The following is a 57671-nucleotide window of genomic DNA, read 5'->3' on the forward strand; positions in this document are numbered from 1 at the left end:
CTGTGGCGGCAGACGAGAATCCCAAACCGGCAACGATCATAGCGTTACGCTCCACTGCACTACCGGGTAGGCGGATTTCCAGCCGCGGCGTGGTCCAAGCGGCGCAGATTGTGCGAGTTCGATCCGCAGGAGTTCACCGCCCAGCTTCTCATGCCAATGGGCAAGTGTGGCCTCGCTTTCCAAAGTCACCGCATTGGCGATCAGACGCGTGCCAGAGGGTAGATTCGTGTGCACCCAGTTCAGCAGGTCTGCACTGAGCCCCCCCCCGATGAAAACCACATCAGGCAACTCTAACCCGTTCAGCGCAGCGGGCGCGGTGCCATGGATGACGTTCAACCGATCCTGTCCCAATGCAATTGCATTCCGACGAATGCGATCTGCTCTGTCAGCGCGGGGTTCTATGCTGGTTGCGGTCAGGGTTGGGTCACACATCAGCCACTCGATGCTGATCGAACCAGTGCCCCCTCCGATATCCCACAGATGCTCGCCCCGTTGTGGGGCAAGCGCCGAGAGTGTCAGCGCGCGGATCGGGCGTTTGGTGATCTGCCCGTCCGTCTCAAAGATGGCGTCCGGTTTACCAGACGCTTTGGACAGGGCAGGTCCTGCACCGGAAACTTCCAGCCCGACGCAGACCGGATGGTCGAACGTACCCAACAGCGCTTCGGTTAAGGTGACTGTTCGGGTGTTTTCGCGCGGGCCACCTAGGGCCTGCATCACATGCAGGGCCGAGTCGGCAAAGCCTGTCTCGGTCAGATACGTAGCCAGTTCCGCCACGGCTTTTCCGTCGCGCAGCAACAGGATCGCGTGCAGTCCCGGGGCCAGATGCGGTCGCAAACGGGTCAGTGGGGCGGCATGCAAGCCGAAAGTCAGAGTGTTTTCCAAAGGCCAGCCGAGCCGGGCAGCGGCGAGAGAAAAGGTGGATTGGCCGGGCAGGGCGGTCCATTCACCGGCATCGAAATTGCGCGCAATGACGGAACCTGCGCCAAACCAAAACGGATCGCCCGAGGCCAGAACAACGGTCTGCCGGCCACGCAGTCCTTTCAGGATCGGCAGCCCATCCGAGAACGGCGCTGGCCATTCGACTCGTTCCGTCCCTGTTTCAGGCAGCAACGACAGGTGACGGGGCGGCCCCATGATCACGTCGGCCCGGTCCAGCACTTGACGGCTGGCAGGCGACAGGCCATCAAACCCGTCTTCGCCCAATCCAAGAACGGTCAGCCACGGAGATTCAGACATGACAAACCTCCTGATCCTTGGCGGAACGACCGAGGCCAATGCGTTGGCCAAAGCTGTTTCGGAACAAGGGATTGCGGCTGTGTATTCCTACGCTGGACGGGTCGAAAACCCGCGTCCGCAGCCCTTGCCGGTAAGGGTTGGCGGTTTCGGCGGTCCGGAAGGTCTGGCCGCCTATGTCAGTGACAATGCCATCACCCATGTCGTGGACGCGACCCATCCATTTGCGGCCCGGATGAGCTGGAACGCGATTGAGGCGTGCGCCGCGACGCGGACGCCATTGGCAGCGTTGACCCGCGCGGCCTGGGTGTCGCAGCCCGGCGATATCTGGCATCACGTGCCCGATATCGCTGCCGCCGTCGACGCATTGTCCGGCGATGCTCAGCGTGTCTTCCTTGCAGTTGGCCGAATGCATCTTGAAGATTTTTCGACCCAGCCTCAACACAGTTACCTGCTGCGCCTTGTGGATGAGCCCGACACTTTGCCCTTGCCGAACGCAGAGGTGGTCGCCGCCCGAGGGCCGTTTGCCGAAGCTGACGACCGGGCGCTGATGCAGCACCATGGGACGCAGCTGGTCGTGTCCAAGAACGCAGGCGGCTCGGGGGCGCGCGCCAAGCTGGATGCGGCGCGGGCGCTGGGCCTGCCCGTGCTGATGATCGATCGCCCGGTTCTGCCGAAGCGGACCGAATTTTCGCAGGTCGGACAGGTTCTGGACTGGCTGTTTCATCCCTGATCCTCATCTGGGGTGAAGCGAGGAGTGTAAATGATGGGTGCTCCATCGCGCTCGATGACACGCGTGCGGGATGAACCCACGATCACCACGGTCTGCATATCAGCCATGTCGGGCGTGGCTTCGGCCAGTGTCGAAATACGCATCTCTTCATCTGTCCGCGATACGGCGTGGGCGAACAGGATCACACGCTCGGGCTCACACTCGTCGCGCAGGACTTCCAGCGTCTTTACAAAGCCTTCCGGGCGGGACTTCGAGCGTGGATTGTAAAAGGCCATCGAGAAATCCGCCTGTGCAGCAAGACGCAGGCGTTTTTCGATCAATGACCATGGTTTGAGATTGTCGCTGAGGTTGATGGCGCAGAAATCATGCCCCATTGGGGCGCCCGCGCGTGCGGATGCAGCCAACATCGCCGTGATCCCCGGCAGCACATCGATCTGAAGGTCGCGCCATTCTGCGGGGCCGTTTTCCAGCGCTTCGAAAACGGCCGCCGCCATGGCAAACACGCCGGGATCACCCGAGGATACAACGACCACGCGTTTGTCTTCTGCGGCCATTTGCAGCGCGTGTCGCGAACGGTCTATTTCGACCCGGTTGTCACTGGCATGCAGTGTCAGGCCGGGGCGCTCGGAAATACGCGCCACATAAGGAATATAGCCCACAACATCGGTGGCTTCGGCCAGTGCGGCCGTTACTTCTGGCGTAACAAGCGCCTCGTCACCCGGCCCGAGACCGGCAATCTTGACCCAGCCGCTCATGGTCGCCGCCCCTGACCGTGCACGACGATGATCGAGAAATACGGGGTGATCTTCTCGCCGGCTTCAGACAGCTTAGTCACCGTCTGGTTTGGCATCTGCGCATATTCCACGATCCATGCCCGGTCATACAGGCCAGCGGTCTTCAGAGCGCGTTTCACCTTGTCGATGTTGCGCCCGATTTTCATCACGACCAATGCATCGGTTTTAGCCATGCGTTCAGCCAGCGTGTCTTCGGGCAGGGTGCCAACCAGCACGGTCAGAACATCATCACCCCAGGTGATCGGGTCTCCTGTCGCAGTCCAGGCTCCGGACATGCCCGTAATGGCGGGTACAACTTCAACCGGCGCGTCTTCGCGCAGACGACTGTAAAGATGCATGAACGAGCCATAGAAGAACGGATCACCCTCGCACAGAACAACCACGTCCTCACCCTGTTCGGACAGGGCCTTGAGATGCTTGGTGCAGTCTTCGTAGAACGCAGCCAGCAATTCGTTATAGCGCGGATCTGTCACCGGGATCTCGGTGGTCACGGGATACTCCATAGGGAACTCGATCGCACCTTCGGGGATCATCCCGTTGACGATCTTGCGTGCCTGGCCGCTGCGACCGGGTTTGCGGAAGAACGCCACATGTTTTGCATTGCGCAGCAGGCGATCCGCCCGGACGCTCATCAAATCCGGGTCGCCGGGGCCAAGGCCCACACCGTATATGGTGCCCATCTTCATTCTGCCCGGCTTGCGATGGCGTTGACGGCCGCCACTGTGATGGCGCTGCCGCCCAGACGACCTTTGACAATGCAGGACGGCACCGGTTGGGCTTCCCAAAGCGCATCCTTGGATTCCACCGCACCGACAAAGCCTACCGGGCAGCCGATGATCGCGGCAGGGCGCGGGCAATCCGGGTCTTCCAGCATGTTCAGCAAATGAAAAAGCGCGGTGGGCGCATTGCCGATGGCGACCAGCGCGCCCTCCAGATGCGGCCGCCACAGCTCCAGCGCAGCGGCGGAACGGGTGTTGCTCATCTCGGCGGCCAGCGGGCGTACGCGTTCATCGTGCAGGGTGCAGATCACCCCGTTATCGGCGGGCAGGCGGAAGCGGGTGACGCCTTCGCTGACCATGCGCGCATCACACAGGATCGGTGCACCGTTTTCCAATGCAGTACGGGCCGTTTGCACGAAGCCGGGCGAGAAATGCACGAACTCTTCCAGCCCGACCATACCCGCGGCGTGAATCATCCGAACGGCAACCTGCTCTTCATCGGCATCAAACCGGTCCAGATCAGCCTCGGACCGGATGGTGGCAAAGCTTTCCTTGTAGATCGCTGCGCCATCGGTTTCGTATGTATAGGGCATCAGGTGAAGTCCATGGTCATGAGTGTTTGGGGGTCAAGCCCGCGCTGGCAGGGCTCATCCCCCGCGCGGCCCTGTTTGACAAGATCAAATCGTCCGTTATCGCCTACCAATGTGATGTCAGCGGGGCCCATGCGGGCGCATCCCTTGCTACAGCCTGAAACATGGAGACGTCCGGAAACACGCGAAGCCAATGCGCGGGCGATGTCGCGCGTCTCTGCCTGTGCCTGCGGGCAGAACGGTGCGCCGGGGCAGGCGTCGGTGGTCATCAACGGATCGGTTCCATCTTCGACAAACGCCGAGGCAGGTATCGCCGCCCCGCCTTCCAGCAGGATCAGCCGCCACGGTGTGACGCGCAGGGCGCAAGCACCGCTGTCCTCGATCAGATCATACAGCTTGCGCGCAGGCAGCGACCCAAAAGCCGCGCCGTACAGAGCACCCAGTTCACAGGGGCCGGGTTGAAGCTTTGCGCCAACAGAACCGGGCGCACACCCTTGCCATTCCTGCGGCAGGGCGTCGATGACACGCGCCATGCGGCGTGTCTCGGGTGTGTAGGTTTTGGAAAACCACATTGCCAGCGCGATCACGTGGCCAATGGCGTCGGTCTCGGTCACGCTCCGCCCGGTTTCGCACCCGTCGGCGCGCAGGATCAGGCCGTCTGCAACGGTTTCCAGACGAATATCCGCCGAATCCGACGCCAGCAGACGTTCGGGGCCTGTGTCGATTGCAAAGCCGAACTTAGCAGGCAGCGCCGGCAGGTCTGCAAGCCGGCCAACCAGTTCATGGGTCAACCGAGCGGTCAAATCGCCCGCCTGATAGAGCGGTGTAACCAGAATATTGCGGCGTATTTCGATGCCGGGTTCCGCATCCAGCAGGTTCAGCGCGGCAAGCTCTTTGAGCAGAGACTGGTGGTCTTCCTCGTCGACGCCCCGCATTTGCAGATTGGCGCGATTGGTCAAATCGATCGAGCCGTTGCCAAAGCGGTCCGCCAGATCGCACAGTCCCAGAGCCTGATCGGCGTCCAGACGCGCCAGCCGGGGCCTGACCCTGACGACCAGACCGTCACCGGACATCATCGGACGATGGGCGCCGGGGCACCAGCCCTGAACAATTGGCGCACTCATCTCAATTCCTCCAAATCGGCCCGGATGGAATTCCGGCGCGTGTTCCAAAGCCCGGCCTCCAGCAGCGCGCGGAACCGGTCCTGCATGGCCTGACGAGCTTTGGGATTGGCCTCTTGCAGGAACGCGTCCACCTCTGCGTTGCCCAGCGTGGCATCGTGGTAGAGGTCAAATAGATGTGGTGCGACCGTGCCGGACAAATGCGCGAATGAGGCCATATGATCCAGCGTCGCTGCGATTTCAGCGGCTCCGCGGAAACCATGGCGTTGCATCCCGGCGATCCAGCCGGGATTGGCGGCGCGGGCATGGACGACACGGCTGATTTCTTCAGGCAAGGTGCGGGCACGAGGATTTTCCGGATTTGTGTTGTCCAGATGGTACAGCTGCGCGGTTCCGCCGGCGATCTTCTTGGCGGCGGCAAAACCCGCCTCGTGTGTGGCATAATCGTTGGCCAGAAGAAGATCGGTTTCGGTCAGGTCCTGCAAGTGGACAAAGCTGTCCGCATTTGCAACGCGTTGGGTGATACCGTCCTTGTCCTGCGATATGTGTTCGCCTTCCAATGCAAAAGAGCTGGCCTCAAGCCACGCTTCACCTGCCTGTGCACGGGCCTCGTCGGTATACACCTCGGAGAGTTCGGTCATGTTGACGCCATAGCTTCCGGGCGCAGGTCCATAGACCCGCGCCACCGGCTCCTGCCCGGCATAGGGGTTCCAGTCCGCCGCCTCATCACGCGCGGCCAATGCGCGAACCGCTTGGCCAAACAAAGCGGACAGCGTCGGGAAAACATCCCGAAACAGGCCCGACACCCGCAAGGTCACGTCCAGGCGCGGGCGGCTCAGGTCAGTGATCGGCAGAACCTCGATGCCGGAAACCCGCTCGGACCCTTTGTCCCATACGGGTTTGACGCCCAGCAGGTGCAAGGCCATGGCAAATTCCTCGCCCGCCGTGCGCATGGTGGCTGACCCCCACAGATCGACGATCAGCCCTTTTGGGTAATCGCCTTCTTCCTGAAGATGGCGTCGCACCAGTTCCTCGGCCAGTTTCACACCCTGCGCATAGGCCGCACGGGTCGGAACCGACCGCGGGTCAGTGGTGTAAAGGTTCCGCCCGGTGGGCAGAACATCTGACCGACCACGATAGGGTGAACCCGAAGGCCCGGCATCGATCCGTTTGCCCCCGAGCGCTTTGATCAGCGCGTCGCGTTCAGCGTGGGCCGACGGGGCCGGATCGAAATTGCCCGTCACCTCGGGCACGCGCCCGAAGATGTGCAGCCCGTCGCCAAACTGGCTTTCCTTGATGTCACAGACAAAGCGGTCGATACGTGTGATCGCTTCGGCGGTGCAGGTTGCCTGATCAAGGCCGAGATCGCTTTCCAAGCCAATGGCCTGCGCTTCATCACGGATATCTTCCTGCAAGCGGTCACGGCGTTTGGGGTCAAGCCCGTCGGCGTTCGAAAACTCATCCAGCAGCGATTCAAGCCGGACCATCCGATCCGGCGTGCCACTTTCCTTCATCGGGGGCGGGATGTGGCCCAGCGTGACCGCTCCAATCCGGCGCTTGGCTTGCGCGGCTTCACCGGGATCGTTGACGATAAAGGGATAAATCACCGGCAGATCGCGGATCAGTGCCTCGGGCCAGCAATGAGCAGACAAAGCGACCGATTTTCCGGGCAACCATTCCAGCGTTCCATGTGCCCCGATGTGGATCAGCGCGTTCACGCCCAACCCTTTGCGCAGCCACAAATAGAAGGCGACATAGCTGTGGCGCGGGGTGCGCGAGAGGTCATGATAGTCGTCATCACGCAGCTCGGGCGTGCCGCGTTCGGGTTGCAGCGCGACCAGCGCCTTGCCGCGTCGCAGTGCGGTGAAATGGAAGACTCCATCGGCACAGTCCGGATCATCTTCGGGCGCCCCCCATGCGGTGTGCAGATCGGTGCGCAGGGTCTCGGGCAAATCCGCAAGCGCATCCAGATAATCCTCGAGCGCCCACGAAATCCGTGCGTCCAGAAGAGTGTCGGCAATCGGCTCGTCAGTCGCGATGTCATAGCCTTCTTCGCGAAGATCGGACAGCATCGCTTGGGCCGAGGCCAGCGCGTCAAGGCCAACCGCATGGGCCATCTGCCAGTCTTTGCCGGGATAAGTGGACAGGACCAGCGCGGGAATCTGATCTGCCTTGGGTTTGTCGTTCAGTGCAAGCCAGCCCGAGACACGGTCGATGATCGCTTCGATCCGGTCCGGTTCGGGCCGATGTGCAAAGCGCGCGTATTCCAGATGAGGATCGCGTTTGCCGGGTTCCTTGAAAGACGCGACTCCCGCCGAGATCCGCCCATCCACCTCGGGCAGTACCACATGCATGGCCAGATCGGCGGGGGACAGCCCGCGTTCTGCTTCGGCCCACGCTTTGCGGCGCGAGGTGGCGAGAGCGACCTGAAACACAGGCACATCTGCTGCGTCCAGAGGCGATGTTCCCGACGCACCTTTGCCCGAGAAGGCAGTGGCATTGACAATTGCCGATGGTTTCAGCGCAAAAACCTGTTCCCGCAACCAGTCGGCGGCCACAGGCGCCTTGAGCGACGGGGCAAACAGGCCCATCGCCTCGAATCCACGGGCCCGCAGGCTGCGGATCAGGGTGGCGATCGGGGCGGTGTCTGCCGAGGTCAGGTAAGCGCGGTAGAAGGTGACGAGGATGCGTTTAGCGTTATCTTCGAACGCGGTTTCCACCGGGATTACGCCGCGATCCGGACACCACGCGCCACATTCGGGCAAGGTCTTGGCGCCCATCACCGGACCGGCATAAAGCCCTGCCGCCAGAGCCATCTGTGCCAGTGCGGCCTGTGCCGCGACCTCGCCGCCGGTATCGCACAGATGCGCCAGCCGCCGCAGGGTCGAGACGGGCAAGGTGGAATAGTCATCCAACCGCGTATCCTCGCGCCCGTCCGCTGGGAGGACGGCCAGAGCGATGCCTTTGGCCTGCGCCAGTGCCAGAACCTGCTGCAGGCCGTAGGACCAGTAGGGCACGCCACCGATCAGACGGATCAGAATGCCCTTGGCGCCCTCGAGCGTCTGCTCGACATAGGTGTCAACGGACAGCGGGTGTTTCAAAGCTGTCAGATTGGCCAGCCGCAGGGTCGGCATTCGCCCATCCGGTCCGCCACCACGATGCCAGCCCGCCGCGAAAGCACCCAGATCGCTGTCCGAGAAAGACAGCACCACCAGTTCTGCTGGGCTCTGGCCCAGATCGGTCGGGGTCTCGGTTTCCTCGAGCCCGTGGCTTTCGCGGAAGACGACGTGCATGGGTCTTACTCGGCAGCCTCACGCACACCCACGAGGATTTCGCGGATTTCCGCCTCTTTGATGTCGTCATGCTCGGCGATGACGACCAGACGCGAACGGCGCTCTTCGCCGGGTTCCCACGGACGGTCATACTGGTGACGTACCCGCGCACCCACGGCTTGTACCAACAGACGCATGGGCTTTCCCTGAACGGCGGCATACCCTTTGACCCGCAGGATGTTCAGCTCATTGGCGAGGCGTTCGATTTTGGCCACCAGTTGGGTCGGATCGGCTTGCTCGGGCAACTCGACGATGATGCTTTCGAAATCGTCATGCTCGTGATCATGGTGGCCGTCGTGATGCGAAGGGCGGGTGTCCATGTCATCCTCGGCGGCGGCTTCCAAACCCAACACAACGCGAACGTCCACCGCACCTTCGGCCACTTCGACCACGGGCAGGGGACGCGGCGCCTCGGCGGCGATGATCTCGCGTGCTTTTACCACGCCTTCAGGGCCGGCGAGGTCGGGCTTGGTCAGCAGGATGATGTCGGCGCAGGAGATCTGATCCTCGAAAACCTCGGACAGGGGCGTTTCGTGGTCGATCGAGTCATCGGCCATGCGCTGGGCATCCACCGCTTCGACATTGGGCGCGAAGCGACCGGCGGCTACAGCCTCGGCATCGGCCAGGGCGATCACGCCGTCCACGGTGATTTTCGAGCGGATGTCGGGCCAGTCAAACGCCTTCAGCAATGGTTTGGGAAGCGCCAGTCCCGAGGTTTCGATCAGGATGTGATCCGGGCGCGGTTCCAGAGCCATCAGGGCCTCGATGGTGGGAATGAAATCATCTGCCACAGTGCAGCAGATGCAGCCATTGGCCAGTTCCATGATGTTTTCCGCCGGGCAATCGGGAATGGCGCAGGATTTCAGGATGTCGCCATCGACGCCTACATCGCCGAACTCGTTGACCACGACAGCAAGGCGCTTGCCCTGCGGGTTCTGCATCAGGTGACGCACCAACGTGGTCTTGCCCGAGCCCAGAAAGCCGGTGATCACTGTAACGGGGAGTTTTTCGAGGTTCGACATGTCAGGCTCCAATCGGGGGAATGCGCGAGGCACAGTTTTTTCGGAAATGTTCGGGGCGTTCGCGCCATTTCACCAAACCATCTTCAGTGGCCAGATACTTGGTCGCACCGTCGACAATGACGTCGACATGATCTGTTTCGCTAAGGTTTTCATAGACGAAGGTCCAGCGGCCCGGCCCGCCGCGCAATACGATCGAACAACCTTGATCGCAGTTTGACAGGCATTCTACGGCTTTCAGGGTGACACCGTCGGGCAGGTCAGCCTGTTCCAGGGCCTTGTGCAACAAAGCGCCCGGGCGTTGTGCGTCATCTTCGACAGGCAGGCCGCGACGGCAGGTGGTACAGACCAGCAACTCGACTGGTGTGGTCTCGGTCATGTCTCTCATCCCCCAAATCCTCTTCGCGGGGGACGGGGTTTCATGCGGGCCACGATTGGTCACGGACCCGACACCGGAACACCCCGCCCGGTTTCAACTTCGGTTGTTGGCAGGTCTCCCGGCTTGCGGATGCCAGAGGAGGGCCTCTGTCGGATGTCCCGCCTTCCCGGCCTTTGGGCCAGTGGCATTGGGCATCCTCTCCGTTCACGGTCGCGGGGGCGGCTGCGTTTGGCGGCATGACCGTTGACGCATTCCCTTTTCATCGGCTGTCACCGACACCAACGAAAGGGACATGCGGCACCGCTGGCCTGCTTGTCAAGCGAGTCGCGCGTAACAATGATGCGGAGGAGTAGAAAGCGACCTGTGGGCGTCGATGGGCGGCATGTCGTGCGGGGTTCAGCCTGAGATGAGCCCGGCGACGAACGGTATCTCTGCTAGGGTCGTCCACTGTGGTGAGCGGGTGCCTGGACAGAACCTGTCACGATGGTGGGAAAAGACCGCCGAACACCCCGGATCCTCTCGCGCTAATAAATGACGTTGATCATGAGCAGAGAGACGACCAGAAACAGCACAGTCATGATCCCGCCGGAACGCACGAAATCCATCACCTTGTATCCTGCCGGACCCATAATCAATGCGTTTACCTGATGGGTTGGGATGATGAAGCTGTTCGATGTGGAAATGGCGACGGTCAGTGCAAAAACCGATGGATTCCCACCAGCCGCTATCGCAATCGATACCGCCAAAGGCACCAGCAGGACAGTGGCCCCGACATTTGACATGACCAGAGAAAAAGCAGTCGCCAGAACGGCGATTCCGGTTTGCAGCGACCAGAGCGGCCAGCCGTCCAGAATTATCATGATCTGCTGGGCGATCCACGCAGCCGTGCCTGTGTTCTGTACGGCTTGTCCCAACGGTATGAGGCAGGCGAGCAGGAATACGGTGTTCCACCCGACCGCCCGGTATGCCTCATCCACGCTGAGCACACGGGTCAACATCATGCCTACCGCTCCGGTAAGAAGGCAGAGCGAAAGCCGGACGTCCGTGAACAGGATCAATGACAGCGAAATGGCGAAAAATGCCAGGGCCCAGCCGACTTTTTGCGGCCTCAGTTCGTCCTGGGGAAAGTCCGTTGTCACAACGACGAAGTCCGGGTCGCGCTTGATCCGCATCAGGTTGTCCCATCTGGTATGCGCCACGAGCATGTCACCGGCCTGAAACTTTTCGAGCCCGATCTGAGTGGATTCGTGATCCTCGGTCTCGACATGGCTCAGCGTCTCTTCGCCGCGGTGAATGGCCAGCAGCGACATGCCATAGGTCTTGCGGAACAAAAGCTCGCGGGGGCATTTGCCGATCAGCTTGCTGTCTGGCGTGACGACCACCTCGGCCACGCCTGCATTGGTGGGGGCGAACTCTTCGACAAAAATGTCCAAATCCGGAAGAACGGTAAGCCCGTATTTCTTGGCGAACGTCTCGACCTCCCAACGGCGGCCGACGATGGCCAGCCGACACGGGGCCGCAATTTCGGCTGTCAAAACCTGAACCATCGAGGTTTTGCCGCGATAGAAGGTGGAAATGATGTACAGGTGGTTTTCGTGGTTGATGTCGGCCAGAATCTCTCCGACCAAGGGGCTGTCCTCGGGCACTACGACTTCGAACACGTCGGCTTTGAGGCCATAGACCCTTTGCAGGTATTCCTGTGTCCCTTGTCCGGTGCCCGTATTGTCAGGCCCTTCAGCCACGGGCAAAACCCAGCGTCCCAACAGCAAAAAGTAACCAATTCCCGTCAGGATCAGAACTGCACCGATCGGCGTGACCGAGAACAGGCTGAAGGGCTCCATTTTCTGAGAGGCCGGCAAACTGTCATTTGCCGTCAGGATCAGATCGTTCAGCAGGATAAGTGGAGACGACCCGACCATCGTCATTGTGCCACCCAAAATGGCGCAGAATCCCATCGGCATCAGCAGGCGTGATAGCGGTATACCTGACCGCGAAGAAATACGGCTGACAACGGGAAGAAACAGAGCAGCGGCGCCGACATTCTGCATGAACGAAGAAATGACGCCAACGGTTCCTGAGATGATTGGAACAACCCTGCCTTCCGATTTGCCACCATATTTGAGGATAACGGCAGCAACCTTGTTCATGATCCCCGTCTTGTCCAGACCAGCACCGACGATCATTACCGCAATGATCGAGATGACGGCATTGGATGCGAAGCCGTCGAACAGAAGGGTTACATCCGCCAGATTTCCCAGCCCGGGCGCGTAGCTGAGCAAGCCTATGAGAACCAGAACCAATATGGCGGAAAGGTCGATCCTGATGATCTCGGAGACGAACAAAAAAACGGTGAAAGCCAGAAGGGTACAAACGACCCCCATCTCAAAGGTAAAGGCAATGTGTTCCACAATACGTCCAGAACTTTTTCTTTGTTAGATTCCTAGTTCATCCTTCTCGCCTTGTCATGAAGTTTCGTTTTTCACTCACTTCGAGACATAATATTTCTCCAAGAATGGCGGTTTGAGTAATGGTAAAAACCTCGTTTGACGAACACCAAACCCTGTGGTCGTGGTGTCCCGCACGCGGTTCAGCGCGTCGAACGTTTAAGCGGGCGGTATGCATGGGTCCGACGGTTCAACACAAACGGAATGCTGGCAAAAGTTCTGTTGGAAAACTTAGAACTGGCTGGTTGAACAGCGCCCTCAAATGCAGGTGAACGCAAATTGCAACAGTTTGATCCAACCAGCGACACGACCCGTAACAAACTTGCCCCATTTAGTCTGGGCAGTCCCATGACCAGACTAAGTCCCCGCGTTGCCTATCATCCCAGATTAGGGCGGCGCGGGGAACTTTGATCCAAAGTGCAATTAACGCCGTATACAATTTACCCCTAACTGTCTGCCCGCGTTGTTCACTTGGTTTCCCTCCGAACAACGCGGTTTTTTTTGGGGGATGAGGGGGTAACGAGTGACCGCCCCGCCATAGTGCGGGGCTTTTTCTTGATTAGACATGACGCGGAATTCTATCATATTGTGACTAAACGTCATTGCGGCACGGGTTTCGTCATGGACAACACTGTACTCTATTTTTTGGTTGGCATCTTTGTCGTCGGGCTACTGACGATGGGTTACTACTCAAGGGGCAGCGGTGCTTTAATCTCAATTGTGATTGTGGTCGGCGTCATAGGTGCAATAATAGCTTACCTGAGCGGCTATTTCGGTGAACTGCCACAGTAGGTGCATGCATCCAGTTGAGAGGCAATGGATGATGTGACTGATCGAATTTGGTCCAAGACGACGATTATGTTGGCAAGAAAAGAACCAGCTTCGCAGTTCCTGTGAGTGAGTTTTGCGAAGCTGGCTAATCCCAACGGCACTGGGATGGTGGCCGCAGGAGGGGTTCGCATAGGACTATGCAACTTGTATCTACCACGAAATGACCGACACCGATAAGCGGGCATAAGAATAGGGGACTATCCAAAAGTATAGCTAATTGTGACCGACTGGCCCGCGTAGTTCCGGTTCGGTCGGCAAAGCGTAGTCTGGTGGTTCAATGCCGTGCTGAATCAACCACTCAAAGACAGCGACCCAATCGTCTTGTAGCGACGGTTTGCTGCGAGACTCGCGCAAACATTCCAGTTTGCATTTCAGGTCATAAGGAGTCGTCCGCGGCCATTTTTTCATGCTGCATGTTCTAATTTTGTTCCGCGTCGGGTCAATGCCGCTATGCACCCTTAAACAACAACCCTTCCCACAGGTTCATGATTTCCCGGTGCTGTCTCAGGCGTCGGGATCGGTTGTAGGTTCGTGCAACCCCGCGTGATGTTGCTGCGGCCTGATGGTTCAATATCCGGTCTACTTCGTTTTCATCCGCGCCGTGTTCGCACAGATGCGTGGCGAACGATCTTCGTATGTCCCTGATCTGGAACTTCCTGACGGGGATATATGCGTCAACGAACCAGCGTCGTTTGACGTGTGCGGTTGTCTTGAAATCCTGAAACTGGTTCGGCTGCATCGCGGCCAGAACGAAAGCTCGACCGGCCAACGGTATGACGTGGCTGGTGCCGTTCTTAGAAGGCGGGATCACCATGCACTGATCGCGCACCAGAGCCGGGTTGAACTGCATCAGATCGCTGGGTCTCTGGCCCGTCAGGATGAGCAATTGCAGGAACTGGCGCCACGGCTTGCCCTGATACTGTACGGCCTCATACAAGGCGCGTAGCTGGTCCAGCGTCAATGTCTGTTCGCGTGGTGTTTCTCGGGCTGGCAGGATCGTCGGTGCCAGCGTCGTCCAATCATTGGCCCGCCCGTACCGCCAGAAATGCGTCACCGCTGCCCTGTACCGGCTTCGGGTGCTGGTTTTCCACCGGCTGAGTGCATCCGACAGGTCGGAATTGGTGATCGTGTGCATGTGAGAACATGAGTTTGATTCAAGTGCCCGCTCCAACTGCGTCAGGCGTTCACCGCCATGTTTGAGTTGGTCCAGATGGTCGATCTTATATCGTGCGAGTGCATCGCGTATCAGCATGGGTGTTCCCGTAAAATCCGTGAACATGCCCTGCTGACAATCGTCAGGGTTTTTGGGGTCATTACATTCCAACGGGTTAGCGTCAGAACACAACTTGGAGGCGAGTACCACTTGAATACCGCTGTCGCGATCCGTCTCATTTCGTATTAATTTCAAAGGCCTGGTCGATTTTGCTTGTTCCATTCCGTCGCATGAAATAGCCATGTGTTGCATCCGTTTGGGCGGGTAGGAATGGGGTGGGAATCCAGGGGTCGAGTTCGATTCCCGGTTCGAACAGAGGTCGCAAGTATTGCCAAAACGTGCCAGAGAGCTCGGATCTCTCGAAGTAAAACGGCTGACACGGCCCGGCGTACACGCAGTGGGCGGCGTGGCCGGGCTTGCATTGCAGGTAACCGGCACCGGCGCGCGATCCTGGGTCTTTCGCTACAGGCATAACGGTCGGCGACGGGAGGCCGGCCTTGGCCCTTACCCGGACGTGCCGCTGGCTAAAGCCCGTGAATACGCTCGCGAAGCGAGGGACATGCTCCGGCATGGCGCAGACCCAATTGCCGAGCGACAGGCCGCACAGCGCAGGCTTCTTACATTCGCAGAGGCGGTTGAACTGTATGACCAGGAGAAGGCGGTCGAATTTCGCAGCGGCCTGCACCGCAAACAGTGGCGCGCCTCGCTCGATCGGCACGCAGTTCCTCTGCTCGGCGAAATAGCCGTGGCCGATATTACTCTTCAGGATGTGCTGGCGACACTCCGGCCAATCTGGACGACAAAAACAGAAACAGCTTCAAAGGTACGTCAGCGGATTGAGCGCGTTCTTGACTACACCACCGTCGCGGGACACCGAGGCGGCGAGAATCCGGCCCGGTGGCGCGGAAATCTTGACATGATTTTACCCGCGCCGACGAAACTGACCGGCGGTCAGCACTACTCCGCGCTGCAGCTTGATGATGCACCGCGATGGTATGCGGCCTTGCGCGCCCGTGAAGGAACCAGCGCAAGGGCACTGGAGTTTCAGGCTTTAACTGCATCCCGTACAGGTGCGGTTCGTTTTGCGACCTGGGACGAGTTCGATCTCGAGCGCGGTCTTTGGGTTATTCAACCCGGGCGCCAGTCTTCAAAAATACCACCGTCCGGGCGGCCACACAGGGTTCCGCTCACTGATAGTCTTATTTCCCTGCTTGACGAGCTGCCGCGCGAGCAGGGCAATCCGCTGGTGTTCTGGGCCCCGCGAGGAGGTGCATATTCAGATGCTGCTCTGGCAGCTGTCATGCGAAAAATCCACGCGGCAGATCTGAAATCTGGGAACCGGGGATACTTCGACGCTCAAAGCGACAAACCTGCGGTACCGCATGGACTGCGTTCAACCTTTCGAACATGGGTTGCCGAGCGGACCCGGTTCGATGGTGACATGGCCGAAATTGCGCTGGCCCACAAAGTCGGAAGCAAGGTTCAGCAGGCCTATGATCGATCCGACCAGGTCGAAAAACGCCGAGAGATGATGTGCGCGTGGGGATCGTTTCTTTGCTCGAAGGATTTAGCGCGCAAAAAGGTCAGACCGAGGAAGTGACGTGCCTGAAGTTGAACAACAGCTCGTGGAAGCCTTTAAGGCTCATTTGGATGTTGAGGGTGCGAACCTCGAAAAAATGGTGAACAACTTCCTGAGCTTCCTGCGCTGGAAACCCTTTACGTTATATGACCGAAAAAAAGATCTGGAAGCGCTCGACCGTTTCATTCTCGGTTTGTCTCATCTCGACAAAAGAGTTTACGACAGTTTGAGTATCTCAGCGCGAAAAAGGCTGGATTCACGCCTTGGCCTCGGAGCTGACTACAGTGACGAGGGGATTCTGGATTTCATGCAAAGGAGTGAAGAGCGACATGTTCGCCTCTTTATGGACCTTTTGGCGCATGCTTCAGAGCTGCGGACGCTCGTTGCTGCAGCGCGAAAAGACATTGAGGTTTCTGAGCGAACGCGCCGAACGCTCAGCGTGATCAATGTGGACAGACTTCATGTAGTGGCTCTGGCAGCGCCTCTTTGGGCGGCGCGAAACAGACAGGACTTGCCGGCCAAAGGCATCAAGGAAACTCACGCGCTGGCAAGGTTCCTTGCAGTGCTTTTTGGTATTCTGGGGATCGATACGTCTCCGACGAAGGCATATGACTCGTGGCTGGAGCTGGACCACACTTCCCCCCTTCTTGAGAATTGACACGGCGAACGGGTGCCGACTGCAAAACCGCTGCGTGCCAATTTGGATCCATCAATTCGATGGAGTTCAATCATGTATCTTTCAGATCGCCAGGTGGCGAAAAGATATGGCGTTTCAAGAGGAACACCGTGGCGGTGGGCCAAATCCGATCCAAGTTTTCCCAAGCCCGTGGAACTAACGCCCGGCTGTACCCGCTGGCGGCTCGACGCGCTTGAACGCTGGGAGACTGCAAAGACGGAGGGACACGTCAATGCAAGGTGATAAGCGAAATCGAATTCTGGAGGCCGCGGAGAAGGCCCGGCGAGTCGAATGGGATCCAAGCACAGGAAACGCGGCTACCGGTCGTGCCACGCCGCCGGCTTCCAGCAGTTTGACATCAGTAACACCTCAGCAATCCGGCGGAGGCCTCAAGTTCCGTCATGCGGACATTCCGGTCGTCCGCAATGACAAGGGGTTGCCTGTCTGGTGCCCCGCCACGGCGATTGCAATGTTGGAAAACCATTCGGACTGGCAGGGCTGCCTGCGCCACGATGCCTTTCTTCAATGCGACATGCTGTACCGCCCTGTGCCCGGGACCGACGAAATCCAAGATTTCGAAATCCGTGAAATCAGGGACACCGATATTGTTCAGGCTCAGGTCTGGTTCAACCGAAATGGTTTTCCGGATGCGACGCGCAACACTGTCGCGGATGCCATTCAGGCGGCTGCCGGTGCAAATACTGTTGATCCGCTAAGAGACTGGCTGGCGAGTTTAGAATGGGATCGCCGTCCCAGGCTTTCATCGTGGCTAATGAACTATCTTGGCGCGGAGGAGAGCACGTACAATGTGGCAGTTGGACGGTGCTGGATGATTTCGGCGGTGGCTCGCGTGTTCTCGCCAGGCTGCAAGGCAGACGGCTGCATCGTGCTGGAAGGCGATCAGGGCAGCGGAAAAAGCTCAGTTCTGCGTGAGCTGGCAGGACCAAAGTTCTTTGGAGATTCTCTGCCTGACATTTCATCCAAGGACTCAAAGCAGTTCCTGCGTGGAAAGTGGATAATTGAGTTGGCCGAACTGGCAACACTGAACCGGGCCAGTTTCGAGGCAATCAAAGCGTTTATCTCGAGACAGATAGAGCAGTACCGCCCGTCATACGGCCGTAAGGATATTGTTGAACCTCGCCGATGTGTTTTTGCCGGCACAACCAATCGAGATGACTATTTGCGAGATTCAACGGGGAACCGTCGGTTTTGGCCCGTGCGAACCGGGTCAATAGATGTCGAGGGCGTTCGAAGAGATCGTGACCAGCTTTGGGCGGAAGCGGTAAACGCATACCAATCCGGCGAAGCATGGTGGCTGTCGGCGGAGATTTCCAAACTGGCCTCTCTGGAGCAGTCCGAGCGCGGCGAGGATGATCCCTGGGTAGTAGAAGTTTCCCGGTACTGCGAAGGACGGGAATTTGTGGCCTGCAAACCCATTCTGGCGGAAGCGCTCGGGTTTCGCAGTGAGAATATGGGGCAGCGCGAAACAAAAAGGGTGGCGGGTATACTGAGGTCTCTTGGGTACCAGCGAGACGGCCAGTTCACTTCCGGACCGGATAAAGGCGCTACCAGATTTGTTCGGGTTGCTTAAACCTGGGAACGATTGAGCAGTAGACGAAGCCAGGTTCTTTCACCAAGAGGACCTGGCAGTAGACGAGGTAGAGGAGGTAGATCGATATTGTGTTGGTATTCCGCGGCCGGCTAAGTTATTGAAATAAAACTGTTTTAAAAAGTTGGGTAAGAGCGGATCATGTCCGGCTTGCTTTCTAAGCAAGTTCACGCGAATACATCTACTTCATCTACTGCTTAGCTTCTTGGCGAGCGCACCTTGGAGGGGGTGGTTTCAAAGTCTCCAGCCGGATACTCGCAGACCCGTCTCTATCCGCATTCACAGATTTTTTTTCCGCGACTGCGCAGTTTTTTGCAGACAGATATGTTCCGCAAATGCTGCTTGCAAGCGTCAGCCGGAGTTAAAGAAGTTGTTTCGGCGTGCCCGAGAAATCGACTCCAATTCAATGACTTAATCCGCTGACTTCACGGCTGACATCTTGGAAACTTCTGGTTCCATGGAAAACCGCTCGTCAGCCTTTCGATCAGATCATTTTTCCCGGCCAGGCAGGTATTGAACAGTTGCTACAAATCCACAACCTGTGATCGCCGGTCGTCCTTCAGCCAGTTGCAGAGCCTGTTGAGCGTGATGGCCCTTTGTTCGCTGTGCCGCTTTCGAGGTTCAAGTGAGCATTCCCAGACAGTTGCGACGCTGAAGCCGTTTGAAAGGGCACGTTCCAAATTTTTTTGATCTCTTTCCCGGTTGCCGCTTAGCTTTTTTGCCCATTTACTGTCCGCATCATCTTTTACCCTTGCAGCGTTTTTGCAGCCGGGATGCTGGTGCCAAAAGCAGCCATGTACGTACACCACAGCCTTGCGACTGACAAAGACAAGATCCGGCGATCCCATGGCGCGGCTTCCGTGCAGCCAATACCGAAAGCCACGTGCAAAAAGTTCTTTTCGAACGATCATCTCGGGAACGGTGTTTTTGCTGCGAATCCGCGACATGTTTCTGGAACGGTCGGCGGAACTTTTGATGTCAGCCATCGATCTTATCCCTGGTCATTTCCAACCATCCTGGTAAGAAGTGTAATTCCAATCGTCAGGATAAAAAACAGGTATGGCGCGAGCTTACAAAGTAGTTGATCTCTTCGCAGGGCCTGGCGGTCTGGCCGAAGGATTTTCATCGGTCCTGGCAAAAGGAAAGCGCGTGTTCGACGTGGCGCTTTCTGTCGAAATGGAGGAAGCCGCGCACAAGACCTTGAGCCTGCGCTCGTTCACTCGCCAGTTCCCGCCTGGCACGTTGCCTGACGAATATTACCAGTTCGTGGCTGGAACGATATCTCAGGACGAACTTTTTGAAAAATATCCGGGTGAGTGGAGGAAGGCTAAGAAGGAAGCTCTGCACGCAACCCTCGGAACGCCGGAGGCCGCAAGCCTAATAAATCCTGCTATAGACAGGATCAAAAAGTCGGCCAGAGGGCGAACTGTTCTGATTGGCGGTCCTCCCTGTCAGGCATACTCACTGGTTGGCAGAGCTCGAAACGCGGGTAATTCAGAATACAATGCAGAAGACGACGGCAGACATTACCTTTACCGGGAATACATTGATATCCTGGATCGCCTTCGCCCGGCTGCATTTGTTATGGAAAATGTTAAGGGCATCCTGTCTTCCAAGGTTTCTGGTACAGGTATCTTCAAGCGCATTCTTAGTGACCTGCAGAGTGTTGGCAGTGAGGAAGGCGGTTATCGGTTGCTGGCTTTGGTCCCAAACAGAAACGGCAAAACCGCTTCAACTCTTGGTCCGGACCCGCATGATTTTATTGTTCGGGCTGAGCAGCACGCGATCCCGCAGGCACGACATCGTGTCTTTGTCGTAGGTCTGAGGGCCGACATTGCAGACAGGCTGGACGATACAGACTACGAATCTGTGCTGAACTTTGAATGCCCGACTTCTGTCAGCACGGTACTCAAGGGACTGCCGGAAGTCAGAAGTGGTTTGAGTCGAAAAGACTCAGCAGAGGACTGGCAGAACACGGTTCTCGAGGCTGCAGAGTTTCTTTCTTCATTGCAGCTTCAGATTGGATCCGCGGCTGAAAGAAAAAAGTGGAAAAAGACAGTCGGAACCGTAGCAAAGTTTCACCAAAGAAAGAACAATCCGCTGTCGAGGAAGAGTGGAGAATACGAGCTGGCAATCGAGAGCAGGGATAGGCATGGTTCGCTCATGGAATTCCTTACTGATCCCAGGATGCCTCTGCTTTCGCAGCACGAGACACGAGGCCACATGAAGAGTGATCTCGCGCGTTACCTTTTCTGCTCAGTATTCTCAGACGTGTTTGGGCGGGCTCCAAAAGCTCCGGATTTCCCTGATGAACTGGCTCCGAACCATCGCAGCTGGAAGACTGGTAAATTCGCCGATCGGTTTCGGGTTCAAAACTGGGACGAACCGTCAAAGACAATAACAAGTCACATAGCCAAGGACGGGCACTATTACATCCATCCCGATCCAAAACAGTGCAGAAGCCTTACTGTGCGAGAGGCTGCACGATTGCAAACTTTTCCTGACAATTACCTGTTCCTCGGCAACAGAACCCAACAGTATACTCAGGTCGGCAACGCAGTACCGCCTTTCCTGGCGAAGCAAATCGCAGAAGCGCTTGCGGAACTACTACCGTAAAAGTGCAAGTTTGACGGAATGCGGAACTAATTGGAAACTATTGCACACTGAACTCGAGTGAGCTTTCCTTCCGATTTGAGGAAAGCGTCACCCTTGCCATTGAGCGTTTCCGCTCCCAGTTCGTCCATTACGACTCGACTCTCTGTTCCACTTTTGACCCTCAACGCAAGTTGAGCAGGCAGATTTGATCTGAGATTTGTGCTTATGACTTCGCCACTTGGCTTTTGGGTGGCAATGATAACGTGAATCCCCGCTGCTCTTGCTTTTTGTGCAAGGCGTTTCAAGCTGGCTTCAATCTTCTTTTTTGACTCCGGATCTGATGTAAGGTCAGCGTACTCATCTAGGACTATTAGCCACCATGGAATTCTCCGGTCCGGAGAAACTTTGCTGTTAAACTCGGCAATCGAACGTGTGCGCTCAGATTTGAGAAGCTTGTAACGTGACTGCATTTCTTCAACGGCTTTTTCAAGCAATTCGCAGGCATCTTCGTCGTCCATACCAATCATCCCTTCAAGATGATCGGCGTTCTCAAATGCTTCGAGTTCCGTGCCTTTGGGATCAATCAGCAGGAGTTTGAGCTCATCTGCACTGTACTTGTGAACCAGACCAAAAAGTATGGTATTAAGGGCCTCCGATTTACCGCTTCCTGTTGTACCCCCAATCAGCAGGTGGGGAGAATTCGAAGAAGAAAAATTGATTTCGACAGGGTTTCCCGCTCTGTCAATGCCAAGTGGGCAGGCAAGCGCCTGTTCCCGCCGAGCCCATTCCAGCCAAAGCTCTTGGGCATTCACAAAGTATCTGTCCTCGTCTGATTTTGGAACATCGATCGTGACATATCCCTCGTCGATACTAAAGCGAATCTCCTGTTCTTCTTTTAGTCTGAGTGCAAGTTTAAGGGAGTCTGCTTTCTGAGAAATTGAGTTGGGCGTGACCCCGGCTCCCGGTGTGACCCTGTACAATACTGTTGCCGGACCTTCGGTAAATCGCAAATACGGATCTGTAGAAGGTTTAACTGAAACGCCAAACTCCGCGAGCTTGTCGATAATTGACTGATATCGAGCCGACAGTTCTTCGGGCGAAAGTCGCTTCTTCTTCTCTGGTTTTGGCTGGGCGGACGGCGCCGGGGCGCGGGGAGTATCAGGTAACGCAACAGGCTCTGGGGCAGGGTTTGTGGGTAGGTGACTTTCTGGCGGGATAGGAACCGCCTTCCCAGGAGATGGAATTGGGTCGAGCGATCCCTGAACAAGCTCACCGATCGCATTTCGAAATGTCTTTACGACTTCGAAGGAGTAATTTTCCTCTTGGAACCGCTCGACTTCGGATTCACCCTCTTTGACGTAGTTGCAAATCGAAAAGAGCCCCTGAAGCGATCTGAGTTCATAGTTGCCGGTCCTTATACGTTCCCGAATCTCTGTTGGCAGGATCAGTGACGTGCCTGTAGCCTGTAATCGTATTTCTCCCGAGAATTCTTTAGCTTCAGGCCCTGCTGAGTCAGCTGCATCCAGAAGCTTGGAACGCCAGAGATCACAATCAACATTCCCAAGTGGCTCATCTTCAGAACGGCCTTGGTCGGTGTTCACCAGTAGATCCTGGAAGAGTCTTAGCGTCCTTCGAACCTGTGCCTCGCCATGCGCGTCATAGGATTGGCGGAATTTCCCCTCCACAATCAGGACGTCCACAAATAGAGAGCTTCCGCAAACGGATAGCGACAATCGGCAAAGATCTGCTCGAGTGCCTTGAACACCACCGAACCATTCGGCGTGGTCATCCAATGAAATCCATATGCTAGCGCTGTTCTCTTCAGTAATGGGAAACTTCGATGCAGCTACATGTTTTGCAATCACAAGACCGAGCATTTCTTCTGTTATTCGTGATATTCCCATTGCCTGAAGGGCCAGACCAGGAGCGAGTGATCGGGCTTCATTATAAATCTGCTCTGAAAGCTTCCTATTGCTCAAAGCCCCTTCCCCGAGCACATGAGTTAGCTTTCTTTCAATCCGTTGGATCGAGTACTCTTTGCCGGAATTGGACGATACGACCAGCGTATAAAGCCCAGAAGATCCGACATTTTCCTTTACCGTCAGGATTTCAGGGCTGGATTCGAGGTTTTCAATCTGTTCGCGTGAAATATGCCGCTCGATCGTAATGACCCAGTGGCTCAGTTTGTGCAGGAGCTCGAAAAGCTCAGCTTCCTTTCGGAAGTCAATCAAGAGCTTAATCTGGTCTGTATTGGCCGGCATTTCAGCAGCCACCGGTCTTGTCCTGCGGTGGCGAACAACGATTGTTGACCATGTTTCTAACGCCTGATCAGACGCTGCGGGCAGTTTTGAAACTGTTATGGCTTCGCCCTTACTGCCACCTTCCAGGACCGTCGGAGGATCGAGAAGGACATCAAACGAGCCAATGGAAACCATGCTGGTTGAAGTGTCATCCTGCATCTGCGGATCGTCCGCGACGAAATGAGGGATAATACCAATGTCGCAATCAAGTTCGCCAAGTACGCCGGGCAGCCCTTCAGAATCCGCCAGATTGTGCAGTCGCAATTGCAAGGGGGGCAGCAAAGCGTCCTTGTTGCTCATCCGATCTTCAACTGGAAGCTTTTCAAATTCCTTTATAATTTCGGACCAATTGGCCGCGGGCGCAACGACATTTACGTCGACAGGAAGATCCTTCCAATCCCCTTTTCTAAATAGAGTTAGGAGCTTTGCAGGCAGTGCGGCGCCTTTCGGCAATACGACTAGTAGTGACAAACCTTCGCTTTTGTGAGGATGTGCAGACAAGTATTGAGATATCTGATTGGCAATCTCCATAATGCTTTGTGCATCAATTCCTACTTCCCGGCCCGTACTCCGATCAAGTGGAGAAAAGAATTCGGCCCAGCCCTGTTCAGAGCTTGCAAACAGCGTTTCTTGGTTTTTCCCGATTGCCAGTGCGGGTTGCTGATGAGGCGTAAGTTTTGAAATCCAATCGAGATACAGCTCTCCATTCTCAACGTTCAGTTTAAGCTTATCTGAAAGAGCCCGGGACGCCAGTTGCTCGGATCGCTCAAGGTATTTGGCGATCCATCTAAGGCGCAAGGGATGTGAAGGAAGCATAAGGAGTCCGTGTCCATCATTGGTTGAGATGGTGTCGGAATGTAAAAAAATCTCCGTTCGACCGTCTGTCGTACCCGCGGGAACAAGCTCTTTTCTGAAACGTTCACCTACGGCAAGCCATCTATCAAAGACTTCAAACAGAAGTTCCTGCGACAAACCTTCCTTCCTGCAGCGAGTTCTGAACATTTCCTGAACGTCTTTGAGTTCCATGACGATTGGGTCAGTAGCTACACTTGCCGGATAGCCGTTGGCCTGAGCCGTTTGCAGCCCAACAGTACGGCCGACTAATGTGGCTCGCCAATCAGTAAAAGACTGATGGCTAGGGGCTTCCAATCGGGAATGAACATCTGGAGCATCATCGGCTGTAGCCATGAGGCGAAACAGGGCGAGCATTTCAATCTCGGGAGGGAACCATTGAAAACCTGTTTCCTTTTCAACTGAATCAAACTTTCCAGTATCGCCTGAGCTAGGGGCCAGCACTTCAAACACCAGCGGTACAGGTTCCCATGGCACTTCTTGTAGTTCATCACTGTCTTCGTCTTCGCCGTCTTCAGAGTCCTTCCTAAGTTGAGGCGGAGGAACTTGCGTGACGAGACGGTCATCTACTTCGAGTTCGTACCCCTCAGTTCCCAGCTTTGTCGCCTCAGAAAGAGACTGAAGAGATGGACCATAGATGAAAGCCATAAGTCCCAAGGTTGACTCGGCGCTTGCGGGTACTTTTCCGAGTGAAATTAGCAATTTAGGTCGTTTGTCACCAACTTCCAAAGTTTGACGTTCTGGAAAACTATTTAAGAACTCCGCAATTTTTATGAGGGGATTTGCGATAGACTGCGTCGCCGGACTGGCCGCCTTTTCTATCATTTTCCGGGTTGCGGCTGTTACCAAGTCCCGCAGTGCAGGTTTCTCGGGGTTTTCCGGCTCTGCATCCAGAAACTTCTGTGCGTCAAACTGGTCCTTTTTATCCAGTCCTGCCTTTACCGAAAGCTCCTCCCATTCAGGAATTCGATCACCATGATTGTCAGTGAGCTCGTTTTCAGTACGCTCGCCAAGCTTCATGCCAGTAGTGTCCTTGGCGAACAGCTGCTCGAAGATCGCGTATGGCAGGGTCAGTCTTATTTCTGCACTTTGAGCAATGCAGTAATCTGAGCATTTTTCCCGCCAGGCTACCTGTTCCTCAGCGGTCAGCTCATTGCCCTCGACATCTCTAAAGACAACATCTTTTGCTTGAATGGCCAAGGTATCTCCATCCAAGTCCACGCCACTCGCACTGACGAGGTCCGCATGTTGCCAGTTTAAAAAAAGTCGGCGGGATATTTTCGCGTCCGTTGAATTTGTCGCCCAATTCTCATCTGGAAACATGTTAAGCTCGACAAGTGCCCGTCCAATCACGGCCTTTGTTTCGTCAACGTCAAATGACTTGTCCGGATCGCTGCGCTCCAATGCTATTCGGGTGCAGAATCGAACGTACGGACGCACAGGAATTGAACGCCTATTGTCTCGCAGGCTTTTCAGAACCTGAGTTATGAGGTCAACGACCAAACCCGGAGCCTGACTGTCGCGCCCAGAAACCTGCCGCCATGCAGAATGAACTATTTCCTCGGCAACCGAAAAACCATCATCCTCACTATCAAACTGACCGTCGAGGAAGTTTACGTCCCGAAGCGTGAAAATGTTCCGTAGTCCCTGTTCGTCGCTAACTGGTGCTGTTTCAATGTAGAGCAGGCCATGTTCTATATTGTTGCGATAGTACGTGATCGAACAATCCGGGCTGGCAATGAACTTGGGCGGGTACTTACCTTCTCCATCGTGCGATATTACGACCTGAGCATTTTCCAGTCGTGTACCTGCGACTCGCTCAGTCCAAATTTGGAGGAAGTTCTCAATTTCAGGCTGAAACAAGTTGCTGAGCCTGAAAACCGGGTGATTGTCTCCGGTGTCTTCTGGAAACTCTCTTGTAGTTATTACAAAAGCCGTCTCAGCCAGTGCTTTGTGGGCCAAATAGGCCAAGTTTTCATGAGACATTAAACTTCTACCCCAACCATGCGCGTCGCATCTGAGTACTCGGTCAGCAGTCCGGCTGCGGACAGCAACTCAGTCAGTTTTGCTTCATTGTCTTCGAAAATACTGGCGTCGAAAGTTTCCAGCAGACCCGACTCGCTCGCCGCTTGACGCGCCACTAGCATGTGGCATTTCTCGAATAACCAACCGTGAATAAAATCGTCCAGGGTCCTCTGAGTTCCCATAGGCACTCCGGCAAGGACCAAGGTTTCCAATGCATCAAGACCGAGATTGAAATGACGACGACCTCGCCATGAATTCAGCAACTGTGCCGTTGCGGCGGTTGCCCAGAAAAAACTGCGGATCTTGTTTCGTTGCGAATTGCTTAGAGACGAATATTCGCCAAATTCTTTTTCACGCGCTATTTCCACAGCTTCAGAAATAACTGAGAGTTTTTCCTTGAGGCATCGTTGGGACGCTCGGCGCAGCTGAGCGTTTCCTGCTCCACAATCGAAAACTATCGGACTAGGAGCGTTGGTTGGATCGACAAAAACTTCGGAGCGGACAGACTGCATTATGGAAAGCCAAATAGCCGTCCAGTTCACAAGAGCCTTTATTCGAGTGACGGCAGACACATCCTGATGTTGCAGGATACTGTCTACGCCATCGCGATACAGGTCGTCCAGCTCATCATTTATTACTCTAGATTTCTCTTCGACCTGATCCTCCATCGCAACGTCATCCGCGCGGCTATGGGCGGCCATGGTCTCCACCAGACGATCGAGAGGTCCTTCATCAGTTGTGTAGTATAAATTCGCGAAGCCCTGCCTGTTCCTTGTCAACCTGGAACTATCCGGATCATGTCTAAGTATTTTGTATGCAAGTGCTCCACCACCCCGAAAATAGCGTCTCTCGATCCCGACACGATGATGCCAAGGTTTAGTGGATTTGGAGACCCTCGCATCATAGTGGATCAGAGATTTGGTGTACGGAAAAAAGTGCGCTCGGTCCCATCCGGGACGCTTTGTTGTGCTGGGAATCTTTAGTTGAAGGCACTCCAGCAACCCGGCTAATGCGTCTTCAGACTCTTCATCTAGAATAACTTGTTGCCTAGCCGGGTGGGTCTTAAAGAACTCGTCCCAAACAAGTTTCCTTGCAAAGTCGAGTGCACGCCGTTTTATTTTTACGGAAGGTGTGTTTGGAAGCAAAACAGGGTCTTCGCACCCAAAAACAAGGTTCAATAGCTCAATACCAGGGTAGTGACCGGCGCCATCATAATCAAGAATTCCGCCGAATATCGAAACTGAAATATCAGGTCCCTTTGCCGTTTTTTGTTCTTTGGCTTGCTGCTCACTCATCAACCTGCACCCCCGACTCGAATAACATTCTCGTCAATCGCGACCGATTGAAGCTCGCCTTTTAGAAAAAATTTTATCTCAGCGTTCTTTCGGCTCGATTCTTCGCTGAGCTGAGCCAGAAAGTTCATAGTTCTTCTTATGTCGTGAGCGTAGAAGCTTTCCGGTACATAGCCTCCGCTTGCTCTGGAAATCATGTCAAAAGCTAACAGATCCAGAAAAAAGTCTCTTCTACCTCCGCCTTCCGAGTGCACTTGAAGACAAACGTGCCGATCAATCCAGTCAACGGCGTTTGACATCGCGTACCGTTGCATATCCTCGGTGATGCTCCACTGATCAATCATTGGTACGAGTTTGATATTTTTCGGTTGGATCTCGCGGGAGATAATTGCAGCATGCGTGGTTGCTGCTCCAAAAGCCGGGTCCACTAGAAGAAGGTTGGTTTGTTTCTTTTGCATTTGAATGCCTTGAATAGTGTGCAATCCAGCCACTATTCGAGATTTGATCCGGGACATGTCGGCTCCGTTAGCCTGTCCCTTCATGATTTTTTCAAAGTCCTCGCCGTATTCAAAGCCAAGTGCGTTCATCAAATTCGCTTCTTTTGAAATGCCGTCGAAGTACGCACGTCGGCGCAAAGATCGCACTACTTCCACAGAATTCTCTGCTTCCTTTCTGCGCTCCTTTTTGTTTCGAGGATTTCCAACAATATCATCAATACCATCAGCAGCATCTAAATACCCAGATGATGCTGCCTGAGTCTGAAAACACAGATCCAATTCGTCTGTTGGAAACACACCAAGTTCGTTGATTAATTTTTCGTCCAAAGAACGGTTGGCCCGCATGCCCGGGTCCAGTTTCTTGAGTCTGGATAGAGCAGGAATTCTGTTGATCTGTTCAGGCTTCAGGCTTGGAGGACTCAAAAAGAGCAGATTGTAGAAAGCATAACGGTGCTGCCAGCCCCGTTTTCTTGACCTCAGGCGTTGATGAACGTCTGTGCACAACAAGCCACCAGTTATAGCGAACGACACTATCATGAGCATCTCGCGTATAGTTATGACTGCGCCAAGCCTTTCAGAAACTGCGAGCAAGCCTTCCAGCCGTTGAATTCTTGACTGTGCCACCGCATCTTTGGACTCGGAAAAAAGTTCAAAATTCCTGTATATCGGGCAGCCCGCTCTGCTGTCACAAGTATTGCAAGCTGTCCACCTTCGGCGATCGAGCCAACTTTTAAGAGCTTGTCTAACAAGTGTCTCATTCTCTTCTGAAGCTACAGACTGGTAGTTCAGGTTGACCACATGCGTTTTGCCGTCACTGCTAGCCAGTCCGCTCTTAAATGACGAATGGAATTCGCTCAAAAGCTCGCGGCAGCCAATAGCGTCTGATTTGGCTTCCAATACGGCGCGGAGTCGGCCTTCGTTAGCACAGATCACTGTGAGTACACTTGTTTCCACTTTTGCCTGTTCGACCTTTTGAGCGGCAACGATCGGCCTCAGTTCAGAGAAATCCTTGTACACCCTTAAAGGTTTCTTTGAGCCTGATCCGTCTTTTCCCTCGATTATGACTTCGCCATCGCACCGATGGTTGATCAATTGGCGAGCCTCGTCCTGATTATATCCTAAGTGTTCTTCCAGCAGGCGCCTGCATAGATGGGTTTTGCCGTGCCCCGCATCGCCAGTCAGAACGATTATCTGAGATCTCTCGGCAACATCAAGAATGTATTCGAGTGCTTGGGTGTGAAGGTCCAGCGCATCATCGCTCTTCTGATATTCTTCGTAAATTTGATCGTGATTTGGATTAAATGGGAGGTAGCGTCCCATTCTTGAAACATGCTTGCTTTCAGCTTGAGGCAACCAACTTCTCCTGATTTCGCATTGGTCAACACAACTTAGGTGCGCGACGGGTGTCAACCGCGACGCGGTCTTTGACATTTCCGTACAAGCATTTGCGACTTACATGCCACATCTTGAATGCATGCGTTGGATGTGTCCCAACAATTCACCGTGTTTCCAGTAACTTCTTGCAATACTACCTGCAATTCTTAGAGCCCCTTCTGCTCCAAATAACGGCTGATTGCCAAATACCTACTGTCTTGTTGTAGGGATGGTTCGCTTTGCTGAAGTCGATTCAATAGGTTTCGTAACTCATTTGAAGGCCAAGGATCCTGTAAATCAATCGAGCGATCCAGAAGTTCGAGCACTAATAACGGATGCTGCCTCGGGGTTTCAGAGTCTAACAGTAGGTGGACCGCAAGATTAGTATCGTTTACCGGTTCAATCCAATCTGACAATAGGCTCAATGCGCTGGGCAACGCATCTCCAGAAACCGCGCAAAGATTAATGAAGGACTTGGAGATTTCTTTCGTTTTGTTTGCAGCGTCTTTTGGCCAATATGTTTTAAAGAAAGGCCCAACCCGATTTTCGAGATAGCTCTTACTTTGTTCTGCCGCCCCCTGTTGAGCCTTAAACAATGTGTTTGCGACATCAGACAAGTTTTCCGGTTTCAAACCAGAAAATACTTTTCGAAAATCGGCGGAGGTATATGATCCATTGGGTTCCATTGCGGCATAGGTAACAAAGGAAACATAATTTCGCTTGATATTCTCTTCCATACCCTCCCAATGGTTCGGTAATGAAAGGAAACTCTCCTTTAAGGCGTCTAGTAGTGGCCAATACAGTCTTGGGGAGAATAGAAAACTCGTCCAAATTCCGGCGGCCAATTGTGGTTTCTGACCCCAATCAAAATGTGGCAAAAGGTGGGCCGAAGTCCATTTTGAGTCTATACGAAAAAGAGTGATCACTGAACTGGCGAGCACCACTCTGCCGTAGTATAGACCATTGAAACTGGGCTTGCATACTTGATCTAAAACGGGTTGGATTTTTTTGTCCAAACCTTGGTCATCCTCCAACGCTTGAGCGAACCACCATGCCAACGCAGCTTCAACTGCCAATCCCACCGGGTGATTTATGGCACGAAATACAACGTCCTCGTTGTATTCAATTTTGTCGTTCTTGTGTGCCATAAGAACTTTGTCGATAAGTTGAAACATACGATCGGTGTTGTTGTCGATCACCTTGGAAAAACTTTTGATCCACCAAGCAACGGTATGACTAACGTTTTTAAAATCGTTGACCGGCATTTTTAGAAGGTTGCTTGAAACTGCGTGCCAAACGGAATTTGAGAGCACTTGATTGTTGGCCCACACTTGCAACGCTTGTCGCCAGCGACCAATTGGCCATACGTTTTGATTAGCAAGCGCAGATAGTGCCTCAAGGGCGAGATTTTCATCCTTCTCACACAACTGCTGCCAATCGTCGGTTTCCAGAAGGTCATCGGGGTCAGAAAACTCCGTCAACCAGATCTGTAGTTCCTGTATGCCTCTGGGAGCCGTTCTAACGACAATATATTCGTCACCGGTGGACGACCATACTGGAAATTCGTCTCGGCCATCACCGCTCAACTGCCAGTCTGGATAGGTAGCTTGCAGGTCATTTAAAAGTAATCTTGCTTGCTCAGTTAGTTTAGCACCTGCCGCTCGACATTTTGATAAGCGCAGCCACCTCATTCGGTCCTTAGCAGCACTTAGTCTTTTAGGAGAAAGACCTTCTTTAAAAAAATCATCTGGGGGCCCGACGACTAAGGCGTCAAAAAACCTGTCTCTTTGAGCATCGTTTAGCAAAGTAGCGATTTTTTGCACTAGTTGAAGGCTTTCACGCTGAGTGTAGATTGTCCAAAGCCAATAGGTGTTATCGGATGTCAACCAGTCCAAAACCTCATCGATATCAAAGTCTTGTGGCCTTTCAGAAACTGCAAAGAATGTGAGTCTGCGAAAAACTGGATAAGGAATTGTAATCCAGCGCCGCACTTCTGAAAGCGCTGTTTTCTCATCAGTGCGTGCGACTGCCAACCATGAATCCCTGAGTAAATCGATCAAAACTGTCCATTCGTTGTAGTCTTTGTTCTGCTCATGCGGTGAGATGGATGGTTGATGAATATATGATAGATCATGTTTTCGACTGGCTCCCCCGAGTGTTTCCATGAGCTCCATCGTGTCTCGTAACAACATCGTGAAGTCTGGGAGCGAATTTATCAGAACGGTTTGCCAATTCTCGAGCTTATTTAAAGATTTGATTGCATGATGGGGAGCGCTGGCGCGGAGTTCCAACTCCCATCGCACAATGTCAGAAATAGAGCTTTCCTTCTTGCTGGCGCTTGTGTCCCTGCTGTCTTGCTCCATCAAATTGTACGGACGACTGAATTCTACAACAGGGGAAAGCGCCCTTTTTAGCTCTTGCCTAAATATTGGAGTGAAGCCGGCGTCAGTGAGTTTTTTCTTTAGAGAATAGAGATGTGTGACCCAGCGGTCTTTGGTTACGTGCCCTGCGATCAGCAAACTCCAAAGAGCCTTCATGGGTGATCCTGAAGGTAAAGTCTCGATGCTATCTGAAATTGCGCCCTTAAAGACAGGGTGGATAAAACCCCCTTGAGCACACACCCAAAGAAATAGCTCGGGGTTGGCCACATGTTTAGCTAACCACCTCGCTAAATGCTTCATGACTTCGTCAAATCTATTTTGGTTCTCTGGGAGAGAAACTGGCTGCATCCATTCCGAAAGCTCATAGGGTGTCGGTCGGTTCAATAAGCTGAATTCGATTTTGGAATCTGCGGGATACTTGGAAAATATTCCAAAGCGGATTAGGTCCTGAGCACTAAAAGAACTTTTTGAAAACGGTTCTAGCCACTCAAGTGATGGTACAGGATCAAGTTCTGCAAAGAGTTTTGCAGGAAGCCCGGATTTATCGCTAAGTGCCCAAATCAAGCGGCCAACAAAGTCATCCTGCCTGGTGGTTTCAGCCGGTTTCAGGTTTGCGTATTGGCTTACAACGGTTTGTTTGCCAGTGACTCCATCTCGGTAGTTCGCTGCCCAAGCAGAAAGTGTTCTGTGAAGGTATGCGTGGCTCGGTGTTTCTTTGTATAAAACAGGAACCACGTTCTTGGCTTCCCACTCTTGAGCTGTTTTGCTCTCTTGGCCTTTAGAATAGCTTCCAAAAGCAAATGCAGGTTTGGTGTCTTCTCCCATTAATTTGTCTGCTGCCAAAGCATCCATCATGTACCGAAGGATCGGATCGTTTATGCTGTAGCCCACGAAACAGACCGTGTATCCCCGAAACAGCTCACTGACAAACCTAGAGGCCCAACGTTCAGTTAGATACGCCAGTCCGAAATCACCACTGGATACAACGAGTTTGTTCAGCTCGTTTTCTGAATTGCATTCAGTAAGAAGCCCATGAAGGTAAACCAAGCCGTTCCAACGATTTTTCGGCACCGGGAGCAAAGGTGCCGAATACCTATCGAAATTCAAACTGTCTTCTTTTTTAACTTTCTCGAAAACACGATCAAAATTGGTTGTTACTAATCGAGTTGGACCAGATCTGGTTTTTCCAAGTGTCAAAAGTGCGCGATGCGTTTTCAACGCTCCTCTTTTTTCGTAGACTGGTTTCAGCGAGCTCGCCAACGCTTCGCGAACCGCTCTTCGCCCTCCGACAATTCGTCTTTCTAGCAGCGCTAAAACTGTATCATACTGATATGCGCGCAGCGCGGATTTCTCGATGTCCGATGCCCGCTCGCCAAGAGTTTTATAAATCTTGGAAACTAGGCCCCCAAACATAGGCAACCCTGCTGGGTACGAGATTCCAGCGCCACAAAAGAAAACTACTTCGCCTTCTTCATGTGCTTCGAGTAGGTCAGCTGGCAGGTCGGGGCCGTTCTTTATAAACTGCAATATTATACTCAGTTGTTGGTTGTAGAATCGTCGCAAAATGAAACGAATACTGTTTGTCGTTTTGGAGTGAACCCGTAAAGTCGGGCGACGGGCGGGTAAACCGGAAGTCGCCAAATTCGTACATCAATTCGGCAAGCGGTAACAACCAAAAGTTGCGCGGTTGATCCCAAATGCCTGCGTGAAGGTGGAAGTTGCTTTGCACCGATGCGTGCATTTTGGGAAGCACTTATCCAAATATCATAATATCCAGCTGAAAAGGCTCAGGAATTCGCATACTCGGAATTGTCTGATCCTATTGAACTGACCTCGTAACAAGCTACATTTTTGGATGGGTAGGTGGAAATTTGTGAGATCAAGATAAGGCATAAATTGTTAAAAAACAATATCTTAATGTCGTATATTTGGAGGCGAGTACCGGAATCGAACCGGTGTACACGGATTTGCAATCCGCTGCGTCACCACTCCGCCAACTCGCCTTTTCAAGTAAAATCAAATACTTGCCGTGGTGTGCGTGGGGTTTTAGCAGCTTTCCGAAGGGGCGTCCAGAGGATTGCGCGCAATTTTGACGTATGGATTCAAAATTTACCAAAGCCCGCGACGGCAAACGCGCAGGCGCAGGCGAGTTGCGTCAACAGGGCCGTTGCTGGCCGCTTCAGGATGTGGCACAAGCCGGGTAACTTTGGGAATGACACGAGAGATCCAATGACAGATTTCGCAGCCCGGCGCCGCACTATGGTTGACACGCAAATCCGACCTTCGGATGTTACAAAGTTCCCGATCATTGAGGCGATGCTGAATGTCCCGCGCGAAAACTTCGTACCTGATGCGCAGCGTGAGGCTGCTTATGTCGACGGCGTAATCGATCTGGGTAATGGGCGCTGTATGCTAGAGCCGAGAACGTTGGCTAAAATGCTGGACGCGCTTAACATTTCAAACGATGAGATGGTTCTCGATATCGCTCCGGCGACGGGGTATTCCACGGCGGTTGCCGCGCGTATGGCCCAATTGGTTGTGGGTGTGGAAAGCGACGACTCGCTGGCGTCCGAGGCGCAAAGCCTACTGGCTGAGGCGGATGTGGACAACGCCATCATCCACGTCGGTCCGTTGGAACAGGGCGCGGCTGAGCATGGTCCTTACGATGCAATTATGGTGCAGGGCGGTGTCGAATGGGTTCCCGAGGCCCTGCTGGATCAGCTCAAGGAACACGGCCGGATCGCTTGCCTGTTTGTCGAAGGCAGTGTTGGGACTGTGCGGATCGGTCGAAAGGCCGGTGGCCGCGTCAGCTGGCGGGATACCTTCAACGCCAGTGCACCGATACTAGAGAGTTTTTCGGCGGAGTGTGCATTTTCGCTATAGTTCGCCGATAGATTTTTATGGCGCCTTGAATAGTTGAAAAGAAGACCGCAAACTGCCTTCAGGGCAGTGTAATTTCGTTTTGAGAGGATTTCGGTATGCGTGGTTCAGCGACAGGCAAGCTGGTCAGGGCATTCGCAGTGACCGCAGGACTTGCCATCAGCGTTATGCCAGGGCGTCCGGTGTGGGCTGACAACATAACAGACGCCTTCATCGGCGCATATAACACAAGTGGCTTGTTGGAACAGAACCGGGCGCTGCTGCGAGCGGCAGATGAAGACGTGGCGATCGCACTTGCTGCATTGCGACCGATCATCAACTGGACCGTACAGGTCAGCCAGGACTATACCCGGTCAAGGACCAGCAATGTGGTCACGACGACCGAGCCGTCCCGGTTTTTCACCGGGCTGGGACTGACCCAGCTTCTGTATGATGGCGGTGCTTCGGTTCTGGGCAAGCAATCGGCGCAGGAAACGGTTCTGTCGACACGGCAAACCCTGATCGACATTGAACAACAGGTCCTTATCCGCGCTGCGAACGCGTATCTGGGCGTGCTGCTACAGGAAGAGACAGTCGCAATTCGCCAGAACAACGTGGATGTTTCGGCGGAAGAACTTCGCGCATCGAATGATCGCTTCGAAGTCGGCGAAGTGACGCGCACGGACGTTGCGCTTTCCGAGGCGCAGTTGGCAAGCTCGCAGGCAGATCTTGCGGTTGCACGTGGTGAATTGAGCATTGCGCAAGCTGAATATGTCAACGCGGTTGGCAAGGCGCCAGGGCGGACGGCTGGTCAACCAAGTCTGCCCAATCTGCCGCGGAGCGAGGCAGAGGCGATTAGTCTCGCGCAACGCAACCACCCGGCGATTCTGTCGGCGCAGCATCAGGTCCGGGCCTTTGATTTGATTGTGCAGCAACAGCGGGCCAACCTTGGGCCGAATGTCAGCTTGAACGCCGATGCGGGCGTGCGGGAAAGCTATGACAACAACGACTATGTAAATGACGCAACCGTTTCGCTGGACTTTACACAGCCGATTTACGCCGGTGGCCGGTTGGCCGCCAATGTGCGGCGCGCTATGGCAAACCGGGATGCGTCTCGTGCGAACCTACTCAATGTACAGAAGAACATCACGCAGGGTGTAACGGACCGGTATGCGGCTTTTCAGGCGGCCAGTGCCAGCCTCAGGGCATCTACGGAACGGGTTCGCGCCTCGCAAGTCGCATTTGACGGCATCCGGGAAGAAGCGACCTTGGGCGCCCGTACTACGTTGGATGTGTTGAATGCTCAGCAGGATTTGCTGGACGCGCAGTTGGCAGAAGTGGCATCGCGCACGGAACGATCCCGCGCAGCATATCAGCTATTGCAGGCGCAAGGTCTTTTGACGGCAGAACGTCTGGGGTTGGCGGTTCAGATCTATGATCCGACTTTGTACTACAATCTGGTCAAAAAAGCCCCCGCGCGTGTCAGCAAACAGAGCAAGGATCTGGATCGAGTCCTCAAAGCGTTGCGTCGGGACTAACCGGCAATACTATTTGTTGTAGGGCTCGGATTGTTTGGCTACACTCGATCCAACGATAGAGCGGTAGAGAACAATGTCTGATAATGTCGTGAAAGCAGGGATCGAAGACGTTCTGTCTTCGGTCAAACGTCTGGTCAGTGAAGATAGTCGTGGTAAACCCGCCCCGGATCAACAGGGTGCAACGCGTAAGCCGGGGCGTCTGGTGTTGACGGACGCGCTCCGCATCAGCAAACCCGCTCAGCCCGAGGTCATATCAGCCAAGCCGACCCCTGATGTTGCCGACTCGGCCAAGCCGATGCTGCTGCGCACCTGCGACATTGTCAGGGCAGGGGATCCGGCCAACACTTCGGATGACGAGGTGGAGGCAAAAGCTGCAAAATCCGGCTCATCTGATGACCCTGCGATCAGTCTGAGCGCCAAAATCGAAGCACTGGAAGCGGCAATCGCGCAAACCGAGGATCAATGGGAGCCGGATGGCGACAGCGGTGATGCTTATTCGGGCACACCGACTCAATCCCTGCCGTGGAATGTCGAAGAAGAGTTTGCCGCCGCAAGGTCCATCGTTCTGACTGACGAAGAAGATGCAAGCGATCCGCGGCCTGAGGCCGATACGGCCCAACACGTTGAGTTCATCCGATCCGCACAACCGGTTGAGGCCGATCCTGCTGCTGATGTGGCAGAAGACGTCGCGACAATGGACTTGGATGAAGAGACATTGCGCGACCTGATCACGGAAGTTGTACGTCAGGAGCTGCAAGGTGTAATGGGTGAGCGGATCACGCGAAACGTGCGCAAGATGGTCCGACGGGAAATCGCTCGCGCGCTGAGCGCGAAAGATCTGGGATAAGATTCAGCCACGCTGCGGTGGCTGAGCCAGACTTAGCAGCAGGTCAAGATTCATGTGGCGTTCCAGATGATCCGCCAGATCGTTCAGCGCCTGCTCTACACCGTCTTCGTAAGCAATGTCCGACGTCACGCCCAGCGTTGACAAGTAGCGGGCGCGAAATGCGTCTGACGAGAAAATGCCATGCAGATAGCTGCCTTTGACCCGGCCATTACTACTGGCCGCACCTTCTGGTCTGCCTTCGACTTCCAGCCAGGCGCGGGCACGGTCCGGGCCGTCGGTGTGACCCATGTGGATTTCGTACCCGCTAACCGGTTCCAGGTCGGGCAGGGCATGGGCCGAACGCAGAATGACCTGTTTTTGGCCGCCCATGACGGTATCGACGTTCAACAATCCCAATCCATCAATCTTGCCTGGCCGGCCATCCACGCCATCGGGATCGGAAATGGTTTTGCCCAGCATCTGATAGCCACCGCACAACCCCAGGACATGTCCGCCCCGGCGAACATGGGCATAGAGGTCGATATCCCAGCCCTGTGCCCGGAAATAGGTCAGGTCTCCGATTGTGGATTTGCTTCCGGGCAGCAGAACCAGATCGGCGTCGCCGGGCAGGGGGCGTCCGCCAGGGATGATCTCGACACTTACGCCGGGTTCGGCGGACAACGGATCGAGATCGTCGAAATTCGCCATTCGCTCAAGCTGAGGCACAACGACCTTGCTCACGCCGCCGGTATGGGAACGGATGTCCATCATGTCCTCGGCGGGCAGTTTCCATGCGTCGTGAAACCATGGCACGACTCCCAGACAAGGCCATCCGGTGCGTGCGGAGATGTCTTCGCGCCCTTCGTCAAACAGGGACACATCCCCTTTGAAACGATTGACCGCAAAACCCTTGATCTGCGCCCGGTCTCCTTCGTCCAGCACGGCCTGAGTGCCAACGATCTGCGCAATCACCCCGCCCCGATGAATGTCCCCGACCAGAACCACTGGTATCTCCGCGGCACAGGCAAACCCCATATTGGCGATGTCACCCTTGCGCAGGTTGGTCTCAGCCGGGCTGCCAGCGCCCTCGATCAGAACCAGATCAGCGTCGGCGCAGAGCCTGTCAAAGCTTTCCAGCGCTGCTCCCAATAGCTTGGATTTGTCCTTGCGGTAATCTCCGGCCTTCATCGTGCCAGCGCGCTGCCCCTGAACGATGATCTGCGCGCCGGTATCGGTTTCAGGTTTCAGCAGAATAGGGTTCATGTCCGTGTGGGGTGTCCGCCGTGCCGCACGGGCCTGAAGGGCCTGCGCGCGGCCAATTTCGCCCCCGTTTTCGGTGACGGCAGCGTTGTTCGACATGTTTTGCGGTTTGAACGGCGCGACCCGAAGCCCCCGACGCGTGTAGGCGCGCGCCAGCCCGGCCACCAGAACTGATTTTCCGACATTGCTGCCGGTGCCTTGAATCATGATGGCGCGAACCATGTTTTGTCTCCTATATGTCAGGGCGCAGATGATCTGATTTGAGCCGAAAGGGAAAGCCCCGGATGAACACGCCAGCGCATCTTTTGATCGGGGCTGCCGCGTTTGCCCGGCCGCCGCAAGGACGTATCCTTTGGGCTGCGCTCCTGGGAGCGTTAATGCCGGACATGTCCTTGTATGTGATGGCGGGCGTGTCCCTTTTTGTTCTGGGCATTCCCGAACAGGTGGTCTTTGGGCAGCTCTACTTTTCCCCGGCCTGGCAGACCGTATTCGCCATAGACAATTCCTTTATCCTCTGGGGGTTGGCATTCCTGCTGGCAGTCTGGAGAGGTTGGCATGTTCTGGCTGTCGGTGCAGCGGCGGGTCTGTTGCATCTTGCGACAGATTTTCTGCTTCATGCGGGCGACGGACGGCCACAGCTCTGGCCTGTCAGCGACTGGGTGTTCCACAGCCCTGTCAGCTATTGGGACAGCGACCATCATGCCTTGTGGGTGGTGCCGGTGTCAGCCTTTGTCTGTCTGGCTGCATATGTTTTGCTGTGGCAGCGTGGATTGCCGGTTTGGGGCAAAGCCCTGTTCGCGACTATGCTGGCGGCTGAATTCTGGGTGGTGCGGCAATGGCTGTTGTTCTTTTGATCCAACAGCTTCACGCCTGACGATCAGGCATAGAAAAACGCGCTCTGATAGGCAGAGCGCGTTTGTTCAATCCAAATCCGCCCTGGTTCAGGCAGCTTCGGCCTGCTGTGCAGCGTTGCGGCGTTCGCTCTCTTCACGCGACAGGGCAACCGACGTGCGGACACCGCGCCCAACGAATTCCATCAATCCGCTGACAACCCGTTCGTTCGGGTCAATTCCTGCGCAGGATAGCACTTCGCGCCCATCGCGCGAACGCGCCCAGCGGGCGATTTGTTCGGGGCCATTGCCGTATTTCTTGTCATCGGCGATAGCATCATCAAGTGCAGCCAACACAACGGCCGCGAAAAGTTTGCGCGCACGATTGCCTTGCTCATTGTTAAAGGCAGTGCCGTCAACGAAATCTCTCATCTCGTTTTCCTTGTTGTTCTTGCTCTTGCATTTTCGGCGTGAGGGTCCTTATGACCGATTAGGTGCGATTCGGATACAGCTAAAATGCATAGTTGCGTTGCGTCACTTGCATGGCTTGCTGCAAGTGCAGCACTAGGTGTCGTTGTCTTGTCAGGTGTGGTCCCGCCAGATATAGGGACCGCAACTGATGCATCAACCGTTTGTGAAGGATTTATGTAATGCCCAAGATAAATGGGAACGAAATTCGCCCCGGCAATGTGCTTGAGCATAACGACGGCCTTTGGGCAGCGGTCAAGGTTGACCATGTAAAGCCGGGCAAGGGCGGGGCTTTTGCACAGGTGGAACTGCGCAACCTGCGCAATGGCTCGAAGCTGAACGAACGCTTCCGCTCTGCGGACAAGGTCGAACGCGTGCGTCTGGAGCAAAAGGATCAGCAGTTCCTGTACGAATCCGACGGGATGCTGGTGTTCATGGATTCTGAAACCTACGAACAGATTGAATTACCTGCAGAATTGCTGGGAGAACGCCGCCCGTTTCTGCAAGATGGCATGACCATTGTTGTCGAGTTCTACGAAAGCGAGGCGCTGAACGCGACGCTGCCGCAGAAAGTGACTTGCAAAATCGTCGAGACCGAGCCGGTGGTAAAAGGTCAAACTGCGGCGAACTCGTTCAAGCCCGCGGTGCTGGACAATGGCGTGAAAGTCATGGTTCCACCCTTCGTCGGTCAGGACGAAATGATCGTCGTGAACACTGAAACTATGGAATATTCCGAACGCGCGTGACGTTTCGTCACGTTTCGCATCAGACCGCGCAGGCACCCGCCGCGCGGTCTTTTCTTATGCGTTGGGTCGATGGCGATAGCGGGTTGGATCCGGGCCAAACAATTCCAGCATCAGTTCGTACTTGATACGATTGGCACTGACCTGGCGATAGAATGCGATCAGAAAGGCAGTGGGCCCCTGAATGCGGCTGAGCCCACTGGTGGCAGCCACCACGGTGCCGACATCCGTTTTCCCTTGCAGGACCAAGTAGCCACCCAGCATCAGTATGCCGATGGTGCCGGCCCCGTTTATCACGCTCAGCAGGAACTTTGCCGATAGTTTCCACAGGAACATCCGCCGCCGCGTGTCGTAAATGTCATCGAACATGGTGTTGATGTCGCGCTCGACGGCTTCGATATCCTCAGTCGTAAGCCGGTCCGTGGCACCGCGCAGAATGCGAACGCGTTCCGCCACGAAAGTGTTCACTTTGCGCTGCGAGGCCAGTACGATGATGATCTGCGGAACGATCATTGAAAGCGCAATCAGCCCCAGACCTGGTTGCGTGGATGAGATGTAGCCGATGACGCTGATCAGCGTTCCGATCTGAACAACCGGATCCGAGAAAGCACCGCCCGCGAATTTTCCCAATTCTTCAGCCTCAGCCGAGATGGCCGTGGTCATGGTGCCTTTGCGAAGGTCTTCGCCGGTTTCCTTCAGGTCAGTCGAGCGCCAAAGCAAGCGCTGGCGGATCAGGCGTATCATGTCTTCGCCCAAGGTTCCTGCGCGAAACCCCAGCACCCATTTCAATGCCAGGCTCAGCAGGATGACCGCCATCATGCCAATGCCCAACTGGATCAGTTTCTCAACCCCGACATCATCGGACGTCAGGTGGTTGACGATGTCGCGCTGAAACTCCAGCGGCACGGCGGCAAGGCCCGCAATGGCAATGGACAGCAGGATAAGTATGATTTGCCGCCCGGCACTGGCGCGCCAGATCGCGGAGTAAAGTCGAAACATGCAGGTATCCGGTTTGCCCCGTTTGCCTATACTGTGGCAGCGCTGGACGACAGGTTCAAACTTTACGATACAAGCTGCTGTGCCGGACGTGCCGTTTAGGCAACAAGGTTGGTTTAGTCTTCCAGGCGAACGGTGGCGTCACCGGCCTGCATCTCTCCGCTTGCGCGATCAAATCGCAGATATGCAATCCCGTACCCGCCTGACTGTGTGTACAAAGTTCCGACAGGTTTGCCATTTGCCGTGATTTCGGTCCCTACTGGAGCAGAGCCCTGAACGACGACGCGTCGCAGACCTTTGCGCAATTCGGTTTTGTGCTTCATACGCGCAGTCACTTCCTGTCCGACGTAGCAGCCCTTTTTGAAATCCACGCCATTCAGTGCTTCGAACCCTGATTCCAGGATATAACTGTCCGGAGTCAGCTCAATGCCTGACTCGGGAATGCAGTGCCGGACGCGCAGCGCATCCCAGTCGGATCCGTCATCGCCCTCTGGTTCGGTGGAATAGGTTCGCCAGCCCATGTTCGGGTGGCGGGGATCGGGCAGGGCGTTTTTCGACGCGGCCCCGGTGCCGCGTTGCAGGTTCAGATCAGCTCCCTCGATCACCACATCTGCACGCAGTTTGTACATCGTCAGACGTTTGATCAGATCATCCGCAAGGTGCTCGGCCACATCCAGAAGAACGCCATCGCCATCTCGTTTCAGGAAGAAATCCGCCAGGTACTTTCCCTGCGGTGTAAGCAGAGCGGCGTAGACCAGCCCGTTGCCCAGCCCCTGAATGTCGTTGGTAATCAGGTCCTGCAAGAAGCTATCGGTATCCGAGCCGGTCAGGCGCAGTATGCGGCGGGTGGGCATGGCTTGGTCCTCGTCATTTCCTCAGGCCTCGTGATATAGGAAGTTCCGATGCCAAGACCAGAGGTTATCAAACGTGCCTGCACCCATTTCCGTTGTGATTCCGACCTTTGATGCCGCTGACGCATTGCCGGCCTGCCTCGAGGCCCTGATGGAAGGGCTGCATGGCGGATTGATCCGGGAGTTGATCGTCAGCGACGCATTCTCAACCGATCATACGCTGGATATTGCAGAAGAGGCCGGCGCAAAGGTTGTGACCGGCCCGCCATCACGAGGTGGTCAGCTACGCCGAGGGTGCGCAGAGGCCAAAGGGGATTGGCTGCTGATCCTTCATGCGGACACTGTGCTGCAACAGGGATGGAGCGAGACCGTGAGCACCCACCTGCCTTCGGGCAAACCGGCAGCTTTTCGGCTGGCGTTCCGCGCGCACGGTGTCGCTCCAGCGTGGGTGGCTGGCTGGGCCAATCTGCGCAGCAGGGTGCTGGGTTTGCCCTACGGAGATCAGGGATTGCTGGTTCCACGTCACGAGTATCAAACGGCAGGCGGGTTTCCGGACCAGCCGTTGATGGAAGATGTGACTTTGGTGCGCGCGCTGCCACGGATTACGATTTTGGAGACCCGCGCCTCTACGAGTGCGGAGCGGTATGAGCAGGTGGGCTGGTTTCGACGCGGCGCTCGGAACCTGTGGACTCTTCTGCGTTATTTTCTGGGGGCTGATCCGCAGGTTCTGGCGCAGGCTTATCGACGCTGAACGTGGTGCGCAGCTCGACCACGGATTTCCCGAGCCGAAAAGGTGCCGCAAAACTGACAAGGCATAGGGCCACAATCTGCAGGACAAGAATATGGGCATTGTCCTGTAGGTATTCCCATTCTTCTTTCAGCTTCCCGACCTGCGCGATCAGGTCGTCATAACTTTGCGCAAGTATCAGGTAGTCGCCCGCAATTGCGGGAACCTTGCGACGCATGTTGTCTATGGCGGTCTGCGTGCTTTCGTCCAGTGAAGTGAAGACAAGGAACTGGTCGATGTCAAATGCATCGGCCTTGGCGGCCATGTCACGTATTTCGTCCATTTCGTCCTTGGACTGACCCCCAACGAGGAAGTGAAGCCCCTGCAAGGGCGCCACCTCATTCGTAACTGCGATGAACAGAGGCAGTTCCGAATTGCTGGCTGTTGAGGCTGAAAGGAATTCAACTTTTTCACATAAAACAGCGGTGTCCGGGTCAAAGGCCGGATCACAGAACCGCAGACGGAACCGGGCAGCATCTCTGTCAAATGCCAGCGTCGCGGCATAGGCCACGTCGATTTGTCGGTCCAGTCGCGAACTGTCCGACGTGTAAAGCCCGGCCAAAACAGCAACAAGTGCCCCGATGCCACCCAGCACAACCCATACCAGATCAGCCAGTTTCCACGCCCGGTGCCCCGCCGGTTTGCGAAACAGAAACGCGGTGCCGATTGTGCCTATGACAAAGAACAGGATCAGCAGGAGCAATTGATTGTCGGTCACAAAACTCATGGGCCCGATCTTAGGACCTGTGAACCGTCCTGCAACAGGGATCACGGGCAGTTGTAACATCTTGCCACATGCCCATACTCGGTCTTGCGTTGAGGGAGATTGTCCATGCCAAATGAAATTGTACTGATCCACGGGGCTTTTGCTGGACCATGGTGCATGCAGAATTACGCTTCCTTCTTTCGTGATCGGGGTTGGACGGTACATGTCCCGGCTCTGCGCCACCACGGTGGTGATCCCAAGAGCGATCCCGACCCGGAACTGACGAACGCCAGCGTCATCGACTACACCGATGACATTGCGGCTTTTGTGCAGGGATTGGACACCAAGCCGGTCATACTGGGACATGCCATTGCGGGTGTAGTCGCGCAGCAGGTGGCCGCACGGGGATTGGCCAGCGCCATTGTTCTTGTCAATCCGAATGCACCTTGGGGAACGTTGCCTGAAACCGACGACGAGCGCGCCGTGCCACGAGCATTGATGGAGGGAGGCGCGTTTTGGAAACAGCCCATGCGGGTCGAGTTCGACCTGATGGCTCCGTTTGCTCTCAACAAAATGCCTGAAACGCAGCAGCATGTTGTGTTTGATCAACTGGGGCCGGAAAGCGGGCGCGTTATGTTCGAGATGTTCTTTTGGATGTTTGATGACCACCACGCGATTAAAGTCGACTTCGACAAGATAGATTGTCCGGTACTCGTGGTCTCTGGTGCGGAAGATCGCGCCGTTAACCCCAACACCTGCCGGGCCCTAGCTGATCAGTATGGACAACGCGGAACTTTTCTTTTGGTTGAAGACCATGCGCATTTTCTGTTCATGGAGCCGGGATGGGAGCAACCTGTCACAAAAATTGAATCCTGGATAAACAGTCATGTGATCTGAAACAGGCTTGACAACAATCCACCCATTGGAGACATCGCGCCAAGTAAACAGGGCCACAGACCCTTTTTGCGCAAACTCTCTGCGGGAAAGGTTTTGGAGTGACCCTGTTCGTCATCCCTATCATTTTGTCGGCCGCGTTGTTGCATGCCGTTTGGAATGCCATAGTCAAGACAGCGGCGGATCGAACCACAATGCTGGGTTTGGTCGCTTTGGGTCAAGTCCTGCCTGCGGCGGTCATGGTGATGTTGCTGCCGCTGCCAAGCCCAGAGAGCTTTGTCTACATCCTGCTCTCGACCGTTGTGCATTTCGGCTATTACTTCATGCTGGGTAAAGCCTATCAGCATGGTGATCTGAGTGTGGTCTATCCCATCGCCCGCGGTATTGTCCCGGCGCTGGTCTCGCTCTGGGCCATGCTCTTGGTCGGAGAAGTGCTGCCTTTTCAAGCCTGGGGTGGGATCGCCCTGATTGCCGTTGGCATTCAGTTGAGTAGCTGGAAAGCGCTGCGCTCGGGCGTTGGGCGCAGCACACTGCAGTTTGCGCTGGGCACCGGGTTCTGCATTTCGATCTATTCGGTCGTAGACGGGATCGGGGTTCGACTATCGGGCAATACGCTAAGCTATTGGGCGTGGGGGGCATTTCTGCACCTGTTCATAGCCGGTTTTGTAGGCGTTCGGAAACGAGCGGCCCTAAAAGACCTTCCATCCAAAATATGGATGACAGGTATTCTTGGCGGGCTGGTATCTATGACGGCCTATGGTCTGGTGCTGTATGCCAAGAACTTCGCACCATTGGGCGCGGTTTCGGCGCTGCGCGAGACGTCGGTCATCTTCGCAGCACTGATCGGGTTCATATTCCTCAAGGAAGGCAATTGGGCGCGACGGCTGGGTGCCGCGGTACTCATGGCTGTTGGCATCGCCCTGATAGGAATGGCTGTCTGATCCGGCTGAAAAGCACTGGATGGCGGTGATATCTCTGGCTTAGCGGCCGACCTGAAACGTGCTTTGTGGTTTCCAGTGCATGTTGCCCTTGTCGTTGCTCACACATCGCAGCAAGCGTTCTTCACGCGTGTTGATCGTTTCTGTGACGGTATTGTCGCCAAAGATCACGATGAAGGAATCCGGGGAATAAGCCAGCCCTTTGTAATAGCAAAATCGCGTTTCCGCCCCGTCCGGGATCGGAGAAGCCAAGCTGAGCGTCTGTTGCGCCAGCGTCTGGGTCGCGAGCATGGCTAAGGCCAGCCCAAAAGTCAGTGTTTTCATGTCGTCCTCCCGTCCTGCAAATCTGTTGTCGATCAAAAGGTTTTGGACGCCCGGACCTCAATCATTGTTTTTGTTGCCGCAAGTTTGAACGGGATCAACGGGTTAGGCAACGAAAATCCGACAAGCACAGTGGCAACGCCGTGGGGAGGTTTTTTACGATCGGTCGTTTCTGTGGTAACATGACCGCATTGTTTTAGGAGAATTGAGAGATGTTCAGACCCTCTGTGGAAGCGATTATGGATGTCATGTCCCAAAAGGATTATTTGGTTTTCGATACCCCTACTGTCGATTGGAACCTGAACATAGTGGGCATTCGCGCCCACCCGGTTTCACCCAAGAAATTCGATGATGTCATGACGGTGTTCCACCGGTTTCTTGGCGTTTGGGATATTGCCTATTACCCGATGACCGCCGATCCAAGCGATCACTACCTGAAGAACCCGATAAACCCGGATGGGACGGCCATTCTGGCAACGGGGCAATATCGGTCCTGCTACAAGATCGATATTCATAAAAGAGGCCGGCCCGGAGGCCACAAGGCGCTGTGTCAAAGGCTCGGAAACGTTACCGTGTTTCGGGACAACAACAAGGACGGGAACCTGAACCTTGAAAATCCTCAAAGCGGGATGTTTGGCATAAATCTGCACAAGGGGCCAAACAACGGTGATGATGACACTGCGAATACGATCTATTCCGCCGGGTGTCAGGTATTCGCGGATCAGCGTCACTTTGCCGAGTTTCTGCTAAAATGCGAAGCCGGGCGCGACGCGTTTGGCAACAAGTTCACCTATACGCTGCTAGATCAGGCAGATTTCGAATAAGGCGACGCCTTGCGAAGGTTCTTCAAGCGCCGGGGCCGGTCAGGGGCTTTGGTCGTGCCCGGTTCCAAAACCGGGCGTTGACCCTAGGTCTCGACTTCGGCCTGAAGCTCGCGGAAATACCGGATGGTTGCGTTCAACCCTTCTTTCAGCTGCACTCTGGGTTCCCAGCCCAGAAGGGTCCGCGCCAGAGTAATATCGGGCTGACGCTGTTTCGGGTCATCCTCTGGCAATTGCTTGAAACTGACGGGGGTTTCGGCCCCCACAAGGGCCAGCACTTCGCGGGCCAGTTCGTTCATCGAGAATTCGTTGGGATTGCCCAGATTAACCGGTCCGGTGACGTCTGGGCCGGTCTCCATCAGGCGGATGAACCCTTCGATCAGATCATCCACGTAACAGAATGACCGGGTTTGCGTGCCGTCGCCAAAGATCGTGATCGGCTCGCCGGTCAGGGCCTGCATGATGAAGTTCGACACGACGCGCCCATCGGCGGGGTGCATTCTGGGCCCGTAGGTGTTGAAAATCCGGGCCACCTTGATCTCAAGCCCCATCTGCCGGTGGTAATCGAAGAACAGCGTCTCGGCGCAGCGTTTGCCTTCGTCGTAGCACGAACGCGGACCAACCGGGTTGACGTTACCCCAATAGTCTTCGGTCTGCGGATGGATGGTCGGGTCGCCGTAAACTTCGGAGGTCGAGGCCTGAAAGATCTTGCATTTCAGCCGCTTCGCCAGACCCAACATGTTGATCGCGCCATGCACGCTGGTCTTGGTCGTCTGCACCGGGTCGTGCTGATAATGCACGGGCGAGGCCGGGCAGGCGAGATTATAGATCTCGTCCACTTCCACAAACAGCGGGAAGGTCACATCGTGGCGCAGGAACTCGAACCGCGGGTTATTGTGCAGATGATCGATGTTGCGTTTGGTGCCGGTGAACAGGTTGTCGACGCACAAAACCTCGTGCCCCTGATCCAAAAGTCGGTCGCACAGATGCGAGCCCAGAAACCCGGCCCCACCCGTTACAAGAACACGTTTTCGACTGTCATAAAGGCGGGCCATTGCAAATCCTTAATCGTTAAATCCAAGCCAGCTTGTCACGGGGAAGCCGGGTCTTGGTTTGATTTGTAAACCGAAGGGGCTTGAATTGCAGCACATTTTGGTTTTTTGAGGGCACGTGTGGGGTTTGCATTTTCTCATCGTTGTACAGGGTGATGAGCTTTGAGCGCGCTTGAAAGGGACGAATGGGCATGCAATTGATGAACTAAGGAAAGGGTTCGACATCACTCATGATGCAAGCCCAAACGGTGCTTTCCCGGAGGCTAGGTTATTCTTGTTCGGGGTACGTCCCCAAATAGCTTAAGCAGAACTCTGTAACATTCTCGATAGAACCATAGGTAAACCCGGTTAGATTGGTCCAAGAACGCTTCTCGTAGTCGGAAGGATTGTACCAATGGTATCCGAATACCCCGCTGAGGTTTGTTGGTAGACTATTTACATTATACGGAGGGGTGATGAGATAGTTTAATCCAGTTAACTGGTTGTTTCCAATCCTTTCAACAGCAACTTCCTCAAAAACAAGGTAGCGGCTCTCTTCAATGAACATTAAAGGCAGTTGATGAGTAAAATTGCAAGCTTCAGAGACGCCGATTCGCACGATCGTAAAACCGCTTTCATTTTCATTGTTAAAGCTAGGCAGGAAAGGTCCACGGGAGAACTTTTGAGCAATTTTTTCTTTGATACCCGCCGATAGCACTCGGTTGGTCAACCAACTTCGTGCAAAATTGGGCCGAATGTACACAATTGACTCGAATGCTCTTTCAGCAAAGAATTGCTCTAAATCGGTGTCGTTGACAGTTTGTGAAAGACTCAAATAGAAGAAATCATTCGTTTTTTGATTTTGACGTTTGTCAAAGACCTTTACTGCTCGAAGACAAGCATTAAAAAAAGATTTATCGGCGATGATTTCTTGTGAATCTAACATAATGATTGTAGGGCAAATATCCCCTTTCTTCGATAAGCGGTGATAGTTTGTGAACTTCACGACCAGTGAAACTAAATGGGCAGGCAGCGGAATAAATTTAGAAATGACGCTGCTTTCGGAGATGTTGGCTACAAAAAGCCTGTCTTCTTCCCAAGAATGGAGGTTGCTCCTTCTGAAGATAGGTTCAACAAAATATGGTGGCCGTATAAAGTTTGTGAAAACGCCGACTACACGATAATAAACATCTGACATTATGGCACCCAAGAATCATAGATAGCTATTATTCTTATACAGCTCGTGAACTTTTTCATAAAATCTACCGGTCCAAGAATCAGGTGCATGACCATTTACATCCAGGTAGTCTAGTATTTGTTCATCAGTTAACCCCCACCTTCTAGTGGCGGCTAAAAAAGTACTATCACCAAGAAGGGATTCTGGGACTATTAACGCTAAAACGCTGTCCCTGATTGTTATTGGTTTATTAACTTGAATTTCAATCGCGCTGGCACGCTCATCTGGCCCACTTTGGCGCCAACCTTGTTCGCCCGGCATTTTCGAAAGGTACTGCAGCCCTTGTAGTTCGAAATCCCAGTTCGCAATTTCAAGTTCGACAGGAGAGCTTCCACGATAATAAGAAGGGTTGTCTTGGTATAAAGCTGACACAAATTTTGCCGCTGCATTTAAGTTAGACCCTAGGTCGAAGTCGCGTACATCGGATTCTGGTGAAAAATACTCTTCGAAGAAACCCTTTTTGAATGCGCCACTGTCAAAAGGAAAGATTCTTGAAATACTCCGTACCTTTTCTGGCTTAAGGATAAATGCAATTGGCACGTTCCACCTGAGATTTGTTGCGTTATATTTTGAAGCTCTGTATGCTGGGCGGCCATAAAACAAATAGAGAATGTTTTCTGAGAATACTTCGCAATCCTGTGGATCCAATGTCATGCCACCTATAATACTCCTCATGCCATACATATTGGTGATATGGGTGAGAGGTAGAAGTGGATCCGTTGCTTCATATTTAGAAATAAACTCGGCTAAAGAATCTTCCATTTTTCTCATAAATTAAATCCTCTAAACATCCAACTCCTCCACAAACCGCGCGTTCTCCTGAATATACTGGAACCGCAGTTCGGGCTTTTTGCCCATCAGGCGCTCGACCAGATCGCCGGTTTCGCCGGGTTCGTCCTCATCGATGGTGACCCGGATCAATTTCCGGGACGCGGGGTCCATCGTGGTCTCTTTCAGGTCCTTGGCGTCCATCTCGCCCAGACCCTTGAAGCGGGACACGTCGATCTTGCCCTTGCCGCCCAGACCTTTCTCAAGCCACTCATCCCGCTCTGCCTCGTCCAGACAGTAAACGCGTTTGGCGCCTTGGGTCAGGCGGTACAAAGGCGGGCAGGCCAGGTACAGGTGGCCCGCGTCGATCATCGGGCGCATCTGGGTGAAGAAGAACGTCATCAGCAGCGCCGCGATATGCGCCCCGTCCACATCCGCGTCGGTCATGATGATGATCTTGTCATAGCGCAGGTCATCGACGTTGAACTTGGTGCCAAGCCCCACACCCAGCGCCTGCGTCAGGTCGTTGATCTCGGCATTGGTGCCCAGTTTCGAACTGGCCGCGCCCAGCACGTTCAGGATCTTGCCGCGCAGGGGCAGCAGGGCCTGCGTTTTGCGATTCCGGCCCATTTTGGCAGAGCCGCCCGCAGAATCGCCCTCGACGATGAATAATTCCGTGCCGTCCCGTGTTGAACTAGAACAGTCCACCAGCTTGCCGGGGAGACGAAGTTTCTTAGTGGCGGACTTGCGTTGTGTTTCCTTCTCGGCCCGTCTGCGCAGGCGTTCCTCGGACCTCAGGATAAGGAAGTCCAGAATCGCGCCTGCAGATTTATTGTCCGCGGCCAGCCAGTTGTCGAAATGGTCGCGGACCGAGTTTTCCACCAATCGCTGCGCCTCGACCGTGGCGAGGCGGTCCTTGGTTTGGCCGACGAATTCCGGTTCCGAGATAAAGCACGAGACCAGCGCGCAGCCGCCGGTGATCAGGTCCTCGCGGGTGATTTGCGCGGCCTTTTTGTTGTTGATCAACTCTCCGTACGCCTTGATGCCCTTGAGAACAGCAGCCCAGAACCCGGCCACATGGGTGCCACCTTCGGGGGTGGGGACGGTGTTACAATAGGACTGGATGAACCCGTCGCGCGAGGGCGTCCAGTTGATCGCCCATTCGACCTTGCCGGGGGTGTTGAACTTTTCCTGAAAATCCACGGTGCCCGCAAAGGGTTGGTCAGCATAGGTGGAGGAGCCGTTCATCGTCTCCTTGAGGTAATCGGACAGGCCGCCGGGAAAGTGAAAACTGGCCTCTGTCGGGGTTTCACCGTCATCGATGGCGGATTTCCAGCGGATTTCTACGCCTGAGAACAGGTAGGCCTTGGAGCGGATGGATTTGAACAGGCGGGCGGGTTTGAACTTGTGATGGCCAAAGATGTCGGGATCGGCATGAAACGTCACCGTGGTCCCGCGTCGGTTTGGGGCCGCGCCGATCTTTTCGACAGGACCAAGGGGAACGCCGCGCGAGAAACGTTGTTCATACAGCGTCTTGTCGCGGGCAACCTGAACGACCATCGAATCTGACAGAGCGTTCACTACGGACGCGCCCACGCCGTGCAGGCCGCCCGAGGTCTGATAGGCCTTGCCCGAGAACTTGCCGCCCGCGTGCAGGGTACACAGGATCACCTCAAGTGCCGATTTGTCAGGAAACTTGGGGTGCGGGTCAATCGGAATGCCACGCCCGTTGTCGCGAACGGTCAGGGCATAGTCAGCATGCAGCTCAACCTCGATCCGGTTGGCATGGCCCGCGACGGCCTCGTCCATCGAGTTGTCGAGAATCTCGGCGACCATATGATGCAGCGCACGTTCATCGGTGCCGCCAATATACATGCCGGGGCGTTTGCGGACCGGTTCCAGACCTTCGAGCACCTCAATTGAGGAGGCGTCATAAGTTGTGGTCGCTTCTGGCGTCAACAGATCGTCGGGCATATGTGCTGCTCTTGTTTTTGAGTTTTTCCCATTATGGCAGGTGATGTGGTCCGGGGGAAGAGGGACGCGAGGTGTTGTGGATGGATTGAGGACGCTGAGCCGTTGGCTGCTTGTACATTGTGTCGAACACCAAGATTGGCCACCACGCTGCCTGCCTCCACGACGCGGGCTGGTTCCGCAGTGCCGTTATCGACCGAAGAAAGGCCGGCATCCCTGGCTGAACATCGCGCGATAAACCCGTCCGATACGACAAGCGCCGCGACAAACGCTGTACGCATCGGGTTCTTGTTCGGACGCCGGCAGGGCTGGCGCCACGCCGCAACCTGCTGGGATAAATGTCCGAAGATCTTCCTGTCGGCCATCGCTGTCGTGTCGGATAAACCTTCCTTCTTTCGGGCAGCAAGAGAGTTGTAACCGGTATGGCATACACATTTGGGTTTGGTGGAATCGTGTCTAGATTCAATTCGCTGTCTGGAAAACTCAATCCTAAAAGCTCAAGCCAGCCGAGGTATTTTCGAGAGAATCCTCTTTGGTTATTTTGCCAAATGAAGCAGTGTTTGCACCAGATCAGAACCCTTTCTTCAGCTGTCGATATCGGTTCAGTGCAGCCTTGTGGCGCTTCCGGATCATTGACGGAATCGCTGGAAAAATATAACGTGACGGCAGACTCCCAAATTATCCATTTATGAGTACCAATCGTTCATGAGTTACGATTTTTCGTAATTGGAAGGCTGCTATGGCTACGTTTCAGGACGTTCAGGCAGCAGTGCACGATATTGCTGCGCGTTTGAATGTTACCCCAGAGCTTGCTCGCGCTGCGCTAATTAACCCGCTGTTGGCGCTTGAGGAACTTGGGTTCGATCTGGATCTTTCAGGTCGGCTTGAGCTGGAGGACAGGGCGCGGTTTTCCAAGAAACAGATCGTTGAACGCAAAAGCTTGCGCAAAAAAATTTTCGTCGCGGCCGGGCATGAATTTGACCCCGGGCAGGAACACGACCTAGCAGCGGTGCTTTTCGATGAGTTGAAACTGGGCGAGGATAATTCAAAACGCCCTGACCTGTCCCCCTTGTCCATGCCGAAACGAAGAGTGCGTTCTTCCACTTCCAAAGTGAAGATTGCGAGGGTCAAGGCATCGGAAATCGCCCGTCAGTTTTCAGTGAAAGCCAAGGGCAACACAGTCGCCGGGCTGGATCCAAGCCTGATCGGATCCGCGAAAATTCCCGACCCGCTGGAAACATTGAACAAGGCTCACAAAATCATCTCTCCATTGCTTGCCTACAGGCAACTTGATGCAACGGTACCGCGCTTCGCGCCCGCGTCGCTCTATCATGCCGTGCGATCCGGAAAACGCAGGCTTGTCAATATCACGCCCCGCGCCGTTGTCACCGGCACTGCTTGAAGACACCCGGGCGCGATTCCGTCGCGCCGATAGACCGAGGACGTCAGGATGGCAAATACAAGAGGATATGAAGTCGTCGTTGAAGCCTCGGAAGAGGTCCTGCGAAAGGTCATACGGGGGGCGTGGAAGTCTGCAGAATGCGACGATGACCCCGGCGATGAAGGCCGCATTCCCGAATTCATGGATGTTCCCGCGGGTGAAACCTTTGGTGGTTTCGTCGTAGCTGACGGGTCTGTTCAGATTCCCGAAGACCAGTTGGACGCAAGCCTGCGTCCGGACATCACCGGAGCCGAAATCCAACTTGGTGTTTTGATCGAGATCGAGGTTGAAAACCCGCCGGTTCCTTCCGCGCAAATGCTGGCGATGACGGCTGATCTTGCTGCGGCTGCGCCAATTGGTCTGATTCCCGGGCGACAGGATGTGGGATGGCTGTTGGACGGTCTGCCCCGCAATCAGGTGTCAGCCACTCTGACCAGCGGCGACCCTATTGCCGCCAACATCGATTTGTATGCAACCGAATTCGTGGACAAAGCCTATGAGAACGGTGGTCCGGGTGGGCCGATTGACCCGGCCTTCCCATCCATCCCCCATGTTATCGATGAGACCGCGCTGCCATTCGCCTTGGGAGCGTTGACGACGGATGTCCATGCCGAAATATTCAACGACGACTCGGTCGCGGCGCACGATATTGAAACCACCGTGTCCGGCGGTGACATAACAATTTCGCTGCCGGTCTATCTGCGGATGTTCAACATTGTTGTCGGCCCGGCGGTACAGCTCTTTTTCAATCCGCAGGATCCAATGGGGGTCGAAACGCGGATCAACATCACGGCACCTTTCAGCCGGGTTGGTTCAGAGTTCCGCACAGATTTGAATGCGGCCATCGTCACCGTGGACGCGATCAATCCGGCCGGTCCGGAGTATGGGCCAGAGGGTGACAACTATATCGATAACCGCGATCAGCTTGCGGCAATCCCGTTGGTCGCGATTGACCTCGACGCCCAGATTTCCAGCGAACTGGTGTCGCGCGGACAGGAACTGGCCAGTGGCCTAGGCGAGGTTTCCATTGCTGCCCCGACCGTAGACGAAATCGAAGAATTCATCGGCGACTTCTTTCACCGGGATCTGGAAGCACGCGACTTCGTTTACATCTGGGGCCCGGAGGCAACGGACGAAGAGTTTCAGGTCGACAGCATCACCGTCGGAGTGACAAACGAGTTTCTGGCCATCGCCTTGAACGATGATGGTGGCGGTGACGTAGGCGGGCTTGCCAATTTCATTCCGGCTGACAGGGATTTTGCAATTGCCATCAGCGCGGCCCAGGTCGAAGCGTCGATTGAAGCTGCTCGCATTGAAGCCGAGTTGTCGGATGATGACCTTCCGAAGACGTTTACGCCTGACGGGCGCGAAGTCCGGCTGACTGATCTGGACGTGAGCCTCAGGGCGGGGGCGATCAGAATATCGGGCAAAGTGACTGTTGTAGACGCTATCCTGGGCAGCATTGATGTGGACGCCGACTTTTTCAACGACGTCGGTTTGCGCTGGCAGCCGAACGGTTCGCTGGGCCCAGACGGCGGGCAGCAAATGGATCACTTTGAAATCGACAGCGATGTCGATCCCGAAGAGTCCGTGCTGCTTTGGGTGCTGACGGCAATCGCCGCGATTTTGTCGTTCGGAGCTTTCGGAATTCTGGGCGCACTGGTTGTTGTGATCGTGGCACTTGTCGTTCGCGGTATTGCCGAAAGCATGGGCAGCGAAATCCTGTCTGATGAAGTTACGAATACGGTTACGGGCATCACCGGCTGGCCGGAAAACCTTGCCAGGATCGGAAGGGTCGAGGCGGTTTTTTCGGACCCGATCGTCATTGATACGGACGGCCTTGAAATCGCCGGAGATTTCACTGTTATAAGCAGTTGTGAGGCCACGGATGTCGTCCCGGCGGATTCGGGTGGGGCACGGTCGGGTGCTGCGGCGTCCTCCATGTCGCTCTCGGCTGTGAATGAACACCCTGACGCAGGCTACGAATGGTTGCCGGGTGACGGAACTCCGGCCGCAGTTTTGCCTTCGATCCAGCATGTCTATGCGGCAAGTGGTGTCTACACCGCGAAACACGCGCTGACGATCAACCAACCGGGCGGCGCGCGCAGTCGCAGTTTCTCGCTTGTTACCGTCGAAAACGTGCCGCCGACAGTGGATGCCGGACCTGATCTGACGGTGCAAGAAGGCGAAGAGGTCGCGCTGATTGCACGGTTCAGAGATGTCGAATACCCCGACACGCACGAATCCATGTGGTATTTCGGTGATCACCACGCGCCCAAACCTGGTGTGATTTCTGAAACAAACACACCTCCCGAGGCGACAGGTACCTCGACCGTGACCCATGCCTGGTGCGACAATGGTGAATACACTGTCACGGTGCGCATTCGCGACGTCAATGGTGGCGAGGCCATTGACACCTTGCGTGTCACCGTCACCAATGTTCCGCCCGAGGTCGAAGCTGGCCCGGATCTCTTTGCATATGTCTGCACACCGATCACGCTTGTCGCTGATTTCCGGGATCCTGGCTGGTGCGACACGCATACAGCCAAGTGGGATTTCGGCGATTGCAGTGAACCCCGCACGGCCTTGATCGAGGAAACGAACGAACCGCCAGCGGCCGAAGGCACAGCGACCGCCACGCATGTCTATAACAGGTGTGGTGATTTCCGGGCCATCTGTACGGTCATGGATGACGACGGCGACTTTGGTCAGGACGAGCTGACCGTCCGCGTCGTGCATTTGTTGAACCCCGGCTTTGAAGACGGGTTCCGTTCTCTGCCAGCGGGCAATGTTGGCCGTTTCTGGACTCCTTATGCATGGCTGACCGATTTGGCTGCCTTCCACGCTGGTAAGGGCAATCCCGTTCCGATATTGGCCCCGATCCCTGCCGATGCCTTTGACTGCGAAGGTTGCATCGTCCGGACCGGTGACAGGTCCCAACGGGTCATCGCGCAACGCGGCCTTCGCGTCGGTATCTGGCAATCACTGGGCACAAACCCGGGGTGGGGCTATGAGTTCTCATGTTCGTTCACAACAGAAGCCCGCAGAGCTGGCGGCTATGCTCTTGGGTTGGACCCGCGCGGTGGTGACGATCCGCGAGCGCCCTGGGTGGAATGGTGGACCGGTGACCTGGACGGTGCCTGGCGGCAATTGCGGGGTCGTGTGACGGCGGAAGCCGAAGCCGTAACGGTATTTCTGGAATTCAGCGGAGATGATCCGCGCAACGATGTGCTTGGATACATTGATGATTGTGCGTTCATCGCGATTCAACCGCATTGCCCGGACCAGCCTAAACCCGATCCGGAAATTCCCCCGCGTGAACGTTGCATTGATTTTCGCGGCCAGAAAGTGCCTTCCCGCCATCCTGTTTTGAATGTCGGCGGTGTACGGTTCTTGCCAGCCAAGGGCGGCATTCTTCAGATCATTGGCGGTTTTCAGCCGCAAGGCACACCCAAACTGTTGCTTTCCATCGCCGGTGTCTTTGCCCATCTGCCGGTCGTCGCTGACTGGGCCCGCTTCAAGGTGAGCTTTGGTGGCGGAAAGCCGATAACGATTATTGCACTTGATGCGGACGGCAACGTCCTGATGACGCAGACAGGAACGCAGCAGCAGGGTGTACAGGTCATAGAGGTTCAGGCGAGCGGGATAGTGACCCTCGTCATGCGGGCGCAGGAAGGAGCGTTGATCGAGCTGTGCTTCCGGCCGGAACAACCCCGCAGCACGCCTTCGGCAGAGCCTGTACCGGGGCCCGGCATCATCGTGAACCCGCGTTTCGACCGCGCCGTCGCCCCGGCTATGTTCAGCGTGGCGGCGATCGAGGAGGATAACACCGTGACCGGAACCAACAGCAACCGTCCGTTTGGATTGTCCGAGGCGGCGTGGGGTAAGCTGGACACTCAGCTTCAATCCAAATTGGCGCAAGCCGTAACAGACAGTGATGATCAGGATGCGGTACAAGTCATCTTGCGTCTGGCTCCTGAAGCGGGTCGCGATGCGCCTGTTTTCCGGCGTGCTGAAACAAAGGCGCGCGAAGATTACTTCCGCCGGCGCACACAGTCTCTGGTTGATACGCTTGAAAACCTGGGCGGCACCGGGGTCAGGGAACTCTGGCTTGTTGACAGTATCGCAGTTGAGCTGTCGCCCGGAGCCATTGCGACAATCGCCAATGATACCTCTGTTGTGATGATCACCCATTCCACCGAGCGTCAGGCCATTCCTGAAAACCCAATTAGACCATGATCCAAAGGAGCACAAAATGTCCAAGTTAAGCCAGGATCACGTTGATCGCTTCGAGAGAGCGGAACGTCGCGAAATCGAGAAGCTTCGTGCTGAGTTTGGCAGCGAGTCCATCTCCAAAATGGACAGCATTGTTCTGCGCGACCTCTTGGCCAACAGAAAGGAAGCGCACCTGAACGCTTTGCTTGGCCATACAGAAACGGCCCAGCTTCCCCGGCATCGTGTGCTGGTCTTGCTGCGCAGCGGCAGGACATCACCTGATCGCGCACCACGCGCGTTCGACAGGCGTCAGCGTCGTCGTTTGATCATGCAACACCGCCGCCATGGCGAAGACGTGGTGGGACAGATTGCCAAGAGCTTTGGCGAGCGTGAAATCGAGGTCGAGCAGACCTTTTGGCTGAACCACAGCCTGGTGGTCTGGGCCGATGACCAGCGCCTGACTGACATTGCCGGGCGCGCCGATGTTCTGAAGGTGGCTCATTGCAAGAATCAAATCCTGATTGATCTGGATAACAGCCGTCCGCTTATCAATGCCGATGCCGTTGAAGCCAGCGGGATCAC

At 55.0% G+C, this 57671-nt stretch carries 42 protein-coding genes, 1 tRNA gene and 1 riboswitch (2 of these 44 cut by a window edge); of the genes, 17 read left to right on the forward strand and 26 right to left on the reverse strand.

Annotation, left to right across the window (positions count from 1 at the left end; genetic code table 11):
• On the reverse strand, nt 1–40 hold the beginning of the coding sequence (locus tag AC2FFA_RS17075) for a cobalamin biosynthesis protein (protein ID WP_299901542.1). 341 nt of this gene lie to the left of the window's left edge; the window shows 40 of its 381 coding nt (coding positions 1–40); it begins with the start codon at nt 38–40; its stop codon lies off the left edge, out of view.
• Complete coding sequence (gene cbiE, locus AC2FFA_RS17080; protein WP_496684524.1) at nt 37–1236, reverse strand: precorrin-6y C5,15-methyltransferase (decarboxylating) subunit CbiE; 1200 nt, start codon at nt 1234–1236, stop codon at nt 37–39. Before cbiE ends, AC2FFA_RS17075 begins: the two co-directional genes overlap by 4 nt.
• Here cbiE and AC2FFA_RS17085 point away from each other — a divergent pair.
• Nucleotides 1235–1966, forward strand: coding sequence for a cobalt-precorrin-6A reductase (locus AC2FFA_RS17085; RefSeq protein ID WP_299901536.1), 732 nt, complete (start codon nt 1235–1237; stop codon nt 1964–1966). The two genes, cbiE and AC2FFA_RS17085, sit on opposite strands and share 2 nt — an antisense overlap.
• Here the strand turns inward: AC2FFA_RS17085 and cobJ are convergent.
• The 9 genes from cobJ to AC2FFA_RS17130 form a co-directional block, all read right to left on the reverse strand.
• Entirely contained in the window at nt 1957–2721 is a 765-nt protein-coding gene (gene cobJ / locus AC2FFA_RS17090; protein ID WP_496852508.1) for a precorrin-3B C(17)-methyltransferase, read from the reverse strand. The two genes, AC2FFA_RS17085 and cobJ, sit on opposite strands and share 10 nt — an antisense overlap.
• A complete protein-coding gene (locus AC2FFA_RS17095) occupies nt 2718–3446 on the reverse strand; it encodes a precorrin-2 C(20)-methyltransferase (protein ID WP_496852509.1) in 729 nt (242 codons plus the stop codon). The genes cobJ and AC2FFA_RS17095 overlap by 4 nt, the downstream gene beginning before the upstream one ends.
• Nucleotides 3443–4072, reverse strand: coding sequence for a precorrin-8X methylmutase (locus AC2FFA_RS17100; RefSeq protein ID WP_117869510.1), 630 nt, complete (start codon nt 4070–4072; stop codon nt 3443–3445). Before AC2FFA_RS17100 ends, AC2FFA_RS17095 begins: the two co-directional genes overlap by 4 nt.
• Nucleotides 4072–5193, reverse strand: a complete 1122-nt coding sequence (locus AC2FFA_RS17105) for a ferredoxin-like domain-containing protein (RefSeq protein WP_496852510.1) — start codon at nt 5191–5193, stop codon at nt 4072–4074. Before AC2FFA_RS17105 ends, AC2FFA_RS17100 begins: the two co-directional genes overlap by 1 nt.
• A complete protein-coding gene (gene cobN, locus AC2FFA_RS17110) occupies nt 5190–8483 on the reverse strand; it encodes a cobaltochelatase subunit CobN (protein ID WP_496852511.1) in 3294 nt (1097 codons plus the stop codon). Before cobN ends, AC2FFA_RS17105 begins: the two co-directional genes overlap by 4 nt.
• A gap of 5 nt (nt 8484–8488) precedes the next feature.
• Nucleotides 8489–9544, reverse strand: a complete 1056-nt coding sequence (cobW, locus tag AC2FFA_RS17115; protein WP_496852512.1) for a cobalamin biosynthesis protein CobW — start codon at nt 9542–9544, stop codon at nt 8489–8491.
• A 1-nt stretch (nt 9545) separates the two neighbouring features.
• Nucleotides 9546–9920: a DUF1636 family protein gene (locus AC2FFA_RS17120; protein ID WP_170347195.1), complete on the reverse strand. Its 375-nt coding sequence runs from the start codon at nt 9918–9920 to the stop codon at nt 9546–9548.
• Nucleotides 9921–10011: 91 nt separating this feature from the next.
• Nucleotides 10012–10218, reverse strand: a riboswitch (cobalamin riboswitch).
• A 226-nt stretch (nt 10219–10444) separates the two neighbouring features.
• Complete coding sequence (locus AC2FFA_RS17125; protein ID WP_496674882.1) at nt 10445–12301, reverse strand: SLC13 family permease; 1857 nt, start codon at nt 12299–12301, stop codon at nt 10445–10447.
• Nucleotides 12302–13643: 1342 nt separating this feature from the next.
• Nucleotides 13644–14447 carry a hypothetical protein gene (locus AC2FFA_RS17130; RefSeq protein ID WP_496852513.1) on the reverse strand — a complete coding sequence of 268 codons (804 nt, stop codon included), beginning with the start codon at nt 14445–14447 and terminating at the stop codon, nt 13644–13646.
• A 289-nt stretch (nt 14448–14736) separates the two neighbouring features.
• Here AC2FFA_RS17130 and AC2FFA_RS17135 point away from each other — a divergent pair, with 289 nt between their 5' ends.
• The 3 genes from AC2FFA_RS17135 to AC2FFA_RS17145 all read left to right on the forward strand — a co-directional run bounded on the left by AC2FFA_RS17135 (nt 14737) and on the right by AC2FFA_RS17145 (nt 18254).
• Entirely contained in the window at nt 14737–16008 is a 1272-nt protein-coding gene (locus tag AC2FFA_RS17135) for a tyrosine-type recombinase/integrase (RefSeq protein ID WP_496852514.1), read from the forward strand.
• 1 nt (nt 16009) lies between these two features.
• A complete protein-coding gene (locus tag AC2FFA_RS17140) occupies nt 16010–16645 on the forward strand; it encodes a hypothetical protein (protein WP_496852515.1) in 636 nt (211 codons plus the stop codon).
• A 250-nt stretch (nt 16646–16895) separates the two neighbouring features.
• On the forward strand, nt 16896–18254 hold the full coding sequence (locus AC2FFA_RS17145; RefSeq protein ID WP_496852516.1) for a virulence-associated E family protein: 1359 nt from the start codon (nt 16896–16898) through the stop codon (nt 18252–18254).
• Between the two features lie 542 nt (nt 18255–18796).
• On the opposite strand, the gene AC2FFA_RS17150 is transcribed toward AC2FFA_RS17145, so the two are convergent.
• Nucleotides 18797–19258: a very short patch repair endonuclease gene (locus AC2FFA_RS17150; RefSeq protein WP_496852517.1), complete on the reverse strand. Its 462-nt coding sequence runs from the start codon at nt 19256–19258 to the stop codon at nt 18797–18799.
• A 73-nt stretch (nt 19259–19331) separates the two neighbouring features.
• On the opposite strand from AC2FFA_RS17150, the gene AC2FFA_RS17155 reads away from it, so the two are divergent.
• On the forward strand, nt 19332–20888 hold the full coding sequence (locus tag AC2FFA_RS17155; protein WP_496852518.1) for a DNA cytosine methyltransferase: 1557 nt from the start codon (nt 19332–19334) through the stop codon (nt 20886–20888).
• A gap of 26 nt (nt 20889–20914) precedes the next feature.
• Here the strand turns inward: AC2FFA_RS17155 and AC2FFA_RS17160 are convergent, their stop codons facing one another.
• The 5 genes from AC2FFA_RS17160 to AC2FFA_RS17180 all read right to left on the reverse strand — a co-directional run bounded on the left by AC2FFA_RS17160 (nt 20915) and on the right by AC2FFA_RS17180 (nt 33591).
• Entirely contained in the window at nt 20915–26005 is a 5091-nt protein-coding gene (locus AC2FFA_RS17160; RefSeq protein WP_496852519.1) for a DNA translocase FtsK, read from the reverse strand.
• Entirely contained in the window at nt 26005–27339 is a 1335-nt protein-coding gene (locus AC2FFA_RS17165; RefSeq protein WP_496852520.1) for a hypothetical protein, read from the reverse strand. Before AC2FFA_RS17165 ends, AC2FFA_RS17160 begins: the two co-directional genes overlap by 1 nt.
• Nucleotides 27339–29186, reverse strand: coding sequence for a hypothetical protein (locus AC2FFA_RS17170; protein WP_496852521.1), 1848 nt, complete (start codon nt 29184–29186; stop codon nt 27339–27341). The genes AC2FFA_RS17165 and AC2FFA_RS17170 overlap by 1 nt, the downstream gene beginning before the upstream one ends.
• Before the next feature lie 188 nt (nt 29187–29374).
• Nucleotides 29375–33115 carry an anti-phage defense-associated sirtuin Dsr1 gene (dsr1, locus tag AC2FFA_RS17175; RefSeq protein ID WP_496852522.1) on the reverse strand — a complete coding sequence of 1247 codons (3741 nt, stop codon included), beginning with the start codon at nt 33113–33115 and terminating at the stop codon, nt 29375–29377.
• Nucleotides 33116–33517: 402 nt separating this feature from the next.
• Nucleotides 33518–33591: transfer RNA gene (locus tag AC2FFA_RS17180), tRNA-Cys, on the reverse strand.
• A gap of 226 nt (nt 33592–33817) precedes the next feature.
• On the opposite strand from AC2FFA_RS17180, the gene AC2FFA_RS17185 reads away from it, so the two are divergent.
• From AC2FFA_RS17185 to AC2FFA_RS17195, 3 genes are all read left to right on the forward strand, one after another.
• Nucleotides 33818–34471, forward strand: a complete 654-nt coding sequence (locus AC2FFA_RS17185; protein WP_496852523.1) for a protein-L-isoaspartate O-methyltransferase family protein — start codon at nt 33818–33820, stop codon at nt 34469–34471.
• 95 nt (nt 34472–34566) lie between these two features.
• Entirely contained in the window at nt 34567–35985 is a 1419-nt protein-coding gene (locus AC2FFA_RS17190) for a TolC family outer membrane protein (RefSeq protein WP_496674806.1), read from the forward strand.
• 73 nt (nt 35986–36058) lie between these two features.
• Complete coding sequence (locus tag AC2FFA_RS17195) at nt 36059–36832, forward strand: hypothetical protein (protein WP_496852524.1); 774 nt, start codon at nt 36059–36061, stop codon at nt 36830–36832.
• Nucleotides 36833–36835: 3 nt separating this feature from the next.
• Here the strand turns inward: AC2FFA_RS17195 and AC2FFA_RS17200 are convergent, their stop codons facing one another.
• Complete coding sequence (locus tag AC2FFA_RS17200) at nt 36836–38293, reverse strand: cobyric acid synthase (protein ID WP_496852525.1); 1458 nt, start codon at nt 38291–38293, stop codon at nt 36836–36838.
• A gap of 62 nt (nt 38294–38355) precedes the next feature.
• Here AC2FFA_RS17200 and AC2FFA_RS17205 point away from each other — a divergent pair, with 62 nt between their 5' ends.
• A complete protein-coding gene (locus tag AC2FFA_RS17205; RefSeq protein ID WP_299895773.1) occupies nt 38356–38925 on the forward strand; it encodes a cobalamin biosynthesis protein CobQ in 570 nt (189 codons plus the stop codon).
• An 87-nt stretch (nt 38926–39012) separates the two neighbouring features.
• On the opposite strand, the gene AC2FFA_RS17210 is transcribed toward AC2FFA_RS17205, so the two are convergent.
• Nucleotides 39013–39333: a DUF6280 family protein gene (locus tag AC2FFA_RS17210; protein ID WP_037310273.1), complete on the reverse strand. Its 321-nt coding sequence runs from the start codon at nt 39331–39333 to the stop codon at nt 39013–39015.
• 218 nt (nt 39334–39551) lie between these two features.
• On the opposite strand from AC2FFA_RS17210, the gene efp reads away from it, so the two are divergent.
• On the forward strand, nt 39552–40115 hold the full coding sequence (gene efp, locus AC2FFA_RS17215) for an elongation factor P (RefSeq protein ID WP_299635772.1): 564 nt from the start codon (nt 39552–39554) through the stop codon (nt 40113–40115).
• A gap of 54 nt (nt 40116–40169) precedes the next feature.
• Here the strand turns inward: efp and AC2FFA_RS17220 are convergent, their stop codons facing one another.
• A complete protein-coding gene (locus AC2FFA_RS17220) occupies nt 40170–41111 on the reverse strand; it encodes an ABC transporter transmembrane domain-containing protein (RefSeq protein WP_496852526.1) in 942 nt (313 codons plus the stop codon).
• 113 nt (nt 41112–41224) lie between these two features.
• A complete protein-coding gene (gene ygfZ, locus AC2FFA_RS17225) occupies nt 41225–41962 on the reverse strand; it encodes a CAF17-like 4Fe-4S cluster assembly/insertion protein YgfZ (RefSeq protein WP_496852527.1) in 738 nt (245 codons plus the stop codon).
• A gap of 73 nt (nt 41963–42035) precedes the next feature.
• Here ygfZ and AC2FFA_RS17230 point away from each other — a divergent pair, with 73 nt between their 5' ends.
• The 3 genes from AC2FFA_RS17230 to AC2FFA_RS17240 all read left to right on the forward strand — a co-directional run bounded on the left by AC2FFA_RS17230 (nt 42036) and on the right by AC2FFA_RS17240 (nt 45287).
• Nucleotides 42036–42710, forward strand: a complete 675-nt coding sequence (locus AC2FFA_RS17230; protein WP_496852528.1) for a TIGR04283 family arsenosugar biosynthesis glycosyltransferase — start codon at nt 42036–42038, stop codon at nt 42708–42710.
• Between the two features lie 868 nt (nt 42711–43578).
• The gene (locus tag AC2FFA_RS17235) at nt 43579–44349 is read left to right on the forward strand and encodes an alpha/beta hydrolase (protein WP_496852529.1); all 771 of its coding nucleotides are present in this window, start codon (nt 43579–43581) and stop codon (nt 44347–44349) included.
• Between the two features lie 98 nt (nt 44350–44447).
• A complete protein-coding gene (locus tag AC2FFA_RS17240) occupies nt 44448–45287 on the forward strand; it encodes an EamA family transporter (RefSeq protein WP_496674820.1) in 840 nt (279 codons plus the stop codon).
• A gap of 39 nt (nt 45288–45326) precedes the next feature.
• Here the strand turns inward: AC2FFA_RS17240 and AC2FFA_RS17245 are convergent, their stop codons facing one another.
• Complete coding sequence (locus AC2FFA_RS17245) at nt 45327–45608, reverse strand: hypothetical protein (protein WP_117869486.1); 282 nt, start codon at nt 45606–45608, stop codon at nt 45327–45329.
• 209 nt (nt 45609–45817) lie between these two features.
• On the opposite strand from AC2FFA_RS17245, the gene AC2FFA_RS17250 reads away from it, so the two are divergent.
• A complete protein-coding gene (locus AC2FFA_RS17250) occupies nt 45818–46429 on the forward strand; it encodes a hypothetical protein (protein ID WP_496852530.1) in 612 nt (203 codons plus the stop codon).
• 83 nt (nt 46430–46512) lie between these two features.
• Here the strand turns inward: AC2FFA_RS17250 and AC2FFA_RS17255 are convergent, their stop codons facing one another.
• The 4 genes from AC2FFA_RS17255 to parE form a co-directional block, all read right to left on the reverse strand.
• A complete protein-coding gene (locus AC2FFA_RS17255; protein WP_496684610.1) occupies nt 46513–47481 on the reverse strand; it encodes a UDP-glucuronic acid decarboxylase family protein in 969 nt (322 codons plus the stop codon).
• A gap of 265 nt (nt 47482–47746) precedes the next feature.
• Nucleotides 47747–48655: a hypothetical protein gene (locus tag AC2FFA_RS17260; RefSeq protein ID WP_496852531.1), complete on the reverse strand. Its 909-nt coding sequence runs from the start codon at nt 48653–48655 to the stop codon at nt 47747–47749.
• A 15-nt stretch (nt 48656–48670) separates the two neighbouring features.
• Nucleotides 48671–49465 (reverse strand): hypothetical protein, encoded by a 795-nt coding sequence (locus AC2FFA_RS17265; RefSeq protein WP_496852532.1) that lies wholly within the window; start codon nt 49463–49465, stop codon nt 48671–48673.
• 12 nt (nt 49466–49477) lie between these two features.
• On the reverse strand, nt 49478–51436 hold the full coding sequence (gene parE / locus AC2FFA_RS17270; protein ID WP_299895794.1) for a DNA topoisomerase IV subunit B: 1959 nt from the start codon (nt 51434–51436) through the stop codon (nt 49478–49480).
• A gap of 736 nt (nt 51437–52172) precedes the next feature.
• Between parE and AC2FFA_RS17275 the strand changes: the two genes are divergently transcribed.
• The 3 genes in view from AC2FFA_RS17275 to AC2FFA_RS17285 are tightly spaced (at most 48 nt apart) and all read left to right on the forward strand, a layout consistent with a single transcriptional unit that may run on beyond the window.
• A complete protein-coding gene (locus AC2FFA_RS17275; protein WP_496852533.1) occupies nt 52173–52835 on the forward strand; it encodes a hypothetical protein in 663 nt (220 codons plus the stop codon).
• A gap of 48 nt (nt 52836–52883) precedes the next feature.
• Nucleotides 52884–57113 carry a PKD domain-containing protein gene (locus AC2FFA_RS17280; RefSeq protein WP_496852534.1) on the forward strand — a complete coding sequence of 1410 codons (4230 nt, stop codon included), beginning with the start codon at nt 52884–52886 and terminating at the stop codon, nt 57111–57113.
• 16 nt (nt 57114–57129) lie between these two features.
• On the forward strand, nt 57130–57671 hold the beginning of the coding sequence (locus AC2FFA_RS17285) for a S8 family serine peptidase (protein ID WP_496852535.1). It continues 856 nt past the right edge of the window; the window shows 542 of its 1398 coding nt (coding positions 1–542); its start codon is at nt 57130–57132; its stop codon lies beyond the right edge, outside the window.

The sequence above is a fragment of the Ruegeria sp. YTSB088 genome (assembly GCF_059609825.1).

What these genes read in the sequence shown, in the direction of transcription:
- AC2FFA_RS17085 (WP_299901536.1), top strand. Translation starts at nt 1,235, where the DNA reads ATGACAAACCTCCTGATCCTTGGCGGAACGACCGAGGCCAATGCGTTG.
- cbiE (WP_496684524.1), bottom strand. Translation starts at nt 1,236, where the DNA reads ATGTCTGAATCTCCGTGGCTGACCGTTCTTGGATTGGGCGAAGACGGG.
- cobJ (WP_496852508.1), bottom strand. Translation starts at nt 2,721, where the DNA reads ATGAGCGGCTGGGTCAAGATTGCCGGTCTCGGGCCGGGTGACGAGGCG.
- AC2FFA_RS17095 (WP_496852509.1), bottom strand. Translation starts at nt 3,446, where the DNA reads ATGAAGATGGGCACCATATACGGTGTGGGCCTTGGCCCCGGCGACCCG.
- AC2FFA_RS17100 (WP_117869510.1), bottom strand. Translation starts at nt 4,072, where the DNA reads ATGCCCTATACATACGAAACCGATGGCGCAGCGATCTACAAGGAAAGC.
- AC2FFA_RS17105 (WP_496852510.1), bottom strand. Translation starts at nt 5,193, where the DNA reads ATGAGTGCGCCAATTGTTCAGGGCTGGTGCCCCGGCGCCCATCGTCCG.
- cobN (WP_496852511.1), bottom strand. Translation starts at nt 8,483, where the DNA reads ATGCACGTCGTCTTCCGCGAAAGCCACGGGCTCGAGGAAACCGAGACC.
- cobW (WP_496852512.1), bottom strand. Translation starts at nt 9,544, where the DNA reads ATGTCGAACCTCGAAAAACTCCCCGTTACAGTGATCACCGGCTTTCTG.
- AC2FFA_RS17120 (WP_170347195.1), bottom strand. Translation starts at nt 9,920, where the DNA reads ATGACCGAGACCACACCAGTCGAGTTGCTGGTCTGTACCACCTGCCGT.
- AC2FFA_RS17125 (WP_496674882.1), bottom strand. Translation starts at nt 12,301, where the DNA reads ATGGGGGTCGTTTGTACCCTTCTGGCTTTCACCGTTTTTTTGTTCGTC.
- AC2FFA_RS17130 (WP_496852513.1), bottom strand. Translation starts at nt 14,447, where the DNA reads ATGCTGATACGCGATGCACTCGCACGATATAAGATCGACCATCTGGAC.
- AC2FFA_RS17145 (WP_496852516.1), top strand. Translation starts at nt 16,896, where the DNA reads ATGCAAGGTGATAAGCGAAATCGAATTCTGGAGGCCGCGGAGAAGGCC.
- AC2FFA_RS17150 (WP_496852517.1), bottom strand. Translation starts at nt 19,258, where the DNA reads ATGGCTGACATCAAAAGTTCCGCCGACCGTTCCAGAAACATGTCGCGG.
- AC2FFA_RS17155 (WP_496852518.1), top strand. Translation starts at nt 19,332, where the DNA reads ATGGCGCGAGCTTACAAAGTAGTTGATCTCTTCGCAGGGCCTGGCGGT.
- AC2FFA_RS17160 (WP_496852519.1), bottom strand. Translation starts at nt 26,005, where the DNA reads ATGTCTCATGAAAACTTGGCCTATTTGGCCCACAAAGCACTGGCTGAG.
- AC2FFA_RS17165 (WP_496852520.1), bottom strand. Translation starts at nt 27,339, where the DNA reads ATGAGTGAGCAGCAAGCCAAAGAACAAAAAACGGCAAAGGGACCTGAT.
- AC2FFA_RS17185 (WP_496852523.1), top strand. Translation starts at nt 33,818, where the DNA reads ATGACAGATTTCGCAGCCCGGCGCCGCACTATGGTTGACACGCAAATC.
- AC2FFA_RS17190 (WP_496674806.1), top strand. Translation starts at nt 34,567, where the DNA reads ATGCGTGGTTCAGCGACAGGCAAGCTGGTCAGGGCATTCGCAGTGACC.
- AC2FFA_RS17195 (WP_496852524.1), top strand. Translation starts at nt 36,059, where the DNA reads ATGTCTGATAATGTCGTGAAAGCAGGGATCGAAGACGTTCTGTCTTCG.
- AC2FFA_RS17200 (WP_496852525.1), bottom strand. Translation starts at nt 38,293, where the DNA reads ATGGTTCGCGCCATCATGATTCAAGGCACCGGCAGCAATGTCGGAAAA.
- AC2FFA_RS17205 (WP_299895773.1), top strand. Translation starts at nt 38,356, where the DNA reads ATGAACACGCCAGCGCATCTTTTGATCGGGGCTGCCGCGTTTGCCCGG.
- AC2FFA_RS17210 (WP_037310273.1), bottom strand. Translation starts at nt 39,333, where the DNA reads ATGAGAGATTTCGTTGACGGCACTGCCTTTAACAATGAGCAAGGCAAT.
- efp (WP_299635772.1), top strand. Translation starts at nt 39,552, where the DNA reads ATGCCCAAGATAAATGGGAACGAAATTCGCCCCGGCAATGTGCTTGAG.
- AC2FFA_RS17220 (WP_496852526.1), bottom strand. Translation starts at nt 41,111, where the DNA reads ATGTTTCGACTTTACTCCGCGATCTGGCGCGCCAGTGCCGGGCGGCAA.
- ygfZ (WP_496852527.1), bottom strand. Translation starts at nt 41,962, where the DNA reads ATGCCCACCCGCCGCATACTGCGCCTGACCGGCTCGGATACCGATAGC.
- AC2FFA_RS17235 (WP_496852529.1), top strand. Translation starts at nt 43,579, where the DNA reads ATGCCAAATGAAATTGTACTGATCCACGGGGCTTTTGCTGGACCATGG.
- AC2FFA_RS17245 (WP_117869486.1), bottom strand. Translation starts at nt 45,608, where the DNA reads ATGAAAACACTGACTTTTGGGCTGGCCTTAGCCATGCTCGCGACCCAG.
- AC2FFA_RS17250 (WP_496852530.1), top strand. Translation starts at nt 45,818, where the DNA reads ATGTTCAGACCCTCTGTGGAAGCGATTATGGATGTCATGTCCCAAAAG.
- AC2FFA_RS17255 (WP_496684610.1), bottom strand. Translation starts at nt 47,481, where the DNA reads ATGGCCCGCCTTTATGACAGTCGAAAACGTGTTCTTGTAACGGGTGGG.
- AC2FFA_RS17260 (WP_496852531.1), bottom strand. Translation starts at nt 48,655, where the DNA reads ATGTCAGATGTTTATTATCGTGTAGTCGGCGTTTTCACAAACTTTATA.
- AC2FFA_RS17265 (WP_496852532.1), bottom strand. Translation starts at nt 49,465, where the DNA reads ATGAGAAAAATGGAAGATTCTTTAGCCGAGTTTATTTCTAAATATGAA.
- parE (WP_299895794.1), bottom strand. Translation starts at nt 51,436, where the DNA reads ATGCCCGACGATCTGTTGACGCCAGAAGCGACCACAACTTATGACGCC.
- AC2FFA_RS17275 (WP_496852533.1), top strand. Translation starts at nt 52,173, where the DNA reads ATGGCTACGTTTCAGGACGTTCAGGCAGCAGTGCACGATATTGCTGCG.
- AC2FFA_RS17280 (WP_496852534.1), top strand. Translation starts at nt 52,884, where the DNA reads ATGGCAAATACAAGAGGATATGAAGTCGTCGTTGAAGCCTCGGAAGAG.